The following is a 57,671-nucleotide window of genomic DNA, read 5'->3' on the forward strand; positions in this document are numbered from 1 at the left end:
CGATCCGATCGCGATTGCCGACACGACATCGGAAGAGGATCTGATCTGGAATATCTCGCTACAGGCGCGGATCGATGCCGCCCTGTCGAACGGCGAGATCTACCTCGTTTTCCAGCCCAAAATCATGGTGCAGACCGGCGAGATCATCGGCGTCGAGGCCTTGGTGCGCTGGAAGGATCCCGTAAAAGGCCACATTCCGCCTGACAACTTTATCCGCCAGTGCGAGACGGCCGGCCGGATGAGCCAGCTTACTCACTTCGTCCTCGAGAAAGCCTGCAAGGCCGGCACGGAACTTTCCGAACGCGGCTTTAACCTGCCCGTAGCTGTCAACATATCGGCTACGCTCGTGCATGAGCGGGCAATCGTGCAAATGGTATCCGACGCCCTGAAGAAGACGGGCTTCGAACCCAACAGCCTGACGCTTGAAATCACCGAGACCTACCGGATTTCCAATATCGACCGCGCCGCAGAGATTCTCGGCGAGTTGCGTGCGCTCGGTACAAAGATTTCGATGGATGACTTCGGGGTCGGCGCGGCCAGCCTTGAAGCCCTCCTGCGCCTGCCATTTGCCGAACTCAAGATCGACCGGATGTTCATCTCCCGCATGATCGAGGACGACAAGGCTGCAGGCATCGTCAAGAACATTCTGCAGCTGGGCAAAGATTTGCGAATCATCGTTGTTGCAGAAGGGGTTGAGGACGCCGGAACGTTAACGAAATTGCGTGATTCCGGCTGCCTCGTGGCCCAGGGTTTCGCGATCTCGAGGCCGGTGACTTTAGATAAAATCCTTCAATATCAGAAAGATAACAGAACCAACATCCAGTCAAACATGGTTTAGATTTGACAAATAAATATGATTAACCCAGAACAATCCTGTTGTAACAGGAGATTCACCATGGGTGGCACATTCTGGGATTGGCTTTTTGGCGGCAGCCGCCGTTCGAGCTAACGATCCAAACTAATCGGAAAAGGGTGCCTCTGGCGCCCTTTTTTGTGTCTGGAATAGATGGATTGCGCCGCGGCAGTCTTGGCTGCAAGCGGCCTGCAATCAAGGCGTTACAACGCGCGCTCCTGAACAAAGCGCACTACAGCCCGGGTATTATTCAGCGATGTCGAAAAGAATTGCTGCGCGCAGTTCCTCGATACCCATGCCCTTTTCAGCGCTGGTTATATGGACCTGTGGATAGGCAGCGGGATGCTTGCGCCCCTCTACCGCGACATCGGCAGCAACCTTTTCCACCGCACTCGCCTTGATCTTGTCTGCCTTCGTGAGCACCAGCCGGTAACCGACCGCTGCCTCATCGAGCATCCGCATCATGTCGAGATCGCTTTCCTTCAGTCCATGGCGGCTGTCGATCAGCACCATCGTGCGGCGCAATGGCACGCGGCCGCGCAGGAATGTGCGCACCAGCTTGCGCCATTTCTCGACCACTTTGACCGGTGCCTTGGCAAAGCCGTAGCCGGGCATGTCGACGATGCGGAAGCGGGTCGGATCGCCCACTTCGAAGAAGTTCAGTTCCTGCGTACGCCCGGGGGTCACCGACGTGCGGGCGATGCTCCTGCGCCCGGTCAGCGCATTGATCAGCGAGCTCTTGCCCACGTTCGAGCGGCCGCAGAATGCGACTTCGGGAAAATCGGGATCGGGAATGAACTTGAGCTGCGGAGCGGACAGCAGGAATTCCACCCGACCTGAAAACAGGCGGCTCGCTTCCTTTGCCAGGCGCTGTTGTTCTTCCTCGGTCACCCCTTGGCCTTCTCGGCTTCCTTGCGCGCAGCCTCACGCGCCTTTTCTTCTCGGTCCTTCTCCATCTGCGCCCGCAATTGCGGGTTCTTCGAATAGAGATATTTCTGCTGCGCCAGCGTCAGCACGTTGTTGCTGATCCAGTAGATCAACAAGCCCGCCGCGAAAGGCGCCATAACGAACATGAGCACCCAGGGCATGATCATGAAGATCTGCTGCTGCATCGGGTCCATAGCCGCAGGATTGAGCTTGAACTGGAGCCACATGGTGAAGCCAAGCAATACGGCAAGCACGCCAATGCCGAACACGATCATCAGCAGGTCGGGAACATCGATGCCGATGAGCGCGAGCGCATTGGCAAGGTTTGCCGGATCCTGCTCCGACAGATCGTTGATCCACGCAAACGGCTGGTGGCGCATTTCGATGGCGAGGCGCAGCACCTTGTACAGTGCGAAGAAGATCGGAATCTGGATGAAGATCGGCAGGCAGCCAGCGAGCGGATTGACCTTCTCTTCCTTGTACAGCTTGGCCATCTGCTGTTGCAGCTCGGCCTTGTCGTCCTTGTAGCGTTCCTGCAGCGCCTTCATCTTGGGCTGAACCGCGCGCATCTGCGCCATGCTCTTGAATTGCTTTTGCGCGATCGGGAACAGGATGAGGCGGATGATCAGCGTCAGGCAGATGATCGCGACGCCAAAATTGCCGACCAGCCCGAACAGGAAGATGAGCACCTGCCACATCGGCCATGCGATCCAGCTGAACCAGCCCCAGTCGATGGCATTGCCGAACAACGGGACGCCCTGCGCCTGGTAATCCGAAAGCACGGCGCTTTCCTTCGCCCCGGCGAACAGGCGAGTGGTGCGGGTTACAGATGTACCTGAAGCGACGTTGACCGGCTCGTAGATCAGGTCGGCCCGATAGGTGTCGCCGCCGGCAGAACGGATAGTGCCGCTCGCCGCCTGGCCATCTTCCGCGATGAGAGCGGAAAGCCAGTAGATATCGGTGAAGCCGATCCAGTCGGTCCGGGCACCGAATTCCGCCGGGCCTTCTTCGAGAACTTCGTCGTAATCCCAATCGAAGTCGACTCCGTCCGCATTCGCGGCAATCGGGCCGGAATGGACGTTGAAATTGCTCGCATCGGCGGTCGCGCTGGTGCGGTTGACGAATGCATAGGGGCGTAAGGCCACCGTGCCATCGCCCCTGTTGGCGACGCTCTGCGTGATGGTCAGCATGTAATGCTCGTCGATGGCGAACCGCAGGGCGAAGACCAGTCCCGCGCCATTGTCCCAGCGCAGGGTGACCGGCGTTTCCTGCGTCAGGCGCTCACCGTCCGCCAACTGCCACACCGTATTGGCATCGGGCAGCGACACGCCCTCGCCGACCCAGCCGAACTGCGCGAAATACTGCTCGTCGGTTCCGGCGGGCGAGAACAGGCGGATATTGGGACTGTCTTCTTCGACCGTCTGGCGGTGCGTCTTGAGGTCGATATCGTCGATCCGTGCACCGACCGGATTGATCGAGCCGTGAATTTCCGGCGCATCGATCACGATCCGGTCCGCGCTGGCGAGCGCCGTTTCGACATCGACCACCGGAGAGTGTGCCGCCGATCCGTCCACGCCGGGCGCAGCAATCGTTCCGTCGATACCTGCTACCGCCGTGCCATCGACGCCCGCCGTCGAGGCCGCAACCGGCTCCGGCTCGGGATAATAGGTCCGCATCACGAAATCCCAGCCGAACAGCAGGAGTGCGCTCAGCACGACGGCGATGATTAGGTTACGCTGGTTGTCCAAGGTGAATGATCCGTCGTGATTTTCTATTGCCAGGGTCGGTTAGCGGGGCATCATGGAACCGGGTCATGCCCGTGTCCCCCCCATGGATTGCAGCGCAGTATACGCTTAGCCGCCAGCCATCCACCCCGAATTGCGCCATGCTTCTGCAAAGCCTCGATGGCATAGGCGCTGCAGGACGGCTCAAAGCGGCAGGTCGGCGGAAGAATGCGGCTCGGGCCCAGTTGCCACAGGCGGGCGATAAGAATGAAGACATGCTTCATCGGCCACCTGCCTGCTTGCCGCGGCGGTCACCCTTGCGCGGGCGACGGGGACGATCGCCCTTGCCTTCGGCAGCGCGCTGGAGCGCGATTTCGAGCTCTTGCGCCAATTGACCGAAATCGCGCTCTATCCCGCCTTCGCGGCCGATCAGTATGTGATCATGATCGGGCAGGCCGTGCTCGGGCAGAGCTGCCCAAAACAATTCGCGGAAGCGCCGCTTCATGCGGTTGCGTACCACCGCATTGCCGATCTTCCGGGTAACGGTAATGCCATAGCGCATCCCTTCCCCGCCATTGGGCCGCGCAAGCAGCACGAAGCCGGGCCGCGCGACGCGCAGCCCCCGATTCGCTGCCAGGAAGTCGGCGCGCTTGGTGAGAACGGTGGGGGCCATGGTGTGTTAGATAGTTAGTGCAGTGCGCGAGGGCGAATCATTTGTATGCCTTCAGCCGCCGGCGTTTGCTTTCGCCCTAGCTGGCAGTGCGTGGTAACGCGCTGCCGTCACCGTTCCGCCGCGATTTCATCGCCATTTTGCGAGAATCGCAAAAGAAACGGGTCCCGTTAGGGACCCGCAAGGCCGACTGGCCGTCCGCAGCGGGCGCAGCCTGGCTGCGCGCCTAGCGAGGATGTTCGCCCCGATGGGCGAACTCAAAATATCAGGCGCAGAGCTTCTTGCGACCGCGACGACGGCGGTTGCGCAGGACCTTGCGGCCACCGGGAGTGGCCTTGCGGGCGAAAAAGCCGTGGCGGCGAGCACGCACGAGATTGCTCGGCTGGAATGTGCGCTTCATGGTCGAATACCTCGAAAGTCGAATAAAAAGGGCCGCCAATCGCAGGGCGGCCTCACAATGGTTGGGCGCTTACTAGGGCACGGGGACCAAGTCAAGGTATGCAAGACGTGGCGCAGCCGTTTCTTTCCGGGCGCTTTCAGCATGGCCGCTATCGTCGTTTTGCGCGTCTACCGCAAGCTCGCTGTCGGCCCCTGTCTCGACCCAGCCACGCATTTCGCTGCCGGTCAGCCACAGCGCGTCCTCGAACGGCACCGAATTGGTCATCGCGTAGAAGGCAGCCGCCTGTTGTGCGCCCATGCCCATCTCGGCGTAATAGCTCAGATAGCGGCGATGTTCGGGGGCGTTCAAAGGGTAGTCCTCCGCACCCAACCCACGGTCGTCAAGCCAGCCATGCACGGCGAACTCGCTGCCGGGCTCGATCTCCCGCCGCACCCCGGCAAGGAACAATTCGACCGCGCCCGACCGGACTGAGCCCCCTTCCGGCGCGCGAGTGGCGATGCCAGCCTCGCGAATCATGCGACCAAGTCGCAGATTGGCGCGATCATCATGTGTGCCCGGCGCCTCGATGAACTCCAGCGTGTCGACCGAGGGATAGGCCACCAGCAGGGCGGCAAAATCATCCGGCGAACGGTGCGTGGTGATATCGACGATGGCGACAGTTTGCGGATCGAGCACGCGAAATGCGCCAAATGCGGCAATCGCATTGCTTTCCACCGCCTCCTGCTGCGGCGAAACATAGCGGCCGGCGGTGCGGGAAGTTGTTACCTCCACCCACTCCTCTGTCACCACGACATAATCCTGCGCAGCGACAGGCGCAGCAAGTGCCGCGAGTGCGAGGATTGGGGAGATACAAGGAGCAAGTCTGGCCATGAGGCCATTCTGACAGCCGCAAGCTTCGCAAATCCGAATGCATGCAGTTGCCAAGAGGTTAACGCTCTTTCACTCGACAGCGCGCAAACTGCCGCTATCACATTGGGCCAAAGAGGATTTTGCAAATTGGTTTCATTGGTTTCGACGGTCGCTTATCTGGGGCTGGAGGCGCGTGCCGTGGAGGTGCAGTGCCAGCTGGCCGCCGGGATGCCGCGCTTCTCGGTTGTTGGTCTGCCGGACAAGGCGGTGGGCGAAAGCAGGGAGCGGGTACAGTCGGCTTTGAGCGCGATGGGCCTGTCGCTTCCACCCAAGCGAATAACCGTGAACCTGTCGCCTGCAGACCTGCCCAAGGAGGGCTCGCATTACGACCTGCCAATAGCGCTGGCGCTGCTCGCGGCGATGGGCGTGGTCGATGCCGAAGCGATCAGCGAATGGGTCGCGGTGGGCGAACTGGCGCTCGACGGCAGGATCGTGGCCTCGCCCGGCGTGCTGCTAGCCGCGCTTCATGCCAGCGAGAGCGAAAAGGGGCTTATCTGCCCCAAGGCGCAAGGCCCTGAAGCGCGCTGGGCGAGCGATGTACGGGTGTGTGCGGCGCCCGATCTCACCAGCCTGCTCAATCACCTCAAGGGCAGCCAGCGCCTGCCAGATCCGCAGCCCGGCGAAGTCGAGGCTGAGGCACATGGCCCGGATCTCAAGCAGGTGAAAGGACAGGAAACCGCCAAGCGCGCGCTGGAGATTGCTGCGGCGGGCGGCCACAATCTGCTGATGAACGGCCCTCCCGGCGCGGGCAAATCGATGCTGGCTTCCTGCCTGCCGGGCATTCTCCCGCCGCTGGCTCCGGCAGAGGCGCTCGAGGTCAGCATGGTCGCTTCGGTCGCCGGCACGCTGGAAGGCGGCAAAATCAGCCGCACACGCCCGTTCCGCGCTCCGCATCATTCGGCCAGCATGGCGGCGCTGACCGGCGGCGGTCTACGTGTACGCCCCGGCGAAGTCAGCCTCGCACATCTGGGCGTCTTGTTCCTCGACGAACTGCCCGAATTCCAGCGTGCCGTGCTCGATTCGCTGCGCCAGCCGCTCGAGACAGGCAAGGTCGATGTTGCGCGCGCCAATGCCCATGTCGCCTATCCGGCGCGGGTGCAGCTTATTGCGGCGATGAACCCGTGTCGCTGCGGCCATCTGGGCGATCCGACGCTGGCCTGTTCGCGTGCGCCGCGCTGCGCGGTCGATTACCAAAGCAAGGTGAGCGGACCGATGCTCGACCGGATCGACCTGCATGTCGAAGTCGATCCGGTCAGCGCCGCCGACCTCCACCTGCCGCCCGCGGCGGAAGGCACTGCCGAGGTTGCTGCGCGCGTCGCCATTGCCAGAGAACGGCAGACCGCTCGCGGCGTGCGTTCCAATGCCGAACTGGATGGCGAAGCGTTGGAGGAACACGCTACGCCCGACGTGGCGGGCCGTGCGCTGCTGATGCAGGCAGCGGAGAAGATGCGCCTTTCGGCACGCGGCTACGTCCGCATGTTGCGCGTGGCGCGTACGATCGCCGACCTGGCGGGCGCGGAGCATGTCGGCCGCGTGCATATTGCCGAGGCGCTGAGTTATCGGCGGCAGGCGCCGCGGGCGTAGTGTGTCGCTCGCGCGAAATGTGCCATTGAGAAACCAACGCGGAGATTGGCCATTGGAGGATTATGCCTGACTATCTCACACCCGACGCGATGAGCTGGAGCGATGCGATGGTGCGGATAGCCGCAGCCACGATCTTGCCGTTCCTGGTTGGGCTGGAACGGTTCTGGCGCGACAAGCCGATCGACTTCCGGCCTTTTGTGATAATCTCGGTGGCCTCCGCCGGATTGCTCATGGCGGCAATCGAGATGCTGTCGAATGCCGTCGATTCGCAATCGCAGATTGACCCTACACGCGTAATCGAAGGCGTGATCACCGGCATTGGCTTTCTCGGTGCCGGTGCCATGTTCCGGCAAGGGAACTTTGTGCAGGGAGCCGGTTCGGCAGCTGCGATCTGGAGCGCGGGGGCGATCGGGCTGACCTGCGGCATGGGCGAGATCTGGCTCGGCGCAATGATTGCTTTTATCGTCTTGGTCGTGCTCGTCGCCAGCGGTCCGTTCACTGACAAATGGGACGCCGGACACGAGACCGACAAGGGTGCCGACGGTTCCATCAACAGCGGCTAGTTTTGGTCGTTTTTTGCGGTCCACCAATCGGCATAGGGCGTGTTCTTCACCAGAAAGCGATTGTAGTCGGGCGCGCCGTCGGTCCACCACACGGGCCCGCGCTCGCCCAGTGCAACCTTGGCGGAGTTCACCCGCGCCCGCGCAGCCTTGGTGGCCGCCTCGTCACCCTTGGCATCGCGCACCGCGCGCCGCGCATCCATCAATTCATTGACGAATTGCTGGCGTTCTTCCTCGGACAGGTTTGGGTTGCTGGCCCGCCAGAGCCGCCCGCGCACTATGATATAGCGTCCGTCCTTTGTCCGGGCTGGCGAAGTTGCGGGATTTTGCTGCCGCTCGGTCAGCAGCAATCCTCCGGCTCTTGTTCGGTCGCGCCTTTGACATAGCCGCCGCTTTTCCGGTCAACTGGCTCGCCGACCTTGTCCGGTGTCTGCCAGCCGAGTTCTTCCCAGCTCAGCTCTCGTCCATCATGCGCGCGGATGCCGATGGGCGAAATCGGCAGGCCATCGCGGCAATCGACCAGCACGAGGTTCGGGCTGATATCTTCGGTATAGCGTTCGCCCCACTGGCGCAGGGCCAGCATCGCCGGCAGCAGGCCCAGCCCCTTTTCGGTCAGCCGGTATTCCACCTTGCGCCGGTCCTCCTCGCACGGAGTGCGTGCAAGCACACCATTGCTGACCAGCTTGGCGAGCCGGTTCGATAGGATATTGCGGGCGATGCCCAGCTCCTGCGAGAATTCCTCGAAATGATACAGTCCGTTGAAAGCGGCGCGCAGGATCAGGAACGACCATCGTTCGCCCATAACCTCCAGCGCATGCGGAAGGCCGCAGCCCAGCTCGCGTAACGGTTCTCTGATTCCCATAAATTGCGCCTCTATCCCTGCCCATTCCTACAGCGAAATGCGCGGAAGCCAAAAAAATTCGCACAAGTGGGTTGCGAATCGAAACTCGTATCGATAGGTAGTGATTCGCAACTGGTTGTCAAATGCAACTTACCACGTGCAACAGGAGGAACCCTCTCCCATGTCCTACCTCACAAAGCTTATTGCTGTTCCCGTCCTGTCGCTTGCTGCCATTGCAGCGCCACTTGCGGCTTCGTCGGCACCCCAGACTCCCGTACCGGCACCCGCGTCCTATTTCACTGCCGAGCTTGCCCAGCCGACCGATGAGAACCGCGTCATTGCAGGTGGTGTCGTGTTCAATTGCGAAGGCACCGCTTGCACCGGCCCGCGCAGCCGGGATCGCGAACTGCGCGTGTGCCGCGAATTGCGCCGCGAAGTTGGTACGATCGCAAGCTTCACTGTCGCGGGCGAAGCCTTGCCGGAAAGCCAGTTGGCACGCTGCAACGGCTGACGCACCTCTCCCCAATCCCGCCACCCACCTCTCCATCCGGGTGGCACCCTACTGCTCCGGTCCGCTCAAGCGTGCCGGAGCATTTTTATAGGGAGTCAGAGCAGGCCGCGCACGGTGAGGTCTGCTTCCAGCCGCGCGGCATGGGTGAAGACATGCCCCTGCCACCCGCGCTGCGTGGCGGCGGCGATATTCTCAGCCTTGTCGTCAACGAAGAACAATCGCTCCGGCGGCCGGGCAAACCGCTCTTCGGCCAATGCGTAGATCGCCGGCTCCGGCTTGGCGATCTTCTCAGTGCCCGACACAACGATGTCCGTAAACAGGTCGAAAATCGGCTGCGTCGGGCGAAATTCTGCCCAGAATTCGTCTCCGAAATTGGTCAGGCCGAAAATGGTGACACCGCGCTCGTGCAGCTTTCGGGCGAGTTCCTGCGTACCGGGGACAGGGCCCGGAATCGTTTCATTAAAGCGCGTGGCATAGGCGCGGATATGCTCGGCATATCGCGGGAACTGCGCGATGCGTTCGGGCACCATCTCGGCGAGCGGACGGCCTTCATCGTGCTGGTGGTGCCAATCTTCGGTCACGACATTGCTGACGAACCATTCCAGCTCTTCCGGATCCTCGATCAGCTTGGCGAACAGGCAACGCAGGTCCCACTGGATCAGCACGCGCCCGACATCGAAGACAACTGCGTCCATCACGCGCCCTTCAGACATGCAAAAAGCCCCCGTGGTAGCGGGGGCTTTGCAAGAGACCAGTGCCGCGAATCAAACGCGGCACGGCGCCGATCAGCCCTGGCGGGCCTTGAAACGACGGTTGGTCTTGTTGATCACATAGGTGCGGCCACGGCGACGAATCACGCGGCAATCGCGATGGCGGTTCTTCAGCGACTTGAGGCTGTTGCGGATCTTCATGGTCTTTTCCCGAAAAATAAGCGGCACCGGAGATGGTCTCCGATGCCGGAATTTCAAGGGGCGCGGATAGTCGGCGCTCCCGGCGAAGTCAACCGTTTGTACGGATTTCGGCCAGCTTGCGTTCCCAAGCGAGCGCATGGTTCACGATGGCATCGAGATCGGCGTGCTGCGGCTCCCACGGAAGCGTGGCCTTGATCCGGCTCGGGTCCGAAATCAGCGAATCGGGATCGCCGGCGCGGCGGGGTGCCATTTCGCGCTTGACCTCCATGTTCGTAACCCGGTCGACTGCATCGAGCACTTCGAGCACCGAGAAACCGCGGCCATAGCCGCAATTCATCGTCATCGAAGTGCCTGGCTGCGCGACCAGCGCCTCCAGTGCCAGCACGTGCGCCGCGGCAAGATCGCTGACATGGATATAGTCGCGCACACCGGTACCGTCTGGAGTTTCGTAATCGGTGCCGAACACGCTCACCGAATCGCGCTTGCCCAGCGCGGCTTCCACCGCGACCTTGATCAGATGGGTCGCGCCGGCGGTCGATTGCCCGCTGCGCGCCTGCGGATCGGCACCCGCGACATTGAAATAGCGCAGCGCGCAGTAGTTGAGGTCATGCGCGGCAGCCGTGTCGGCCAGCATCTGCTCGGTCATCAGCTTCGACCAGCCGTAGGGATTGATGGGCGCCTTGGGCGTATCTTCACGCACCGGCGACTCTTCGGGAATGCCATAGGTCGCAGCGGTGGAACTGAAGATGAAATGCGGCACGCCCGCCTTCACCGCCGCGTCAATAAGGGCACGGCTCTTCACAGTGTTGTTGTGGTAATATTTGAGCGGGTCCTCGACGCTTTCCGGCACCACAATGGAGCCTGCGAAATGCATGATCGCTTTCGTGCCTTGCTCCGCAAAGATGCGCGCGAGCAGGTCCGCGTCCTCGATATCGCCTTCATACAGCGGAACGCCATCGGGCACCGCGAATTTGAAGCCGGTCGACAGATTGTCGATCACCGCGACCTTCCAGCCGCGATCGAGCAGGGCGAGGACGGCATGGCTTCCGATATACCCGGCACCGCCGGTTACGAGGACAGGTGTGTGTTCGCTCATAGGTCGCAGCGCCTAGCACGAATGCCTTTTCGGGCAATGCGCGAATTGGCGGATGGGGGATGATTTGCGCGGGAGTAGGCACACGAAGGCATCTGGTGCATTATATCAGTATGAAACATCTCGCCTTCACACTTCTTGCCGCCTGCACCCTTGTGACGGGCTGCGCCACACCGTCCTATGTCTCTCCGGTCGAAGTCACCCGCTACGTGGGAGAAACGCCCAGCTTCCTCGGCCAGGGGACAATCGCCATCACGGCTTCGCCAACGGTAGATGCCGAATCGCTGGAATTCGGGATTTACCGCGATGCCGTTCGGCAGGAACTTGAATCGCTCGGCTACCGTATCGTCGCGGTCAATGGCGGACAGGTCGCCATGATCGACCTTGAAGCCTTCGTCGCCGAAGATGAGCGCCGTCGCAGCGGGGTCGGCGTGGGAGCAGGAGGCTCGACCGGCTCATACGGATCGGGCGTGGGCGTTGGAGTCGGGATCGACCTTGGCAGCCTTTTGTCAGGCGCACCGGCGGAACGGATCGAGCGACAGTTGTTCGTGGCCATCAAGTCACCCGAGGGCGATACCAATTTGTGGGAAGGCCGCGCCAGCATGGTCGCGACCAGCAACAGTGACTATGCCAGCGAAGCGGCTGCCGCTACACGGATGGTCGATGCCCTGTTCGCAGACTTTCCCGGGATCTCCGGTGAAACTATCGAGGTAGAATGACCCAGACCAACATTGTGATCGATGCCGCCTTCGACAGCGGCAATGTGGAAGTCGTGTCGATTGACGGGGCGAGCGCACAGCTTCGCATCCCGCAAGACCGCAACAGCGAATTTGCGCAGTGGTTCCACTTCCGCGTGTCCGGCGCCGCCGGGCGCGAACTGGTGCTGACTTTCGAGAACCTGAAAGACAGCGCTTATCCCCAGGGCTGGCCAGGATACCGCGCCTGTGTTTCGGAAGATCGCGATTTCTGGGGCCGCGCCGACAGCAGCTATGATGACAGCATCGGCAATGGAACGCTGACAGTGCGTTACACGCCGGCTTCCGACATTGCCTATTTCGCCTATTTCGCGCCCTATTCGATGGAGCGGCACCACGATCTTGTGGCCGAAGCGTCGAGCGCCGAAGGCGTGGAATATCGCCGCCTTGGCGAAACGCTCGATGGTCGCCCGCTCGATTGCCTCGAGATGGGTGACGGCGATATGCAGGTGTGGCTCTACGCCCGCCAGCATCCGGGCGAAAGCATGGCCGAATGGTGGATGGAAGGCGCGCTGGAAGTGCTCACCGATCCCACCGATGTCGTGGGCCGCGCCCTGCGCCAGAAGTGCCGCCTGCATGTCGTGCCCAATTGCAATCCCGACGGATCATTCCGGGGCCATTTGAGGTGCAACGCCGATGGCGTGAACCTCAATCGTGAGTGGGCCGATCCCAGCGCAGAGAAATCACCCGAAGTGCTCGCGATCCGCAACGCGATGGACGAAAGCGGGGTCGACTTCGCGATGGACGTCCATGGTGACGAGGCGATTGCCGCCAATTTCCTCGCGGGGTTCGAAGGCATACCGTCATGGACCGACGAACAGGGTGAGAAGATGTATCGCTACCAGCGCATCCTCGATCGCCGTTGCCCCGATTTCCAGACCGAAAAGGGTTATCCAAAATCGGCAGCCGGCAAGGCCAACCTCGCGATCAGCACAAACCAGGTGGCAGAACGCTTTGGCGCGACCGCAATGACGCTGGAAATGCCCTTCAAGGACAATGACGACTGGCCCGATGAAGCGCAGGGCTGGAGCCCGGAACGCTGCAAACTGCTGGCGCGCGATTGCCTTGGCGCGCTGGTCGAATGGCTGGAAAGAGACGCGGGCTAGCGCACTTTCCAGACAGTTCTAGGGCTGCACCACCACCCAGCGCATCTGCTGCCCGTTGGCAGAATTCTTGAGGCGTGTGTTCGTCGTCCACAGCGTCCATGGCCGGCCGCCGTAGTCGGGTTGCAGCCAGTCTTTTTCCAGCCAGAGGTTGCGCTCGATGCGCGAGGCGATGCCATAGGTGCGTTCAAACTCCTCGCTCACCTTCAGCACCACCGGCTGCCCGGCATGGCCTTCAACCTGGTTGATGAAGGTGGTCAGCTCGCTTTCCAGCGCGGCTTCCACCACCGGATCGCCGCAGGCGCTGGCGGGCTTGTCAAGCGCGATGGCAGGCGGGAGGAGTTGCGGATCGCGTGGCACGATGGTGACGAAATTGGCTGCCTGCCGCTCTGCCGGGATGCACGGATCATAGGTGTGCACCGCGCCGTGCATGATGCCCGTTTCGGTCAGTGCTGCGAGATTGCGGCCGAACAGTTCATCGCGCCCCTCGGCGCCGCTGCTCGCCTCGAGATAGACGAAGTCGGCACGTGCAGTGCGCAAGGCAGAGATATCGACCGGGCCATCGCTTGCCCCCATGACCACGCCCTGCACCGGGAATTCCGCGCGCGGCGGAGTCCAGTTCTGCGTGCGGAACCAGAGGAACCCGCCGGTAGCGATCAGCGCGATCAGCAGCAGCGCCTCGATCCAGAAGCGCCATATGGATTTCTTCTTCTTGCCCATCGGGCGCGACCCTTGATTGGTGAATGTTGAGGCTGTCGGTGCGATGTAAGCCCTTGAAGTCAGGGCCTAGCTCAAGCCTTGATATGCAGCACGCAAATTAATGTAAACAAGCGACGCGCGGTTTCGAAATCGGTTTCGACCTTGCCATCAAGCGCCTCGCTCAATTGCCGCGTTCCGCGATCGTGAATGCCACGGCGGGCCATGTCGATGGTTTCGATCTCCTGCGCACTCGCGCGGCGCAAGGCCTTGTAATAGCTGTCGCATATCGCGAAATACTCGCGCACTACGCGGCGCAGGCGGCCAAGGCCCAGCCCGATCGTGCCCGCATCCGCCCCGGCACGATCCTTCAGACCGAGCGCCAGCATCCCCTCGACAATGCCGAGATGGACGTGCCACGGCCCGTCGTGGCCGTTCTCAAGAGCGCGCATCGGACGGAAGAGGTTGTCCTCTACCAGGTCGCGCAAGGCCACTTCGCGCTCTTTCTCGATTTCTTCATTGCGCGCGATGACGGTCGCTTCATCCAGCGTGATCGCTTCGATGCGGTTATCTGTGTCCTGTGCCATCGCCCGGCTTCTTTGGCCCAGTGCAGGGGCATATTGCAATTGCGAAAAGGATAGTGCGACGATTAGTCCCCGCTTTCCACAGGCGGTGATGGAAAAATGTCGCAAGACGCATCTTGCCCGCGCCGCAATCGCTGCGCATTAAGGCCGCATATGTCAGATGAAGACCTCCTAATCCGCAGTGATTCTGTGGGCGACAAAGAAGCGCCCAAGGCCCGCGCCCTCCCCACCAATCTGGAAGCGGAGGCGGCCTTCATCGGTGCCGTGCTGATCGACAACAGGGTGCTGGAGGAACTGCCGATCGAGCTGGCTCCCAAGCATTTCTACGCCCCGGTTCACCAGCGCATTTTCGATCGCGTGCTGATCGGCATCGAAAAGCAGATGATCGTCACGCCGGTCACGCTCAAACCCTATTTCGAAAACGATGAAGGGCTGAAGGAACTGGGCGGAAGCGCCTATCTCGCGCAGCTTACCGCCGATGGTCAGGGCCTGCTGGCGCCGCGCGAACTGGCGCAGCAGATCTATGATCTTGCGCTGTTGCGCGAACTGGTCGGCGTGGGCCGCGACCTCGTTGAAAACGCGCTCGACACCTCGCAGGATGTCGAGCCGATGCGCCAGATCGAAGGAGCGGAAGCGCGCCTGTTCGAAGTGGCCGAAGGCGCGGTGAGCGAGAACACCGGCACCAGTTTCCGCAGCGCATCGCACGAAGCGATCCGCATGGTCGAAGCGGCGATGAATTCGGGCGGCGGCCTGTCGGGCAAGACCACCGGGCTCGAACTGATCGACAACAAGACCGCCGGCCTGCACAATTCCGACCTCATCATCCTTGCCGGGCGTCCGGGAATGGGCAAGTCCTCGCTCGCGATGAACATCGCCTTCAACTGCGCCGAAGAACATTTGCGCCACCAGCGCGATGGCGGTCCGCACAATTACGGCGCGCCCGCGGCATTCTTCAGCCTTGAAATGAGCGCCGACCAGCTGGCCACGCGTATTCTTGCCGAACAGGCGGAAGTCTCGTCCGAAGCTTTGCGGTCGGGCAAGCTCAACCGCGATGAATTCCAGAAACTGTCCTACGCGGCGCAGCGCCTGTCCGAATTGCCGCTCTATATCGACGACACCCCTGCGCTCACCATCTCCGGCCTGCGCACGCGGGCGCGGCGGCTCAAGCGGCGGCACGACATCGGGCTGATCGTGGTCGATTACCTCCAGCTGCTGCAAGGCTCGGGCCGGGCGAGCGACAACCGCGTGAACGAGATTTCCGAAATCTCGCGCGGGCTCAAGACGCTCGCCAAGGAACTGCAGGTTCCGGTCATCGCGCTCTCGCAGCTCAGCCGTGCGGTGGAATCACGCGAGGACAAACGCCCGATGCTGTCGGACCTGCGCGAATCAGGCTCGATCGAGCAGGATGCGGACATGGTGTGGTTCATCTTCCGCGCCGAATATTACCACGAGGCGCTGCGCCCCGACATGCCGAGCGAGACCAGCTCCGAAGCCGATCAGGATAAGTACCGCGTGTGGGAAGACCGATTCCTCGAACTCAAGAACCGCGCCACGCTGATCGTTGCGAAACAGCGTCACGGTTCGACGGGCAATGTGCCGCTGCATTTCCAGAGCGAGTTCACCAAGTTCACCTCGCCCAATATGAAGGACTATTCGGACTACGGATTCGAATAGGACGAAACTTTTGCCCTTCCGCTGAATTGGACTCTTTGCCTGCTGGCAAACCGAGTAAGGAACGGCGATGCGTACCGCGCGACAATATCCGGATAATTGCCGGTGACGGGACCTTCATCCCCAACCGACCAGCCGACCGTCTGGCTTTGCTACAACAGCGCCAGCGGCAGCCATGTGGACGGGCTGGAGGAGCAGATCGCCGAGCGGCTTGCTGCTGCCGATCTGAATATCGCGCGCAGTTTCGATGCCCAGTCGGACGAACTGCCCGATGCCGGAATGGCGAGCGGCGCCAAGGTGGACGTAATCATCGTTCACGGCGGCGATGGCACGCTCAATGGGCTCGTAAGCAGACTGATCGGGTGGGATGGCACCATACTGCCGCTGCCGGGCGGGACTGCCAATCTGCTGTGTCACGAGTTGTTCGAGGAATGTGAGTGGGACGCGATCCTCGATCACTACGCCGCTGGCAAACTGACGCCCCGAAACCTCAAGGTGCTACGATGCAGCGAGCATATCGCGCTGGCCGAAATGCTTGTCGGGCCTGCCGCGCTGTGGGCCGATGCGCGGGAGGAAATCCGCAACAAGGAAGCTTCTGCAGTAATCGCCACCGCCACCGATGCCGCCGTGCAAAGCGCGGAGGGGCCGTTCGTGCAGATCATCGAGCCGGAGATCGGGCGCGAGGAAGGATATCCCGGCGTCCGTTTCATCCTCGACTACGGCGCGATGAAGATCGAGGGCTATTGGCAGGACGGTTTCCTCGATTTCATCAAGCAGGGCCTCGCGATACTGACGCATGATTTCCGGCAGGGGCCGCATGACGATTTAGGCACGGCAAAATGGGTTGTGTGCCGCGCGCGTGACGATGCGGAGATCGAATTGATGGTCGACGGAGAGCGTGCCACGATCTCGTCAACGGCCGAGATTTCCTATGAAACGCTGGGCATCAAGGTGCTCGCCTCTAAAGCCCGAGATTGAGCCGCCGCGTCACCGTATAATCGAGCACGCCGACAAGGAACCAGCTCGCCCACCATTTGGTGCGGGTCCACAAGGTGGCACGTCTGGCGTGATCTTCCGGCGTTATCTCGTCGCACGCATCGACGTGGTCGTGAATGAACTGGCGCATCGTTTCGGCCAGCGCAGCATCCTCGATGCGCAGCACGATCTCGAGGTTGAGATATAGCGAGCGCATGTCGAAATTGGCGCTCCCCATATACACCGCATCATCGAGCACGATCAGCTTCGTGTGCAGCTTGCAGGCCTGGAATTCGTAGATTTTCGCGCCGGCCTCGAGCAGGTTCTTGTAGAGTGCGCGGCTGGCTCCGATGGTCGCCGCATTGTCGCTCTTGCCGGCCATAACCAGGTGCGTCTTGCCCTTGCGCGCAATCCTGCGGATGGCACGGCGCAGCTTCGTATTGGGCGAGAAATACGCCATCATCATGTCGAGACGCTCGCCATCCTCCAGATCGCCGCGGATACAACGCGCCCAGCTGGAGAGGCCCTTGGTCGGCCCGCCGATCAGCAATTGCACGGGCCCGTCACCATCATCCCATTCGCGCACCCGGCGGCGGATATCGCGGAACTGGGCGCGATCATCCTGCGTCCACTCCCGCAGCTGCTCAAACCAGCGCGCGACCTGTTCGACGACCTCTCCTTCGAGCCGGAAGCCGAGATCGTTCCAGCCATTGGCCTGTGGCGGAGCGAAGTAGTCATCCTCGACATTGAAGCCGCCGAGCATGGCGACCGTGTCGTCTGCCACCACGATCTTCTGGTGGTTTCGGATGAGCGCACGGCGCGACCATTTTGCCATGAACAGGCAGAACGAACCGCCTGCTTCGCTAAGCTCGGCGAAAAACTTGTCGTCCACGCTCGCGCCGAAACCATCGACGATCAGCGTCACATCGACACCGCGCCTGGCCGCAGCCACCAGCGCATCGCGCACAGCCACGCCTACGCCGTCGGCGGCAAAGATATAGAAGGCGATTTTCAGGCTTTTCTGCGCCCCGGCGATAATATCGAGCAAGGCCGCACGGCGATCTATTCCGGCGGGGTAGAATGTAAAGGACAGCCCCTGAGCTTGCGCGCTGAACGGCTCCGGATCGGCATAGGCAGGAAGCGCAGCGGCATCGCGGGCAGATTGGGTCAATTCCATCGCCACCCTGTTAGCATGCTTGGCGCGGCGGAAAACCTTGACGGGACGCCCTGTACCGACTAATTGAGCGCCTTTCCGAAAACACCAGCCTATCGGAGTGCCCATGGCGCGCGTTACCGTCGAAGATTGCGTCGACAAAGTTCCCAACCGTTTCGATCTCGTCCTGCTTGCTGCCCAGCGCGCGCGGGAAATTTCCGGCGGTGCCGAAATCACTCTCGACCGTGACCGGGACAAGAACCCCGTTGTTGCGCTGCGCGAGATCGCCGAACAGACCGTGAAGCCCAAGCATCTGCAGGAATCGCTGGTCCAGTCGTTGCAGACAATCCTTCCCGATGAGGAAGACGAGGCCGATGATATCGGTTCGCTGAGCCAGTCGGCAGAGGCCATGCGCCTGTCCGCCGCCGCGCCGACCCGCTCGACTTCGATCGGAGCCGATTACGACGGTTAAGGCCTTGTGCCATCCGTCAAGCCAAGGGGCCGCGCCGAAAGGTTGCGGCCCTTTGCTTTTTCAAGCGCTGGTTCCAGCGCCTATTTGCGGGTGAAGGGCTGTATAAGCGCGAAGCCCAGCTTGGCTGGCCGATCGTCCTGCCACTCTTGCAGCCCGATGGTCATATCCTCCTGTCTGTCCCTGGCTGAAGCGCGGTAAGTGCCGAACAATCGGTCCCACAAGGTGAGTGCGGTTCCGTAATTGCTGTTCGTCTCCTCCATACGTGCCGAATGGTGGATGCGGTGCATGGTGGGCGTTACGAGCATTTTTCGCACGATCCTGTCCAGTTTGGCAGGCAGGCTGAAATTGGCATGGGTGAACAGGGTCGCCACGGCAAAACCCGCTTCGAAAACGAAGACCGCCAGCACGGGCGCGCCGAGCGTGATGACTACCGCGCATTTATACGCCATCGACAGAACAATCTCCGCCGGATGGAAGCGCGCCGCCGTGGTCACGTCGAAATCTCGGTCGCTGTGATGCACGCGGTGCAGTCGCCACAGCAGCGGGACACGATGCGTCGCCCAGTGTTGCACATAAAGCGCCAGGTCCAGCGCCAGCAAGGTTACCGCAAAGGCCAGCCAAGCGGGTAGCTCGACCAGGTTGAGGAGGCCCCAGCCCCGCTCTGCCGCCAGTACGGCCGCGCCCACCATCGCCAGCGGGATCAGCAGGCGGACCGCTGCAGTATCGATTGCGAACAAGGCCAGGTTGGTGAACCAGCGGCGCCCCCTTGGCAGTACCGCGCGCCGGAACGGGATGGCGATTTCGACCAGGATCAGCAGCACGAAGGCAGCGGCCGTAATGGCAAGGCCGATCACCGGCAGTTGGTCTGTTGCGACATCCATGGCCCCCATGTGGCTGCGGACAGACCGGCGCACAAGTGGGCTGCACTGCCCGATTGCCAGCGCGCCTTGCCTGCCTATACTGCCCCCTCATGAAAGGGGGGCACGCATGAGCGATCTGCTGGAAGGCATCGGCACGGCGAGCGAGGGGGGCCTGCTGTCGCGCGCACTCGAACCCGATTCGGGGGCGAAGGCGCCGCATCCCGATCAACCCGAAGCCTGCCTCAACTGCGGCACCGCGCTGACCGGCGCTTATTGCCATGCTTGCGGGCAGAGCGGGCACGTACACCGCACCATCGGGGCGTTCATGCACGACCTGCTGCACGGCGCGTTGCATTTCGAAGGCAAGTTGTGGCGCACGTTGCCCATGCTGATCTTCCGCCCCGGCAAACTTACCCGGCGCTATATCGAAGGGGAGCGCGCGCGCTTTGTGTCGCCGATGGCGCTGTTCCTATTCGGCGTGTTCCTCATGTTCGCGGTGTTTCAGATGGTCGGACTGACCGCGCCGACCGATCTTTCTGCACCCGAAATATCTCCGCAGTCGGTGACCGACGCCCGCGAGGGACTCGAGCAGGAACGCGAAGAGGCGCGGGTCGAGCTTGAGGCACTGCCAGCCGATTCGAGCGAGCGGGCCGAGCTTGAAGCGCAGATAACCACGATCGATGAGAGTCTTGGAGCGCTCGATACGGTGTCGGAGTTGAACCCAGATGGCTTCATGCGGGACGGGGAATGGAACATCACCGGAGTCAGTGCAATCGACGATGGGGTGATAGCCAAATGGCGCGAAAATCCGGGTCTTATGCTTTATAAATTGCAAGCTAACGCCTACAAATTCAGCTGGCTGCTGATCCCGATCTCGATCCCCTTCGTGTGGCTGATGTTCTTCTGGAAACGGCGCTTCAAGGCCTACGACCACGCGATTTTCGTCACGTACTCACTCAGTTTCATGACTTTGCTGTTCATCACGGGATCGCTGCTGATCGCCGGCGGAGTGGACTCGGATATCGTGGTCGTGGCCGCCATGATCATCACACCGATCCATATGTACAAGCACCTGCGCTACACGTACGAAATCAGACGCTTCAGCGCGCTGTGCCGCCTATTGCTTCTCAGCGTTTTCATCTGGATCGTAATCTTGCTCTTCCTGCAGGTACTGCTGGTGCTGGGAGCATTCTGATTACGCCACTTGCCCCTGTCCGGCGCTAGTCGGTTCCATCCAGCTCATTATCCGAGGGGTCGGTGTCGTTGGCTTCATTCTCGGCCAGCTCGTCGCGCAGTTCTGCGGCGCCTTCGCTGACTTCATCGGCAGCGACGATTGCCCCTTCGCGCAGTTCTTCACCTATGACTTCGGCGTTGGCGGCGGTGTCGGCAGCAGCGCCCTCCGCTGTCGCTTGAGCACGCTCCTGCGTTTCTTCGGAACAGCCTGACACGAACATGGCGGGCAAGATCAAAGCAGCGGCAAAGACGGATGTCCTGGTCATAAAATCCTCCTGTGACGTCCCTCAAACGCGCGAGATACAATCACGGTCCCGAGCTGCCCTCATCATTGTGCCACCAGATCCACCAGCGCAGAAACGTGAGGACCATGTGCCAGCCGACGAGGATCGCGGCCCAGGCCAGGAAGGTAAAGCCAAGCTGGGTGAGTACCTGGTCGCCGCGCTCGCGGTTGAACAGCCACACGATCGGGCCGATCACGACGAGTGCGCCGCCTAGCCAGAGAAGGAACCGCCCGCCCGCCTCCATCACGCGCATCGCCACGCTGGCGAGATCGCGCAAGGGACGCGGCGGCGGTTCGTGCGTCACGCGCCTTGCGGCGCTTCACCCTCGCCGCCGAAGCGCTTACCGGCCTTGGGGATGGCCGAACCATGCGTAGGCACGACCGGTATTGGACCAGACGGGGCATCCGGACGGTCGATCTTGCCGTCTTCAAGCAAGGTCTTGATCTCGTCACCCGTCAAAGTCTCGTATTCGAGCATGGCTTGTGCGAGCAGGTGCAACTGGTCTTCGTGCTCAGTCAGCAGGTCGGTCGCTCGCTTGTGAGCGCCTTCGACCAGATCCTTGATCTCCTGGTCGATCAGCTTGTTGGTTTCAGCACCCGCCATTGTACGCGTGGTCTGGCCCATGCCGAGATAGCCTTCCTGGCTCTGCTCGTACATCAGCGGGCCGAGCTTGTCGGACATGCCCCACTTGGTGACCATGTTCTTGGCCAGGTCGGTGGCATACTGGATGTCGGACGAGGCACCGCTCGATACCTTGTCGTGCCCGAAGATGATTTCCTCGGCGACGCGGCCACCCATGCTGACCGACAGGTTCGCATGCATCTTGTCACGGTGGTAGGAGTAATTGTCGCGTTCGGGCAGGCGCATCACCATGCCCAGCGCACGTCCGCGCGGAATGATGGTAGCCTTGTGGATCGGGTCCGATGCCTCTTCATGCACGGCGACGATGGCGTGCCCCGCCTCGTGATAGGCGGTCATCTTCTTCTCGTCCTCGGTCATGACCATGCTCTTGCGTTCAGAGCCCATCATCACCTTGTCCTTGGCGTCCTCGAACTCCTGCATTGCCACCAGGCGCTTGTTGCGGCGCGCGGCTAGCAAGGCTGCCTCGTTGACGAGATTGGCAAGGTCCGCACCGGAGAAGCCCGGCGTACCGCGCGCAATGGTGCGCGGGTTCACGTCGGGCGCCAGCGGCACCTTCTTCATGTGCACGGCAAGGATCTTCTCGCGGCCGTCGATATCGGGGATCGGCACTACGACCTGGCGATCGAAACGGCCCGGACGCAGAAGCGCAGGATCGAGCACGTCGGGGCGGTTGGTCGCCGCGATGATGATGATGCCTTCGTTGGCTTCGAAACCGTCCATCTCGACCAGCAACTGGTTCAATGTCTGCTCGCGCTCGTCATTGGAATTGCCGATACCGTTGCCGCGATGGCGACCCACCGCGTCGATTTCGTCAATGAAGACGATGCACGGCGCGTTCTTCTTGGCCTGTTCGAACATGTCGCGCACACGGCTTGCGCCCACGCCGACGAACATTTCGACAAAATCGGAGCCTGAAATGGTGAAGAACGGCACGCGCGCTTCACCCGCAATTGCGCGGGCGAGCAGCGTCTTACCGGTACCGGGCGAACCGACCAGCAGCGCGCCCTTGGGGATCTGTCCGCCCAGCTTGGAGAAGCGTTGCGGGTCCTTCAGGAATTCGACGATTTCCTGCAATTCCTCGCGCGCTTCGTCGATCCCGGCCACGTCCTCGAAAGTCACGCGGCCCTGCTTTTCGGTGAGCAATTTGGCCTTCGACTTGCCGAAACCCATCGCACCGCCAGCGCCGCCACCCTTCTGCACCTGTCGCAGCGCAAAGAAGGCGATGCCGAGGATAAGCAGGAACGGGAGCGTCTGGATCAGGATGTACAGCAGCACATTGCCTTCTTCGGCCTGCGCGCCGGTATATTCGACACCCGCTTCGTCCAACTGCTGTGTCAGGCGTGTGTCGCCGGGCACGGGCGTGGTCGAGAATGTCTCGTCATTGCGCAGGACCCCGGTGATCTGGTCTTGCGCAATCGTCACTTCAGCGACGCTGCCCTCGACGACCTTTTCCTTGAAATCCGAATAGCTGATGGCCGTGCCGGGTGCCTGGCGGTCGCCGCCAAACATGGAAACGGCCAGCAACAGGGCCAGGAAAATACCGCCCCAGACGAAGAGGCTCTTCATCCACGGGTTCGGCTGTTCTTCGGGTTCGCGATTCTCGCTCATGCGCAGGGCATCCTTTCGTGGACCCAATGTAGGCGCGCGCTAGTGAATGGCAAGATAACGACCCCTGGCCTTTTTGCGGGAAGGAAACGCGGTTTCCGAGCCGACCTCACGTCAAGCTTGCCAAGCAATATGACAAGGTTACTTGACTTTTGGCGAATCATTGTCTAGTTTCCTTTACATCACTTCAAGGGAGCTTGACATGCATCCGATTACCAAAGCGCTCGTCTGGGCAGGTGCCATCATCCTGTTTGCGCTGCTTGCCGCGTCCGGGCTTGTCGAAAATGAAACCGCCCGGACAATGCTCATCATCCTACCCGTCCTTGCGTGGACGACACTGGGCAATGCTCGCGGCTGCGCGCCATGCCCGATCATCCGAAACGGAGACAACTCATGACCAAACGAACCCGCGCCAAGCCTGAAATGCTGCGTTATCTCGTCCGAATTGCCCTCGCGATGGCGCTTTATCTCGGCTCGCTTTTCGCCGCCGAAGTCCTGATCGAGGACCGCGGATTGTCAGGGTGGCCAGCCTATATGCTGGCTGCCCTGCCCGGCCTCGCATTCGCTGCGGTATTCTGGATTTTCGTGCGCCTGATCGTGGAAGAGCGGGACGAATTTTTCCGCATGCTCTACGTACGCCAGGTGATGGTGGCGACCGGCCTGACCCTGACCGGCGCCGCCGTTTGGGGTTTTCTCGAAACCTACCTGCCCGTCCCGCATGTCGAGGCCTTCTGGTGGCCGACGATCTGGTGCTTCGGCCTGGGTGTGGGGGCGGTCTTCAACAAGATCACCATGGGTACTTTCGGGGAGTGTGCATGATGACGAGCGCGACACATAACAAGGCGAAGCCGGGGCTGTGGGCGGGCCTGTTCGCCTCCAACATGGCCGTGATCGCAGTGCTGTTTGTCACCGGAGCGATCGAGCCGCCGACCCCTTACATACTGATGGTGCTGAATGCGGTACTGCTGGTGCCCGTCATAAGGACAGGCAAGCGATTGCAGGCAGAGCGAGGCGCGATGACGAGAGCGGTTGCGCGCTACAACCGGCGATTCCTGTCCTTCGCCGCCATTTATTCTGTGGCGATGATGGGCTCGGCGCTCGCGGCAGACCGGATGGAGTGGACTCCGCCCGCCATGTGGCTACTCGCGGTGGTGCCCATGATTCCAGCATTCGGCATGATCTGGGCCATCATGCAATACCTGCGCGAAGAGACCGACGAATATTTGCGTCACCGCGCCGTAAACAGTGCAGTTGTCGGACTGGGCTTTGTGTTGGTGCTGGGAACCGGCTGGGGCTTCCTCGAAACCTTCGGACTCGTCCCGCACATATGGGCGTGGTGGGTCTTCCCCGCCTGGGCCATTGGTCTCGGCGTGGGCATGGCCTGGCCGGAGCGCAGTGCTGGAGACGCGGCGTGAAGAACCGGTTGCGCGTCTTGCGCGCAGAGCGCGAGTGGAGCCAGCAGGACCTTGCCGACCGCCTCGATGTCTCACGCCAAAGCGTGAATGCCATCGAGACGGGCAAATACGATCCCTCGCTCCCGCTCGCCTTCAAGATTGCCGACATCTTCGGCCTTGCGATCGAGGAGATCTTCCTTCGCGAAGTTGCCGAAGAGGCCGCCGAATAGCCGGCTAGAATAGAGTGTGGCGGGCGGGGATTTCTATTCTCGCCTGCTGCGCGATCATCTCCAGCCACTGCTGGACCTGCTCGCACTCCTGCTCGAAGGCAGGCGCGAAAACTGCCTCATCGCCGCCGAAATCGCCGCCGATCTTTGCGTGGCGACGAAATATCGGCCCGTCCACCACGGTCTCGACTGCTCGCGGGTCGAATGACAGTCCCGCCAGCTCCAACACCGCTTCTACTGCATCGGCGCGGTTCAGGTCGAAGCGGTCGCCATCGAGCACGCGCAGCCGCTCGCTGTCCGACCCGGACAGCAGCATTGCAAAGAGCCGCTGCGAGAGGAACCACGCCAGACCCGCCGCTTGCAAATCGGTCATCGAGAATTGCTCGCGCCCGTCCATGCCAAGGTCCATTCCGGCATAGCCCATCATTTCAAGGTAAAGCTGCCGCCCCCAGCGCCTCCCCATCAGCGCGCGCTTGTCGACCGACCTGAGAAAGCTGCCCAGCGGATTGGTCATCAGCACCGCTGTCGCGTCGGGGCGCGCGGCGAGCAGCGCGGGAATCAGCATGTTGGCATGGTTGGTTGGTTTGACGAACACCGCTTCGCCGTCCCCCCAAGGCCGCGACAGCAGGTCGCACACGGGCTTGATCAGATTTTTCGCCGCTTCTCCCGCTCCGCCCAGTTGCGCGAGGATCCCCGGCTCGGCCATACCCACCGAAACACCTTCGATATTCAATGCGCGCACCAGCAGGGTGGAGCGGCAAAAGGCGGTGTGGAAGATGAAATGCAATGCGCCGGTTTCGGGCTGCATGGCGCGCACTTCATCGAGCGTCAGCCATGCGCTTTCCTCCGCCTCTTCCGGCTTGATATCTGCAAGGAAGCCGGGCGATGTCAGCACGTCGCGCCCGATACGCACGAATTGCATCCGCCCGCCCGCCAGATCGAGCGCATGCGGTAGCCAGTGCGGGTCCGCGGCGATGGTCGTCCTGTCGCTCATAGGTGCGGTCTAGCCCTGCAATCGGGACGAATGAAGCCCGCTGCACTGGAAAAGCGGCGCGCGTTGTGCAAATCGCAATAATCACACGCTAATTGTCAGGCGTCATGGACGCCGAACACTCTTTCACAAGGTCGCCAATGCTGTTGCCAACGCGCACGGTCGAAAAGGTTTGGGGCAGGGATTCGCTCCCCGCACCCTTCATTGCGCCCGAAGGTGTGCGCGTGGGCGAAATCTGGTTCGAACCGCAGCCCGAATTGCCCGAATTGCTGGTCAAATACCTCTTCACCAGCGAGAAACTTTCAGTCCAGTGCCACCCCGATGCCGAGCAGGCCAAAGCCGCAGGCCTTGGCCGCACCGGCAAAGAAGAGTGCTGGCTGGTCGTCGCCGCCGAGGAGGGCGCGACGCTGGGTGTCGGCTTTAACGAGGAGATCGACACCGAAACGATGCGCGCCGCCGCGCTCGATGGCTCGATCGAACACCTGCTCACCTGGCATAGGGTGCAAGCGGGCGACTATTTCTATATTCCCGCAGGCACGGTTCACGCGATCGGTCCGGGATGCTCGATCATCGAGGTCCAGCAGAACAGCGACATCACTTTCCGCCTGTATGACTATGGCCGCCCGCGCGAGTTGCATCTCGACCAGGGCATATCGGTAGCGCGCGGCACGCCTCATCCTGACACATTGCGCGGCAGCATTCCGACCAGCGGCCATGCAACGCTGGTCGACGGCCCGCAATTCCGCCTCGATCTGGTGGACGGCGTGGCCGATGACGGCCTGCTCTATTCCTATGCAAGCAAGCTGCTGGTGGTGCCACTATCGGGCGAAGTGCTCGTCGCAGGCGAAGTCGTTGCTCCCGGCCAATGCGCGCAGGCTCCCGACCTCGCCAGCGTCACCTTCGCCCCCGAAGGCAAATGCCTTGTGACCGCGCCGACCGTTTAGCCCGGTTTACACCACACCGAACGCAAGCATCGCATCTGCGACTTTCTTGAAGCCCGCGATATTTGCGCCCTTCACATAGTCGACATAGTCGCCGTCATCCTGCTTGCCGTAGGCCACGCATTTCTCGTGAATGCCCTCCATCAGGTCGGTGAGCATGTCGCCCAGACGCTCCTGGTTCCAGCTGATCCGCTCCGAATTCTGGCTCATTTCGAGGCCCGACACCGCAACGCCGCCCGCATTGGCTGCCTTGCCGGGGCCGTACATGATTGCGGCATCGTGAAAGACCTTCACCCCGTCGAGCGTGGTCGGCATATTCGCGCCTTCTGATACCGCGATTACGCCATTTTCGACCAGCGCCTTCGCCTCGACCTCGTTCAACTCGTTCTGCGTCGCACATGGCAGGGCGAGCTCGGCAGGCACGTTCCACGGCCGCGCGCCTTCGTGGAAGGTCGCGTTGGTGAAATGGTCAGTATATTGAGAAATCCGACCGCGATTATGGGTCTTGTGATGCTTGACCCAGTCGATCTTCTCCTGGTCGATACCGTCGGGATCGTGGATGAAGCCGCCGCTGTCGGACAGTGTCAGCACCTTGCCGCCAAGCTGGACGATTTTCTCCGCCGCATGGGTAGCGACATTGCCCGATCCCGAAATGACGGCAGTCTTGCCCTCGACATCCTGTCCGGCGTGCTTGAGCATGTTGCGCAGGAAATAGACCGCTCCGTAGCCGGTCGCCTCGGGCCGCATCTGCGATCCGCCATATTCGGTCGCCTTGCCTGTCAGCACCCCTTCCCAGCGTCCGGTGATGCGCTTGTACTGGCCGAACATGTAACCGATTTCACGCGCGCCCACGCCGATATCGCCGGCAGGCACATCGGTGTTGGGGCCGATATGGCGGTACAGTTCGGTCATGAAGCTCTGGCAGAAGCGCATGACTTCAGCATCGCTCTTGCCCTTGGGGTTGAAATTCGCGCCACCCTTGCCGCCGCCCATCGGCAGGCCGGTGAGCGAATTCTTGAAGGTCTGTTCGAATGCGAGAAACTTGAGCACGCTTTCGTTTACGCTTGAATGAAAGCGGATGCCGCCCTTGTAGGGACCGATGGCATTGTTGTTCTGCACCCGCCAGCCACGCTGCACGCGGATGCAGTGATTGTCATCCTCCCAGCACACGCGGAAGCTGACGATCCGGTCAGGCTCGGCAATACGGCGCAGGATCTGCGCCTCGTGATACTCTTCCTTGTCCTCGATGAATTCGAAGATGTCCTGAGCCACTTCCTGCACGGCCTGGATGAATTCGGTCTGTCCCGGATTGCGTTTGCGAACGCCCTCCATGAATGTGTCCAGATCGACGTGTCGGTCATAAACTGAAGCCATATCGCGGTCCTCCCCCTGTGCCCGCGCGATAAGCGGGACTGGCCTGCTTATGCCTCGTTTTGGCAGCGAAGACCAATGTCTTCACACTTGCAAAAGCACTGGCGCACGCCACAAGGGCAATGGGAAGGGGGAAATCTTGACCGGGCAAACACCATTGCACTTGTTGGAACGCGGCTGGCGCAGCGTGCGCGAAGCCGGACCAAAGCGGCTGGCGCTAACCGGGCTGCTGTTACTGCTTGCGCTGGTGCTGGCGCGGTTCAGTTGGCAGATCTGGTTCACCGACACGGCCGAACGCGCCCTGTACGATGCGCGCGAGTTCTACCTGTCGGAACAGGTCGAACCGGACCAGCGCGTAGTCATTATCGCGTTCGACGACCAGGCCTTGATCCAGCTCGAAAAGCGATCGCCCCTCCCGCGCGATACACTGGCGGCCGCATTGCGCAATATCGACACGCTGGGCGCAAAGGCGATCGGCATCGATATCCTGTTCGATCAGCCGCAGCAGGAAGATCCAGAACTCCTCGAGACACTGCAAGCCATGCAGACACCCGTCGCGGTGGGCTATGCCGACGTGATCACCAATGAACTCGACATCGAGTACGAGCAGCAAGCCTATCTCGACGAATTTATGGCTGCGCTGGAAGGAAGCAATGCCCGGCCCGCCAGCATTCGTCTCGCTGAATTTGAAGGCGTCACGCGGGTCTGGCCCGAGATAATCGCAGGCACACCGCCGCTGATGAGCCGCGTGATGCTGCAAAGCGCGGGCAATCCAGCAGTCGATCGCTTCGAAGGGTATCAGGGCGCAATCCGTTTCCGCCGGCCGATGTATGCCGACGAGCCGGTATTCCCCACGCTTTCGATCATCGCCTTCAGTATCGACGAGATATTCGCCATTCCCGAAGCGCGCGAGGATTTCGAGACGGCGGTTCGCGATTCCTACGTGCTGATCGGCGGCGACATCATCGATTACGACCGGACACTCACGCCGCTCTCCGGCTATGTCGATGACGCTGTTGAACAGGGCGCGCGCGACGTACGGCCACCAGGAATCCAGATCCACGCGGCCACCATTGCGCAGATGCTCGATGGCGAACGGCGAATACAACCGTCGAACTGGTATCTCTGGGGATTGTCCTTGCTGGTCATCATCGCGGCCACGCTGACCGCGCTGATGGAGCTGCGAAGCTGGAGATTCATTCCCCTACTTGTGATCCAGCTCTTGCTGTTCATCGGGCTGCCGTTCTTCCTGCACGAGCGCGGCTTCGATACGCATGGCTTCCCCGCCATCGGTCCTGCGCTCGGCTGGATCGTCGCCTTCACCGCCATTACCAACGCGGCGCGCGCGTCAGGCGCGGTGCAGCGACGTTTCGCGCAAGGGGCACTGGGCAAGTACCTGCCGCAAAGCATCGCCAGCGAGATCATCGAGAAGCCCGAATTGCTCAGCCTCGGCGGTGAAAAGCGCGAGATTTACGTGCTGTTTTCCGACCTCGAAGGCTTCACCAAGATGAGCCATGCGGTGGAACCGGAAATGGTGGCAAAACTGCTCAACCGCTATCTGGAATTGCTCAGCCAGGTGGTGCTCGACCATGGCGGCATTCTGGACAAGTTCGTGGGTGATGCAGTGGTTGCCTTCTGGGGCGCGCCGATTGCCCTTCCCGACGATGCCACGCGAGCGGCCAAGGCAGGATATGCAATCTGGCAGGCGGGAGAGAATTTCCGCGCCGAAGTTGCTGCAATGGACCCCGATCTTCCCAAGATCGGCAAGACCCGTGTGGGGCTGCACTTTGGCGAGGCCGTAGTGGGCAATTTTGGCGGCAAGAACCGCATCCAGTACACGGCGCTGGGCGACTCCATGAACACCGCCGCAAGGCTCGAGTCGGCCAACAAGGCGCTCAATACCTCGATTATGGCGAGCGCGGAATTTGCCACACGCTCTGGCCTCGACTGGTGGCGGCGCATGGGCCGCGTCGTGCTGTCAGGCCGCGCGCAGCCGGTCGACCTCTACGAGCCTGCGCCGGAATTCCTCAATGCCGACCGCCGCGAACTGGCCGAAGCCGTCGAGCAGCTTGACGCAGACCGCGACGCTGCAATCGAACGTATCGCCGCGCTGGCCGCAGTCTATCCCGACGATGCCGCGCTCGCCTCGCTGCTCATGCGCAGCCGCAATCTGGGTGCCGATGGTGCCTATGTCATGGCAGGGAAATAATTTCGCAGCCATCACGATCGCGTCGTAAATGTCCTATACCGCTGGCATTCGCCACAACATGCTGCAATCGTGCTATAGGGCATTCTTTATCGGGGGGAAAAGACCCATGAAAACGATCCGCAGAACATGGCTGGGCATCTTTGCCGCCTTTGCCACTCTGGTGCTGGCGCCGCAGGAAGCGATAGCAGGCACTGTCGTCGCGGTCAGCGGACCATCCGCTTCGCAATATCCCGTCGGAACACAGATCGGTGACACCCAGCGCGTGACACTGAGGGAAGGCGATACGCTGACCGTGCTGCATGATGGCCGTACGCGGACCTTGCGCGGCCCGGGCACTTTCGTACTAGCCCAGCGCACGACGCAGGGCCGCAACCGCGCGCTGGCCGCGCTCACCACGCGCCGCTCCGCCAGCCGGGCGCGTACCGGGGCCGTGCGCGGCGATGGCGAGGAAGTGACCAATCCCAACCTCTGGTATGTCGATGTCGCCAAATCGGGCACGATCTGCCTGGCCAATGGCGATCCGGTCCACCTCTGGCGCGCACGCACCGAGGACGCCGAAGTCTATTCCTTCGCACGCGAGAATGCCGCTGAGGAACCCGTGAGCCTGACATTCCCCGAAAGAGAGATGCTGGCGCTGTGGGAATCGGCCGTACAGCTGCGCGAAGGAGAGACTTACGCCATTTCCTCGAACAATTCGCGGGATGTGGCACAGGTCCGTTTCGTGTTCCTGCAAGATATTCCCGAGGATGCAGAGGACTTGGCGCTTGCGCTGATCGAAAACGGCTGCACAGTGCAACTGGAACAGATGTCGGCCGCGCTGGAAGGTAACTGAAGGAACCAGCCACGCCGGGTCGCCTCGGCGCACCGGCATCGAATTGGGTGAGCGTGGGTTCACGGCCGGGGGCCGCCACGTAATGGGAACAAGGGGAACAGGCGATATGGTCAGCCGCGCGCGAATTGCAGGGCTCGCGCTTGCCATGGCTACCGTGCTCGCACTCACATTCGGACTGACTGCGGGCGAACCGCTCAATGCGCAGGGCAGCTATTCCTACACCGGTGTCGCATCCTGCGCCGGCTCGACCTGCCACGGCCGCAGCGAGGGCAATGGCGCAATCGTGCGGCAGGACGAGATTGCTACATGGCAAAGCCCTTCGGCCGTCAGTGGCGCGCACAGCCGGACCTATGCTGTCCTCGGATCGCGCCGTTCGCGGCAGATCACTGCGTCGCTCGGCCTCGGTGATCCGCAATCGGCGCAGGCCTGCCTCGGCTGCCACGCAACCTATGCACCGCCATCGCAGCGCGGCCCGCGCTTCCGGCTGGATGACGGAGTAGGCTGTGAAAGCTGCCACGGCGCGGCGATTGGGTGGCTATCAAGCCATTACGAAGTGCGCGGCACACATCCGGCCAATGTCCGCAACGGGCTGGTCCCGCTTGAACAGCCGACGACGCGGGCGCGCGTTTGCCTCGATTGCCATTATGGTAGCGCCGATGCCGGGCAATTCGTCACTCATGCGATGATGGCAGCAGGCCACCCGCGTATCACTTTCGAGCTCGACCTGTTCAGCGCCTTCCAGCAGCATCACGATGTTGATGCCGATTACATCCAGCGCAAGGGACGCCCCGATGCGGTGCAATTGTGGGCCGTGGGTCAGGCCGAGGCGGTGGCCCGTGCAACCGACCTGTTCGCGCGGCCTTCGCACGGCATGGCGGGCGTGTTCCCGCAGCTGACATTCTATGACTGTCACTCGTGCCATCGCCCGATCACCGACGAGGACGAGCGGCGCCTGACCTTCGAGACCAATCCGGGGCGTCCGATCACATTTGGCCAGCCGCCATTCAACGATGAGAACATCATCATGCTGTCCGCCGTCGCCGAAACGCTGGCGCCGGGCCGCGCCGAAAGCTTCCGCCGCGCCAGCCGCCAGTTCCACGGGGCGATGGACGAAGGCCGCGCCGAGGCGCAGCAGGCAGCGATTGCCTTGCGCAGCGAAGCGCTCGAACTGTCCGGAGCGCTGGCCGCACGGTCCTTCGGATCGAACGGCGCCTTTACCGTGGTCGAGCGGATCGGAAATACCGCTACCTCCGCACGCTTCACCGATTATGCCGGTTCAGTGCAGGCAGTGATGGCGGTTGATACGCTGCTTAATGCGCTGGTGAGCGAAGGCCGCGTCACTGTCGGCGCAGCGGCGGGTATTCGCGCCGATATCAACCGCGCATACGAGGCTGTGCGCAGTCCTGAAGGCTATCGCCCTGCCGCTTTCCGCGCGGCGCTGGGCCAGGCAGTCGGCGCAATAGGACGGCTGCGGTAGTGCGGCTGCGCGGCGCAACAGCTTCGCTTGCCGCAATTGCGTTGGTGCTCGCAGGTTGCGGAGGCGGTGGCTCCGATGGAGGCCAGAACGGTGGCGGCAACGCAGTCGTGCCGACCCCTACACCCACTCCGCCACCTTCGGGCCAACTATATGCTCCGCCCGCGCAGGAAAATCTCACCGCCGCGGATGTCCAGTCCATCATCGCCCAGGCTGTGAACGAGGCACAGGCGCGCAACCTGCCATCGATGATCGCAGTGACCGACCGGGTCGGGAATGTGCTGGCAGTCTTCGCCATGAACGGCGCCAATCCCGAAGCCACGCTGTCGCGCCAGCAAATCGGCGGCATGGCTGCAAATGGCAGCGAGATCGGCCTGCAGGGCGTGGCCGTTCCGGCGCAAGCCGCAGCCATCGCCAAAGCGCTGACCGGAGCCTATCTGTCGAGCGGTGGCAATGCCTTCACCAGCCGCACGGCGAGCCAGATCGTGCAGGAGCACTTCCCGCCCGCGCCGACCACGGTGGGGCTGGAGAGCGGACCGCTCTTCGGCGTGCAATTCAGCCAATTGCCCTGTTCGGACCTTGTTGCTCGGGCAAGCGACGGGCTGATCGGTCCCAAGCGTTCGCCGCTGGGCCTTGCCGCCGATCCGGGCGGACTGCCGCTCTACAAGAACGGCGTCGTCGTCGGCGGCATCGGCGTGATGGGCGATGGAGATTACGGCTTCGACACGAACATACTCGACACCGATAACGACGATGAGGAGGCGATTGCACTGGCAGGTGCGCAAGGATTCATGGCCCCGACCGATATCCGCGCCAACCGCATCTTCGTAGATGGCACAGCCTTGCGCTTCTCCGATGTCACCGAGGCGCAAATTACCGCCGGAGCGGGCAACTTCGCCGCGATAAACGGCACCGCGGGCAATTTGCTGGCCGTCACCGGATACACCAACGGAACGCTGTTGGCTGGCACGGCCTACGGTACCGAAGCATCGGGCATCCGGGCCGCAACAGCCGCTGAGTTTTCCAACCGCGACGCTTTCGTGCTGACCGACGGCGCAGGTAATCCCCGCTTTCCCATCCGCGCCGGGACCGATGCGGCGAGCGTGTCCCAGCCACTGACAGCGGGCGAAGTGAGGGCGATCCTGGAAGAAGCCTTCACTGTGCTCAGCCGCGCGCGCGCGCAAATCCGGCGTCCGCTCGACAGCAGGATGCAGGCTTCGATCAGCCTCGTCGATACGCATGGCGAAGTGCTTGGCGTGGTGCGCTCGCCCGACGGGCCGATCTTTGGCGTCGATGTGAGCTTGCAGAAAGCGCGCACTGCGGCCTTCTTCTCCAATTCGGTCGCCGCCGCGCAATTGCAGGCCGTGCCCGCTCCGCCAAAGGGTCTTTCAGGCGCGCAATATGTGACACGGGTTCGCGCGTTTCTGGCAGATGCCAACGCCCTCACCGGAACATTCGCCTTTGCCGATCGCTCCGGCGGCAATCTCTCGCGACCCTATTTTCCCGATGGCGAGGTCGGACAACCGCCCGGCCCGCTCTCGGTTGCCTCCTCTTCGCAGTTCAGTCCTTTCGCAGTCGGGATGCAGACCGACCTCATCGTGCCCAATATCGGCGCGCATGTAGCTTTCATCGCGAGCAATGGCGGCAGCGCGGACACGCCGGTAGGTTGCACGCTGGTCCCTAATTCACCTTCGGGCAGCCCGCGCATTGCCAACGGCATCCAGATCTTTCCCGGTAGCGTCCCGATCTATCGCGGCGGTCAGTTGGTCGGCGGTATAGGCGTGTCGGGCGACGGTATCGATCAGGATGACATGGTCAGCTTCCTCGGTCTCCACAACGCAGGCGTGCGCCTAAGCGGCATCGGCAATGCCGCGCCTTCCATCCGTGCGGACCGGATCGTGGTGAATGTCAACGGACGCAATGTGCGGCTACGTTATGTGAATTGCCCCTTCGCGCCGTTCCTCGACACTGATGCGCAAAACGTTTGTCAGGGGCTGTAGGCGATGAGCGCGACGCTGGCTCTTCTCCTCATCTCGCAAGCGGCATCGCCGCAAGATGCGCAGGAGCAGCCGCAGGAAGCGCAACCGCAGGAGCGTCCCGACGGCGGGCTGGGAACACAGGTCGATCCGGCAGAGCCTGTTGATCCGGAGATCATAGAGGGGCGTCGCCGTCCGGGCTATGTCGGTGAATTGCCCGACCCGATCACGCAGGATAATCCCGGCGCGGTTCGCGCACCGCCACCGCAAGCTTTCCCGACAGACGCAATTCCGATCCCCGATCGCTGGCGGCTGATCCAAAACCTTGGGCTGGTGACCGAAGATCCGTTCGATCCCTACCGTCAGAACACCTACAAGGGCGATCGCCCGATCTGCATCAATTCGGATGACGAACGCGAGCATCGCGCCGGCCTGCGCGCTGCGGCCGAAGAGGAGGAACGCGCCCGCGCCGCAGAGGAAGGGCGCGTCTACGATCCCGACCAGGTCGCCTATCCCTACGGCTCGGACGAGTGCTGGACCCCGCGCTTTCTCGGGCTGGAGGGCAATGACTGGTTCTTCGTTGTCAACGCGATCAGCGACACGGTAATCGAACCGCGTACGTTCCCGATCCCCGTCGGCGTACAGACCACGCAGGACCCTGACCGGCTCGACGTGTTCGGAAATGATTTCTCGCCCGTCTACAGCCAGACCTTTCTGCTGGGCGCGGCGCTGATCAAAGGCTCGACCGCCTACAAGCCGCCCGATGTCGAATACCGGCTGACGCTGGCATACAACATCAATCATGTGGACGTGCCCGAAAGGCGCGTGCTGCTGGTCGAACCAAGCCGCGCGTCCAACAGGACCGACCACTTTCTCGGCGTGCAGGAAGCCTTTTTCGACTATCATATCCGCAACACCTCGCAGCGGTATGACTTCGACAGCTTCCGTATCGGGATCCAGCCATTCCAGGCCGATTTTCGCGGGTTCCTGTTCCAAGACAACCAATTGGGCCTGCGCGTCTTCGGCACGCGCGATAACAATCGCTTCCAGTATAATCTGGGCGCGTTCTGGCGGCTTGAGAAGGACACCAATTCAGGGCTCAATTCGGTGGTGCAGACCCCGCGCAGCGACTTCGTGTTCGTCGCCAATGCCTACCGCCAGGATTTCCTGATACCCGCGCTGACCAGCCAGCTTACCCTCGTCTACAATATGAACCGCGAGGGCGGCGATGTGGAGATCGACGACAACGGTTTTCCCGTGCGCCCTGCCCTGCTCGGCGATTTGCGCGGGCGCGATTACGATGTCGTCTATGTCGGGTACAACGCCGATGGCCGGATCGGGCGGATCAATGTCACCGCCAGCCTCTACGGAGCCTTTGGCGAGGATCGCAATTCGATCTTCACCAGCCAGCCTGCCGATATCCGCGCCTTCTTTGGTGCGGCAGAGCTGAGCTACGACCGCGACTGGGCGCGCTTCCGCCTGTCGGGCCTGTTCGCCAGCGGCGATTCCGACCCGTTCAACAATGTCGAAGCGGGTTATGACGCGATATTCGAGAACCCGATCTTTGCCGGGGCCGACACTTCCTACTGGATGCGACAGACCATACCTTTCGCCGGCGGTGGACGCGCGATCAGTCTCAATGGCCGCAACGGCCTGCTCAACTCGCTGCGCAGTTCGAAAGAGCAGGGGCAGAGCAATTTCAACAATCCCGGTCTTATCCTGACCGGCTTGGGCGCCGATTTCGACCTGACGCCGGAACTGCGCGTATCGACCAATGCCAACCATCTGTGGTTCGAGGATACCACCGTGCTGGAAACGCTGCGCGTCGAAGGCTCAATCCCGCAGGACATCGGCTACGATGTGTCGGCATCGGCCATCTGGCGACCACGCGCGAACCAGAATATCGTGCTGCGCCTGTCAGCCGCCGCGCTTGTAGCCGGTGATGGTTTCCAGGACCTGTTCGACAATCGCGGGGGCGACAATGTCTATTATTCCGTCCTCGCCAATGCGACCTTGAGCTACTGATGCGGCGGCTGTCTCCTCCCACTCTCGTCACCGCGTTATTCGCGGGCTGTGCGGCGCTCTTGGGCGCCGGCTCGCTGCTCGCTGAGGAAGGCGAGACGGCTGTCGTCCGCGACTACGAAGCTGCCGGGGTGATTGCACCACCCGCGCCGCAAAACCAGACGCAGTTGCAGGCCGACGCAAAATCCGCCGGCTGCGTTTCGTGCCACGTGCAGACCGATGCGCCGACCATGCATGTGTCGGACGCGGTGGTGCTCGGCTGCACCGATTGCCACGGCGGGAATGCCGAAATAATCGGCAACCCCGAACTGGGCTTCGACGCGGTCGCGTATGTCACCGCGCGCGAAGCTGCTCACGTTCTGCCGACCTATCCGGGCAGTTGGCATTATCCCAGCTCTGCCAATCCGGAACGGTCATATTCGCTGCTCAACCGCGAGGACCCGATCTTCGTGCGTTTCGTGAACCCGTCCGACTACCGCGTGGCGCGTGAGGCCTGCGGGGCGTGCCATATGCCGGTGATCGAGGCGGCGGAACGCTCGCTCATGGCATCGGGCGCGATGTTGTGGGGCGGTGCGTCCTATAACAACGGTATCCTGCCCTACAAAAACTACGTGCTGGGCGAGGCTTACACCCGCGAGGGCGAGGCCGCGCAGGTGCAAAGCCCGGGTGAGCCGCACGGCACCGTGACCGAAGAACAGGCCGCGCGCGGCGCGCTCGCCACGCTTTATCCGCTGCCGACATGGCAGGTCGTGCCGCCCGGCGACATCTTCCGCGTGTTCGAGCGCGGCGGACGCACGATCAACACGCAATTCCCCGAAATCGGCATTCCCAACCCGACCGGCCAGATCCAGCGGCTGGAGGAACCGGGGCGGCCCGATCTGCGCCAGTCCAATCGTGGTCCCGGCACCGGCCTGCGCGTCGCGATCCCGGTGCTCAACATCCACAAGACGCGGCTCAACGACCCCTTCACGTGGTTCATGGGCACGAATGACCAGCCGGGCGACTATCGCCACTCAGGCTGCGCATCGTGCCATGTGGTCTATGCAAACGACCGCGAGCCGCGCCATTCGCTGGTTTACGCGCAATATGGCCGAGACGGGCAAACGGTCACGTCCGACCCGGCAATCGCCGCGCTGACCAACCGGCTCTATGGCGATCATGGTAGCGACCACGGCGAAGAACCCGGTCATGGCGACCTGATCGGTCCCGGTGATACGCACGATGGCGAAGGCGGTGCGCTGTCGCTCGACCCGCCCGACGATCGCGAGCGCGGCCATCCGCTACGCCATGTCTTCACCCGTGCCATTCCCACAGCACAATGCATGAATTGCCACATGCACCAGCCCAATATCTTCCTCAATTCCTACCTCGGCTACACGATGTGGGATTACGAGAGTGACGCGCCCTTTATGTGGCCTGGCCCTGAAAACCGCACCCCGCGCCCGGCGGGGATGAGCGATGAGGAATATGAGGAGTTCTTCCTCACCCAGCGTTATCCCACTGCCGAACAGGTGCGCGAAGTGCTCGACCGCAATCCCGAAGGCGCGGCGCCGCGCGGGTTGTGGGGCAATCTCGATTTCCTGCGCAATGTCTACGATCTCAATGCCGAGCTGGAGGACACGCAATTCGCCGATTATCACGGCCACGGATGGACTTTCCGCGGCATTTTCCGGCGCGACCGCGAAGGCAATCTGGTTGATGCCGATGGCGAGGTTATCCGCCCGCCCGAAGAAAGCGACACGCCCGAAGAAGCCGCGCGTCACGAGGATCGCTGGCGCCAACGCTTCCGCCGCGACGGGGAAGAGCAATTCGTCCAGCCCGGCACCAATCCCGGCGAAGCGGTGCATTTGATGAGTATCCATGCCGAGAACGGGATGCAGTGCGCCGATTGCCATTATGCGCAGGACAGCCATGGCAACGGGCTGATCTATGGCGAAGTCGCCAATGCGGTGGAGATCGGCTGCAAGGATTGCCACGGCACGGCCGATGCCTATCCCACGCTGCGCACGTCCGGCCCCGCTGCGCCGCCACAAGGGCATGATCTCACCCTGCTGCGCAATCCGGATGGTCGCCGCCGCTTCGAATGGGTCGAGGATAATGCGGGCCGCCGCACGCTGATGCAACGCTCTATCGTCGATCCTTCGCTGCAATGGGAAGTCAGCCTCGTGCGCGACAGCGTCGATCCGGCGCATCCCGCGTTCAACGCGCTCTCGGCGCGCTCGAAACTGATGAGCGCGGACGGGGCGGAAACGGGCCGCTTCGAATTCGGCCCCGGTGTCGCGCTGGAAGACCGCGCGCATGGCGAGGAGGAGATGGCGTGCTTCACCTGCCACCTTTCGTGGACCACAAGCTGCGGTGGCTGCCACCTGCCGATCGAGGCGAACTGGCAGGCCGAAAACCATCGCTACGAGGGCGAAACGACGCGCAATTTCGCCAGCTACAATCCGCAGGTTGCGCGTGACCAGATGTTCCAACTGGGTATCCACCAGACCACCAAGGGCAACCAGGTCGCTCCGGTCCGCTCGACCAGCGCGCTGGTGCTCAGCAGCACCAATATCAACCGCGAGCGCATCTATGTGCAGCAGCCACCGATCAGCGCGGCAGGCTTTTCCAGCCAGGCCTTCGCGCCGCATTTCCCGCATACGGTCCGGCTGACCGAGACCAAGCAGTGCTCTGATTGCCACCTGTCCGAAGCGGAAGACAACAATGCGATCATGTCGCAGCTGCTCCTGCTCGGCACCAATTTCGTCAATTTCGTTGGGATGAATGCATGGACCGGGCTGGAAGGCGGGTTCGAGGCGGTGCGCGTGACCGAGTGGGAAGAACCGCAGGCAGTGCTCGGCAGCTACCTCCACCGCTACGCCTATCCCGATTACTACCGGATGCATGTCGAGGATAATGGCCGCGAACTGATCAACTGGGCGCGCGGGGATATTTTCGACGGCGATCTCTCGGGTGAAACCCGCGCGTTGGAAGAATTCGCCAATGTCCATGAAGGCACGCGCGACCGCGTCGGCTGCCTGCAGATGCGCGGCGAATATATGTTCGTGGCCGAGGGGAGCGGAGGATTCCGCGTCTACGATATCGCCAGCATTGCCAACAAGGGCTTTTCCGAACGGATCATCACCGCGCCGTTCAGTCCGCTGGGGCATGACACGCATGTGAGCAGCGAGAATGCGACTTGCATGGCGCTGGCGACCAACCAGCCAATCGCGCCAACGCGCAACACTGCCGAAATCCGCGAAATGAACGAGGAGCAGGCCTTCCTGCCGATTTACTCCTTCGCCGCCGTGACCGATGCGGTTGAGGGTCTGATCATGGTCAATGTCGATACGCTGGCCGATGGCGAATTGCGCAACAACCGCCTGCGCCGCCTGACTTATGGCGATGGCAGCGATGCGTGGAACCCTGATGGGGTGCTGGCAGGCGCGCGGCATATCACACTGGCGGGCGCAGTGGCCTATATCACCGCCGACGTCGGGCTGGTGGTCGTCGACCTTGCCGATCCGGCCAGTCCACAGCTTGCCGCGGTGCGTCCGCTCCACGATGCGCGAGCAACGGCGCTGCAATTCCGCTACCTCTGGGTCACTGATGCCGAGGGTGTGAAGCTGTTCGATGTGACCCAGCTCCACAACCCGATCGCGCGGCCCGAAGGCACAGTGCCCATGGCCAATGCCCAGCGCATGTATATCGCGCGCACCTATCTTTACGTCGCGGCGAAGCACGAAGGGCTCGGCATTGTCGATGTCACTCGCCCGCTCGCGCCGAGCATATACCGGATGGAAACGCTGGGCGGCTCGATGAACGATGTCGAGGACGTGATCGTAGCCAGCACCAATGCCAGCCTGTTCGCCTATGTCGCGGACGGGGTGAACGGGATGAAAGTGCTGCAACTCACCAGCCCGGCGAGCCAGCGCAATTTCTACGGTTTCAGCCCTGCGCCGATGCCCGAACTGGTGGCATGGGCGCGCACGCCTTCTCCCGCGATCTCGCTCAGCAAGGGCCTCGACCGCGACCGCGCGGTGGACGAGACAGGCGGGCAGATGGCGGTGTTCGGAAGACTTGGCTCACGCCCCTTCACCCGCGATGAAATGGAAAACCTCTTCCTCACCCGCGCCGGAATACCGTGGCGCGTCTCGGACGAGCCGGACATGGAGGCATGGCAGCCGGGCGCAGGTCCGGTGGCAGGGCGACGAAGGCCGGGACAGTGAGCGAGCGAGGTCGCAGCCTGATCGACAGGTTTCTCGATTTCGAAGCTCGCCACACGCGCGGCACCACTGTCTTCCTGACCATCTGGATGATGACCAGCTGGGTCTTCTACACCGACTGGATCGACTGGCCTGAAATTCCGTTTGTCAATTCGCTACAAGTCTTCTGGACTTCGGTCGCTTTCAACGCTCTGTGGTGGGGCTTTGCAAGGCCCAAACTGATGGAGCGAAAGGCGGCGCGGCTAGCAGAACGCGAGCGGGCCTAACCCGTCCCCTTTTCGCGCTCCATCTCGCGGATCATCGGTTGCAGGTGCGGGCCAAAATAGGCGAGCACATCCCAGTCACCGACCCTCTCGTAATGGCTTGCCAGCGTAGTGCCGTCCCAGCGGTGCAGCGCGTAGGTGGGCGGTTCGGTGGTGATAAGCGCACGGCTGTCCGGCTTCTCGCTGCTGATCGCGCGCAGGTCCATCGACACCAGCGGCGCGACTGAGGGTGTTACCGATAGGGGAATGCCGCAGAAGCGAGCACTCAGTTGCCGGTGGAGGTGTCCGCAGTGGATTGCCAGCACCTGATCGGCGCGGCCATCGAGCGCGTCGGCGAGATTGGCGATCCATTCTTCGGACGGGTCCGGGTCCATCCATGCGATGCCCGATACCACAGGCGGGTGATGCAGGAAGATCACCGCGGGCGTGCCTGCATGGGCATCGAGCACGCTTGCCAGCCAGTCGCGCCGCTTTTCGCAGAATGCCCCGCCGTGCCGTCCCGGCTCGAACGTATCGAGCAGCACCACCAGCAGGCCGTCCTGCACGAAGGCCGACTGGATAAAGCCATGCTCGTCGGTTTGGGTATCGGGAAAAGCGAGCAGCAATTCCTCGCGTGTGTCGTGATTGCCGACCAGCGCCTTCACCGGAAACGGGCAGGCGGCGAGCAGCTCAGCCGTCTTTTCAAAGCTTTCACGGTCGCCGCGGTCGGTAATGTCACCCGTCAGCAGCAGCATGTCGGGTGTATTGGGCTGGGAAAGCAGGCGGTCGAGCGTTGCGCGGAAGCGCTGGCGATTGAGTTCCTCCGGCCGTGCGTCGGGCTCGAAGCCGATATGGATGTCGGTCATTTGCGCGATCAGCATCGCGTGTCCCCTCTCGTCCGCCCCTGCGCGGGCGCTTCGGCTGACACGCCGCTCATCCGCCATCCTCCCGCCTGCGTGCCGCGATTTGCGGCGGAGCGGCGGCGGCTCCATCGCGCGGGTGGTAGGAATGGCACATGGCGCAGCTGGAGGGAACGTCCGCTTCCAGCGCGCTCTCGCCCAGATGGCAATCGCGGCAGCTCTCAAGGCCGGGCAGCAGCAGGTCGCTCGCCGCATCGGAGGTATCGGCAGCGTGGCAGCTGACGCATGTTTCCTGCGTGTGCGCTTCGTGATCGAACCAGCCATGCTGGAAGTACCGGCTTCGCTGCGTTACCGGATGCACGGCAAGCGCGCCGGTGGCGGAAGCGTCGCGGTAGTGGCATTCGCCGCACATTCCGCCATCGGACAACGCATTGCGCAGGCTCGGTACAGAGACTCGGCTGAAATTGCCGTAATAAATGCCGCCTTCGGCAAATTGGCCGGGTCGGCGGCGACCGGTTGCCACAGGGCGGCGCGGTACGCGGTCGGCGGCGCGCAGATCGGCCTCCACCTGATCGAGATCGCCGTGACTCAGCGAGCGGAAAGTGCTGCCAACCCGGTCATAGACAAGGCTGTGACAGCTCTCGCAACTCGTTTCCATGTCGACCGGCAGGAAGCGCACGCCATCGGCGGTGGGCGTGTGACAACTTGCACAATCGAGCACTTCGCCGCCCAGCCGCATCGCCATGCGCGCCACGCCGTTGGTGGTGGAAAGGTGCATGTCGTGCGGGAATTTGAGGCCGTTGAAATCGGTCATGCCAGCCGACAGTTCCGCGCGGGTTTCTCGCTCTCCACGCGCGGGCCTGACCAGCGCCTGGAATTGCGGGTGGAGCGTGCCGAAATCACGCGCATTGCCAAGCGCGGTATCGGTTAGGCGCGCATCGAGCGTATCGTGGCAATCGGCGCAGAATTGTTCGGACGTCGGTTCCATCCGGCCCGCGCCTTCGTGCTCGGTATGGCAATCGGTGCAGGCACCCGGCCCCGGCTTGTTGAACGCCTGGGCAATGTCCCACAGCAGGGCCTCTCCGCCGGAGAATGCAGGCATGCCTGTGGCAAGTCGGCGCGGTTCGGCATGGTCGCCCAGCCCTTCATGGCAGGTGAGGCAGGTTTCATCGCGCACCGCCACGAACGGCGCGACATGGCAGGATTCGCAACTGTCTTCGAGCCCGTGATGGACGCTCGACAGGGGGCCGGTCGACCAGCTGGCATCCATCAATACCGCGCTTTGACCCTCGCTATCGGAACTGCTGGCTGCGGCGCGGGTCATGTGGGTGTAAATCGGCACGGCCAGGAAGGCGATCAGGATCGCCAGCAGACCCACCCACGCCATCACCCGCTTGCCAGGAAGCGCGCCCGACAGGCCAAAGCCCGCCAGCCGTTCGCGAGCCTCGTCGCGGTCGGCTTCCTCCTTGCGCTGGATGATGACAGGACCTTCGTCATCCAGTGTGAATTGCAGGCGATAAGCGCCCAGCCCGATCTCGCCGCCCTTCGCCGGGTCGATCACCGCATGATCGGTGGTGACCCCGTCATAGCTGAAACCAAGCGTACCTGCGGCGCGCGCTTCCAGAGTGTCATGCAGTCCCTGCGTTATGATCACATGCTGCTGCTCGACCGCCAGATCGGGCAAATGAATGCCGTTGCTACTCGCCCGGCCGATGGTTAGTTGGTCCGCCTCGAACTCGCGTTCGCGCACGATTTCGCGCCCGTTTGCGGTAACGTCCACGCTGCGGATCAGGATCTTCATCGCAGCCCCCGTCACCAGTAGTAGAACACGGAAATGACATGCGCGGTCAGCGCGGCGAGCAGCGCGATGGTCACGGGCACATGCACGTAGAGCCAGATGTCGAGCATGGCGCGCAGGCGCATCTGGCGGCGGATCTGTTCGAGCTGGGCGCGGCGTTTGCGCAGCAGCGATGCGACTTTTTCGAGCGGCGCATCATGCGGTGCCGATGCTTCCATCTCTGCCAGCGCGGCGATGGTCCGGCAGCGGCGATACCGGCCTGACAAGCGCGCGCTGATGCCGAAATCGAACGGGTCCTGCTCGAGCGCAGCGATCACCAGGTCGGCTTCGTCTCGCGCCAGCGGCTGTGCGGCGCTTTGCAATTGGCGGTCGATGGCGGCCAATGCCTCCAGCATCTCGCCCTTGGTCATCTGCCGCCGGTTGCTGCTGATTTCCTTGGGCAGCGTGGCGTAGACCGAAATGCCGTAAATACCTGAAATCACCACGATAAGCATCAATGCCCAAGCCAGGGTATGGACGTTCCAGCCAAGCTGGAAGCCGGTGTGCAGCGTAGCAATAACCACCAATGCCAGCCCGAGGTAGACATGGGCGGAAGTCCACGCCTTCAGGCTCCAGCGACCCTCGCTCATATTGCGCTTGCGGATGCCGAGAAGGCTGAGCCACACGATCAGCAGCGCGCCGATGGTGCCCAGCGTATAGCCATACCAGCTGCCGCCATTGTGGCGCGGGGTGACATCGACCAGCAGGTAGCTCGTGATCGCGATGATACTCAGCACGGTGGCGATTTTCGCCCAGCGCCAGCGACGATGCCTAAGAAAACTGACATGGTCTGAATCGCGGCGCACTTCGTCGGCTGCGAAGCGAGTCTTGGGGCGATCCTCGGGCATACTCGCCATCACTCGACCTCTTCGGTGAGTTTGGTGACGGTAAGAAATTTGTCGGGCGACACGCGGATCGCTGCACCCGTGGGGCAAGCGCGAACGCAGGCTGGCCCGCCCTTGATGCCAGCGCACATGTCGCATTTGATGGCCTGTTTGGGCCGTTCGGGATCGGCGTGCTTCTTGCGCCAGCCATAGCTCGCCTCGCCCGGTCCCGGACCTGCACCGAACAGCATCCAGCTCAGCAGGCCTGGCTTCTTCGGCGGCACCGAGTCCATGCGAATCACGCCATAGGGGCAGTTGCGCTGGCAATTGCCACAGCCGATGCAGGTCTCGTCGATAAACACCTCGCCATCGGGGCCGCGCTTGATGGCGTTGGGCGGGCAGTCAGCCATGCAATGCGGATGTTCGCAGTGGCGGCATGACGTCGGCACGTGGAGATGCGCGTAACTGCGCCCCGCCTCCCGGTCGAGGCGTGAGAGGCCGTCATGGCTGTCGGCGCAGGCTTTCTCGCAATTGTCGCAGCCGACGCACAATGTCTCGTCGATCAGCAACACATCGGTTGCTTCGCCAATGCCGTTGTCAACGAGGAATGCGGCGGTTTCGGAATACATGTCGGCCGCGCTGCCAAAGCTTTCCTTGCGCGCCTCGACGAAGGAATTGACCTCGCGCCGCCCTTTCATGTCCTCCAGCGCACGCCCTTTCAAATCGGGCTTGGCATCTAGCAGGCGGAGGAACAAATCGCCCGGAAAGCGCACGACTTCGCTCTTGATCGCGGCCTTGACGGTGGCCGTGCGCGTCGAACCGTCGATCACCGCCATTTCCCCGAAATAGGACCCTGCCGGCAAGTAGGAGAGGAACACCGGGTGCCCGCCGATGCTCTTTTCGACGATCATTGAGCCGCGCCGGATGATGAAGATATCCTTGTCGTCGGCGCCTTCCTCGACCACCACTTCGCCCGCGCGCACATCAAGCACTTCGCCCGCTTTGATGATTTCGGCCACGTCCTCGCGCGTCAGGCCGGAGCCGAACATCTGCAGGAATTGCCGCTCCACGCTGATGCGGTTGACCGCGCGTCCCGCGCTGGGGACGGTGGCGATCAGCTTGAGCGCAGCGGTGCGCGAAAGTTCTATGGTAACGAGCGGCTCTGCAGCACGTATCGTGGCACCGCGGCGGCGGCCCGAAATCAGCCCGACCTCGCCGAAGATCGAGCCTTCCTCGATCGGGACGGTGATCGAGGGATCGTCAGGATTGACCTCGACCACCACGGATCCTTCGGCGATGGCGAACATCGAGGAACCCGGCTCGTTGCGGGTAAACACGATGTCGCCCGGCTCGAAATTCCGGACAGTGGAATCGAGCATCAATTCGCGCAATTGCAGCGGCGAGAGTTCCTCGAAAATCACCACATTGCGGCCGAAAGTGTCGAGCCATTCCTCGACCGAGCGGCGGCCCGGCAGCCCTGCAAACTTCGCCTCGAGAATCGGCTGGTCGGCGGGCTTGAGGTCGGTATTTCCGGAAAGGAATTCGACCACGTCGTAACCCTGGTTCATGCAGTGCTTGATCAGCGGATAGCCTGCCAGCGCGCCGATCACGTGCACCCCGTTCTTGGTGGTTTCGAACGTCTGGGTCAGCGCGGGGAAGGCGTCGCGTTCCTCGCTGGTGAAATCGACCCCGATGGCCTGCACGAAATCGCGCGGCGGCTTGGAGCCGGTGCGCGCGATGATTCGGTCGCAGCGGATTACCGCCTCGCCATCGCGCGTGTCGAGCACCAGTTCACCGGGCCTCACTTCGGTGGGGCTGGTTTCACGGCGCACAATGATGCGGCCATCGGCCTCCGCTTCCTCGAGCAGTTTGACATTGGCGCTCTTGGCGCGGGCAAAGCTGTCGCGACGATTGAGGATCGTGACCGTATTGGCCTGCGCCGGATCGGCGGCCAGGCCAAGCGCGTTTTCGATCCCTGCGTCGCCCGAACCGACAACAGTGATATGCTCGTCGAAATACTCACCGGGATCGTCGAGTTGGTACTGGATATGCGGCAGGTCCGCGCCGGGAATGCGCAAGCGGTTGGGATTGCCCTGCGTGCCGATGGCGAGCACGACGCGCTCTGCCTGCACTGGCTCCTGACCCTTGATCTCGAGTGTGAAAGCGCCGGTTTCACCTGTGATCGCAGTGACTTCCGCATTGTAGAGGACGTTGACCTTGCCCTCGGCAATCTGTTGATCCCACAGTTCAAGAATGGCTTCGCGCTTGCCCGCGTCGAAATCGAGATCGCTGCGCAGCACCAGATTGCTGGGCGTGGCCATCACGTGCTTGCCCTTCTGGTATTTGAATATCGTGTCGGAGAGGTGTTCGGTCTTCTCGACCAGCACATGGCTCATACCCAGAGCAGCGGCATGAGCGGCCGCACTCAGCCCTGCCGGGCCTGAGCCGACAATCGCAATTTGAACCTTTTGCGACGTTTGCCCCATACTCCCCCCGGATGCCCCGCAGCCATACTATGCCCAATACAAGAGCGATTGGAAAGCACCGAGGGTGCTTGCGGTGTGGTGAAGGTAGTCTAGTCTGTCACGGACAGGGAAAAAGGGCGCTCCAGCATGGGCGGAATAGGCAAAGGCGGTTTCGCGGCATTGGCAGGCGCCGCGCTGGTGGCGGGCATCATCACATACCGCACCATGGATGCTGCCGATGATGCCGAAAGCACTTCCGTCTCCGGTACAGCGGGTATGTCGCTACCCCCTTCCTTCGAGTCACTCGAGGCGCGCGCACTGGCTAATCCCGATGATCCGGTGGGCTGGCAAGAACTGGGCAGTGCGCTATTCGGCAACAACCGTTTTTCCGAGGCCGCGCAAGCCTATGAACGGGCGGTCCAGGCCGATCCCGATAGTGCCGTCCTGTGGTCCTCGTTGGGCGAAGCGCGGGTGATGGCAAGCACCGGTGACCCCATGCCCGAAGCGGCCGAACAGGCCTTCCGCCGTGCTGTCGAACTGGATGCAGGCGATCCGCGCGCGCGGTACTTCCTTGGCGTCGCGCGCGACCTGACGGGCGATCACGAGGGCGCGATCAGCGACTGGCTGGCATTGCTCGCCGACACGCCGCCGGGCGCACCCTGGGAAAGCGACCTGGTGCGCACCATCACGCAAGTGGGGGCAATCAACGACATCGCTGTCGAAAGCCGGATTGCCGGCGCTGCCGGAACCCGCGACATTTTGCCCGCGGGAATGACCGGTTCTCGACCCGGACCGACACAGGAACAAATGGCCGCGGCCGCCTCGCTCGCACCTGATGAGCAGCAGAGCATGGCCGAAGAAATGACCGCGCGCCTCGCCACGCGGCTGGAAAACGAGGGCGGTAGCGCACAGGACTGGATCATGCTGATGCGCAGTTACAACCAATTGGGCCGGACAGGCGATGCGCGCCGGGCACGCGATAGCGCGCTGGCCGCGCACCCGGACGCGTCTGCTGAGATAAATAGTGCAGCAAGGGTCATCGGCGTCCGATAGCAGGGCCGCGACAGTATCCGGCATTATGGACTCGCCGCGATAAGGGGAGCATAGTCTACTGCACATGCAGGTCGCCCCATGAGGGGGCGGGAGGAGGCGACCGAATGACAATACAGGGTGAATTGCGACCGGATTCCAGCACCGGCTGCCTGCCGCGCATTGGCCTTGCGACAGCGGCGCGCGCGCTGGCCGGGGCAAGCCTGCTGGTTGGCTTCGCACTGCCGGGCATGGCGCAGGCTCAGGATGTCACTCCGCCCACGCGGGACGAACTCACTGCTCCGCAGGCCCGTCCTGATCCCCGGCAACGCACTACACTGACTGTCGACGGACAGATGCAGCGCTCGCCATGTGCGCTCGACAACCCAGACTATGCGGATTTGACGGTGACGCTTTCAGGCGTCGACTACACCGGAGCCGAACGCGCCGCCGAAGTCGCTCTGGCCAAGGCGCATGACGGATACCTGGGCCGCGAACTGCCGATCCGCGCCTTGTGCGACATACGCGACCGCGCCGCCGCGCTGCTGGAAGAGGCAGGCTATCTCGCCGCGGTCGAAATTCCGCCGCAGAGCCTCGGTGACGGGCGCGCCGAAATGCGTGTGGTGCTTGGGCGGCTGGTGGCGATCCGCGCACGCGGCGACACGCAGGGTGCCGAGGACCTGATCGGAGGCTATCTCGAACGGCTCGTCGGGCAGGAAGTCTTCAACGTAAACCAGGCCGAACGCTACCTCCTCCTCGCCAATGACGTGCCGGGGATGGACGTGCGCCTCTCGCTGCGGCCCGCACCTACAGGCGAACCGGGTGACCTGATTGGCGAGATCGCCGTGCTGCGCCAGCGCGGCGCGCTTGATGTCAATGTGCAGAACTGGGGCAGCCGAGCACTGGGCCGTTATGGCGCGCTGGTTCGCGGCGAGGTCTACAATTTGACGGGCAATGGCGACCGCACGAGCATTTCGGCTTTCAGCACGTTGGATTTCAAGGAACAACTCACGCTCCAGTTCGGTCATGACATGCGGCTCGGTTCGGATGGCCTCGTTGGGGCAGTACAACTGACCTATGGCTGGACGCAGCCGGATGCCCTGCCGGGCTTCGATATCGAATCCGAAACCCTGTTCGCCTCGGTCGAGGCCAGCTACCCGTTCCTGCGCACTCAGGAGAACTCGGTCTGGGGTGCGGCCGGGTTCGACTATGTCGATCAGGACGTGACAGTGAACGGCAATGCCTTCACCCGCGACCGGGGTCGCACTGCCTATGTGCGCGGCACCTTCCTGCATGTCGATGCCAATTCCATCGCCCGGCGCGATGGCTATTCGCCTTACGAGCCACGCTACCGCGTCACCGCCACGGCAGAAGTCCGGCAAGGCCTGGGCGTATTCGGCACAAGCGATGATTGCCGCGATGATCCCGCCGCCTGCCTGATCAATGGCAATATCGGCCCGGCGCGCATCGCGCAGGACCCGACGCCGCTCTTAGTGCGCGGTGAAATCTCGACCGAGTTTCGCCCGGTACCCCTGCTCGCCATCGCATTCGACCTGGAGGGCCAACTAAGTGGTTCTGCCTTGCCTGCTTTCGAGGAATTTTCGGGTGGCAATTACGCCATCGGGCGCGGCTATGATCCCAGCTCGATATTGGGCGACAGCGGAATCGGTACCAGCATTGAACTGCGCTACGGATCGCTCGTCCCGCAAAGCCATGATGACCTTGCGATCCAGCCTTATGTCTTCACCGATGCGGCGTGGACCGACAACGAGGATCCCGGCCTTGCCGATCCGACCGGACATCTTTGGTCCGCGGGTGCGGGCGTGCGCTTTGTGCGCGGGGCCAATGTGCAGGGCGACCTGACCCTTGCCGTACCGCTCAACCGGCTCGAATCCACCGGGCGGCGCGGCGATGTTCGCGTCCTTTTCACACTGACTGCCCGGCTGCTTCCCTGGAGGTCCTCATGACCAAGCGTCCCTTCGCCAAACCTTCGCTGCTGCGCAGTTGTGCCATCACCGCACTGCTTGTCGGAGCAACATTCGCCGCTCAAGGCGCGCAGGCACAGGGGTTCCGGGCGACCCCGACAGTTGTGCAAGGCACGGTGACAATCGATGACATGGCGCCAGGCGAGACGCGGGTGACAGTCACCGGGAGGGATGCAGTTGTCGACTGGCAACCGTTCCTCGACCAGCAGACTGGGCAAGCCGAGATCTTCTTGCCGGACGGCAATCTGGGAGTTTTCCTCGGGACTGCCGATTTCGCGATCCTCAACCGCATACTGCCCGATCAGTTGAATTCGCCCACCCGTTTCGAAGGGCTGGTGCAGGCTTTCCTGACCGATGCCAACGGTGGGGTCATAGGCCCCGGCGGCTTCGTCGCTTTCTATTCGCCTTCAGGCATACTCGTCGGCCCGACCGGACGCTTTGAAGTGCCGCAACTGATGCTGACATCGCAGGATGTCGACCTCAACAGCTTCACGAATTTCGCCAATGGCATCGGACCGCTGTTTCTCAACGGCTCGCAGGGAGCGGTGAACATCCAGTTCGGTGCGAGCTTTGTCGGCGCACCCGAAGACAGCTTCATGATTGTCGCCTCTCCCCAGATCTCCATGGCGGGCGATGCCTATTACAACGGCTCCATCGCCTATGTCGCGTCGAGCGCGGTGCAGATGACCCATTCGAGCGGGTTGTTCGACATCATCGTTTTCGACGGCGCACCGGGCGGAGTTGCGATCGATCACTCGGGCAGTTCGGGCGGCCCGTCGAGTACCGGAGCGGGAGACGAGCACGTTATCTACGGCGTGACCGCGGGCGCGGTTAGCGGCGACAGGGTTTCCATGCTTTTCAGCGGCAATCTGGGGTTCGACCCGGCAGTTTCTGCGGGCGTGGTCAATGGCGACATCATCCTTTCGGCCAATTACAATGTGGCAGGCCGCACGGTGGACGGCGATTCAAACCGTCGGGGGGCAAACAGCTACTTCGACGGGCGCAGCTTTACGCCCACCACCCAAGCCGACATCTTCATGTTCAACGTCGACGCGACGAGCAATCTGCTAGCCATCAGCACCGGCACAACCGCGCTCGATGTTGCCGATGCCATATCGGACTTTGACGGCGACGTGACCCTCGTTGGGCGCGAACAGGCGCTCGTCAGCACCTTCGCTGGGGCGGCCTTGAACGTAGCTGGCGACCTGTTCGTATCGGCCCGCAACTTCGGCCTGATCAACCAGGGTTCCTTCGGAATAGATGCCATAGGCGGTCTCGCATCGGTACTGGCCGAATCGGGTACCAGCATCGACGTCGCCGGGCTGACCATGGTCACTGCGGACGCAGTTGCGGGACTTGATTTCATCAACAATGCGATCGGGTCGGGTACTGCCGGACAGGCGGAGATCATTGCCGATGGGGGGGCGATTACCTTCAACGGCACGATCAACATCAACGCCATCGCGCAGACAGACCAAATGGGCAATTTTCCAATTTTTGGCGCGCAGACTGGCGGGCGTGCGGTCTTCATTTCCGACTTCGGCGGCAGCCTGTCGACCAGCGCATCTCTCCAGATGGACACTACCGCACGCGCAGGCGATCAGGACGGTGTGGCATCCCTTGCGACTGGACCGGCCGACGCCACCGGCGGCAGTATCGTTTTCGGCACCGGATCAGGTGGTGGAACAGTGGAGATCGGTGCACTCTTCGCCGATGCCAATGGCGTCGCGGGACCTAGCGTATCGGGGGACCTTGGGGCGACCGGCCAGGGCGGAACCATAGCGATAGACGTGCTGGGCGGCGGCGACGTACAGGTAACCGGCAGCAAAGGGGCCACTTCGGTTACGCTCAATGCTGTGGGTTTCGGCGGAAACGAAGATGCAGGGGGCCTTGGCGGTTCAGGCATTGGCGGTTCGATCGACTGGACGATCGACGGTTCCACACTTGGGATCGTACAAGCAGCAACTGGCGATGCCTCTGGCATCGGCGGCAGTGGTACCGATGGCGGAGATGGAAGTGACAACAGCGTCTCTCTCAACATCATCAACGGTGCCGTCGTGCAGCTCGACAGTCTGTCCCTTTCTTCTTCCGGTATAGGTGGCAACGCAATCGACGGCACGGCGGGCTCGGGCTTCGGCGGAAATGCTACCCTCAACGTTATCAATTCGACCCTCGACGTCGGATTCCTAGATCTTTCTTCGGTGGGAATCAGTGGTCTCGGACTGACCGGCGGGCTTGGCATCGGCGGCGATGCGACCGCAACCCTCGACGGCGCGACGGTCACCGCGAACTCGTTTGGTATTACTTCCTACGGCCAGGGGCAAAAGGGCACCGGCAATCTGGAAGGCGGAAGCGGGCTGGGCAGCGACGCGGCGCTGTTCTTGCGAAACGGAACTTCCCTGACTGCTCTCAGTCCGTTCGGCGGTGTAGCCGTGGGCTCGTACGGCGAAGGTTCGAGCACACAGGATGCCAATGCCGGTGACGGAACCGGTGGCTTTGTCCTGTTCGAGGCCGATAGCGGTTCGACCGCCACTTTGAGCCAGTTACAGGTGAATAGCATCGGGTTTGCTGGCACCTCCACCAACGGAACGGCGGGCGACTCCTTCGCCGGCACAGCCATCGTCAATCTTGCTGGCAATGCAAATATCGACATCACAGGATTGTTTTACGCAGGCTCGGGTGCCTTCAGTTCGGATGGCACCATTGGTGGCTCTGCGACAGCAGGCTCCGGTATTTTGTCAATCGCGCCAGGAACTTCACTGTCGGCTGGCACGGCCTTGTTCGAAGCTTCCGCATTCGCCGGAAACGGAACGGCTGGAGCAGGCGGTGCGGCAGTTGGAGGCGATTTCGTCCTCGATCTGCAAGGCACCCTCTCGGTTGCCAGCAGCGCGAATTTCGATGCTACAGCGACGGGCGGCAGTGGAACCGGCGGGGATGGGGGCAGCGGGACAGGCGGCACAATCCAATTTGCGAACGACGGCGGCCTTTTTGATTCAGCCGCGGCCACGGTAACTCTCGATGCGAGCGGCACGGGCGGCGATGCGCTGGCAGCAGGCTTCAACGGCGGCGACGGAACGGGCGGATCGGCAGACATCTCCACGCTGGCAGCAGGGTTGACCGAAGTCGGCTCGCTCCAGGTCAGCACCAATGGTATCGGCGGTAGCAGCATCGACCTGCTCGGTGGACTTGGACAAGGCGGACAGACCAGCCTGCTCGTCGCAGGTAGCAGCGCCAGCACGCTCCTCGCCAATGGTGATGTCGAACTTTCCACCGATGGAACAGGTGGAGAATCGGCAAGCGGAACCGGTGGTGACGGCGAAGGCGGCACGGCCAGCGCCACCGTCCAGGACCTTGCATCAATAGGCCTGGGTAACGCCAACCTGAACCTGTCGGCCAATGGAACCGGCGCCAGTGGCGACATTGGCGGGTCAGCGCTCGGCGGAATGGCAAACCTGGTCAATAACTCCTCGGGCTTGTCGGCAGGTAGCCTTGATCTTCAAGCCCGTGCGGTCGCGGGCGATGGCACGACCACTGGCGGTGATGCGAGTGGCGGCACTACGCTTGTCGACCTGCTCGATGCCACACTCGATCTCACGGGCGATCTTGACCTCAATGTCGGCGCGATGGGCGGCAGCGGCGTTACAGGCGGCGATGCCACCGGCGGCGACGGCACGATCAGCGTGACTGGCAGCTTCGTGAATATCGGCGGCGGTTTTTCGATACAGGCCCCGGGCGGCAGCGGGTTCGATCCGAGCGGATCGGGCACAGGTGGCAACGCCTTTGGCGGCAATGCCGCGCTGCTGATCGATAACAGCACCTTCACCGCGGCCAATCCTGTCGCCACGCTCGATGCCGATGCCATTGCTGGCGGATCGGCGGGGCCGGGTGTCGGCGGCGACGCGACTGGCGGCACGACGCTGCTCGATATCACCAACGGCTCCATCGTTGATCTGGGTGCAGACCTCGGCTTTGCTTCGCTCGCGGTCAGCGGCGGCTCCAACGGCGGCGATGGCGGTTCGGGCTTCGGCGGCTCCAACCTATTCTCCGTTTCGAACGGCAGCACCGTCACGCTTGGCAATCTGACCTTCGAAACCACGGTGACCGGCAATTTCGGCGCTACCGGAGGCAATGCGACAGGTGGCAGCAACACGCTCGACATCGCCGGCTCCAGCCTCGACGCTGCGCGATTGACGATCTTCGGCGGCATAGTGTCTCGCGGTGACGGGGCGAGCGGCATCGGCGGAACGGCAAGCGTGCAATTGTCCGACGGGGCGCTGGCTAATTTCGGCGAAGCCTATCTGGAAACCTATGCCGAAGCGGTCGGCGCAAATGCCACCACCGAAGCAGGCTCGATTTCGATCGCGGTGAACCCCGGCGGCTCGCCATCGTTCGCGACCTTCGGCACGACCGAATTCTTCAATGACGCCCTGGGAGGGACAAGCAATACGGCGGGGCAATTCACGATCTTTGCGGGTGATGGCGGCATCGATTTCACCGATCTGCTGGTCAGCAATCTGGCCGATATCGCCAATCCCGACGGGTCGAATATCACCGCAGATGGCGGAGCGATCACCTTCGCCGATTTCCTGACCGTCAACACCACCGGCAACATGCTGCTGTCCTACGCCAATGGCGGCACGATCATTGGCGGACCCGGTCCCGATGACCTGACCGCCACCTTCGATATCACGGCAAGCGACACGATCCTGATCGATGGCGATGACGCGGCGATGCGATCGATCGCTGCGCTCGAATCGACCTATACCTCTGCCGATATCGATGTCGGTGCCGATACGAATTTCGGCGGCACGAACGTCGTACTGGTATCGAGCAATACGGCCGAGCAAGCAGTGCTGGGCGGTGCGACTGCCGGGTCCGGCTATTCGCTGCTGCAGGCCGAAGCAGATGCCATATTGGCCGAAACGCTCACCATCATCCTGCCCGATGTAACGGGCGCGGATATCGACGGCATCGTAAACGACCAGGCTTTCACCGGCTCAGGCGGCGGGGGCTTTTCCCGTATAGAGTTGAACGTCGACGGTTCGCTCGATATTGCGGGTGCGCTTGCGCTCGACAACGCAGGCGCGAGCGATGTGCTTGCCATCAATGCGACACAACTGGTTCAGCTGACGCTGCCCACCGGCAGTATTCGTCTGGAGTCCAGCGGTGCGCCATCCGGCACGCTGCAAGTGGACGCCAGCCGCTTCGTTGCCGCCGACCTAGCGCTGATTGCGCAGATCGCATCCGATCCGCTGAGCCAGGCGGTTGCCGATGCCTTGCTGGACGATGGCGGCGCATCGGCGGCCACCGATTTCATCTTCGCCGACCGGGCAGAATTCACCATCGGCGAGTACATGCTGACGCAGAACACCGGTGCGAACGAGGTCTATGGCGGGATCACCGTCGGCGCAGGCGGACTGCTGATCACTCAGCAACAAGGCGCACAGGGTCTTTTGCAGGTCATCGCCTTTGGCCAACAGGACCTTGGCGGCAGCTTCACTACCAATGACGATTGGTTCGCGCTGGTCGAATTCGCGGTCGACCGCGCTGCCGCGTACACGGCGGAGGCGACGTTCAACAATTGCATCATCGTCACCGGCGAATGCCCCACCGAGCCCGAGCCAGAGCCGGTCGATCCAGAAATACCTTCGACCAATCACGTGTTGATCGAAGAGCCGATCACCTTCCCCGAGATCGGAGAAGAAGGCGCTGCGGCAGACTTCCGGTTCGGCTTCGACTTCCCCCGCCTGCTCGATTCCGCGCTCATCAGCGAGGAAGAGCTGATCGACGAGCCTGTGACCAGCGGCGGCGACAGCGCGGTTCACTCGCTGTCGGGCACCGGCAGCGGCGACGACGGTGAGGGAGAAGAATGATGGCGCGCCTCTTGCCTTCCAGCCTCGTGGCGCTCGGACTGTTCGCCGCCATGCCAGCGGCCGCACAAGACGTGCCGGTTGCATTGCGCGACAGCGTGCCGATCGGATCCAACGGGTTGTGCGAGGCGCAGATCCAGTCACCCACGCAGGCCGACGGGCTTTTCGACCGGCACTATGCGGTCATCTGCCAGGATGCCTCGATTGCCGTGGGCAGCCTTGCGGTCTTGCCGGGCCGGTCACCCGATGCCGTGCTCGCCGCCCTTACCGCCGATGGACGCGAATGCCTGCCGGGCGCGCTTGAAGATATTCCGGCAGGTGTCGGCAATGCGCGCGTTTTTGCCTGCACAAGGCCCGGCAGCACGCTCAATCGCATGATCGTTATCGGGAGCAATTCCGCCGGACACATCGTCTCGGCAGAGGGGATCGCGGTCTATCGCGACGCATTGGAACTGGGAATGGCAACCCTTGCGACCGACCGCGAAGTCGCAGGCGAGGTGGATATCCCGCTGACCCTGGCCAGCGATGCCAGCGCCTTCGCCCGTGCGCAGGCCGAAGCGATATCGGCGCAAAGCGCGCTCGCCGAAGCTTACCGCCGCGCCAATGCGGGCAATTTCGCCGATGCAGCCGAATTCTTTTCCGCTTCGGCAGACGCGCTGGAGGGCGCCGATTCTACCGAAGCAAGGCTCAACGCGGCGCTCCAGCAGTCGAATCTGGGCAATTATCTCGAAGCCGCGCTGCTGTTCATCGACCTCCGCGAATTGCTCGGTGAAGACCCGGTTCTGCACCGCCTTGCGCGCAACTTCGAAGCCATCGACGCGCTCAACCGGGAAAGCCCTGCGGAAGCGATCATGACGCTCGACATGCCGCTGCCGGCCAGCACCACCAGTCTCGAAGAATTGCGCCAGTTGCAGGTCGACGCTCTGCTGGCGGAGCGCCTCGCGGCAGAAAACGGCAATGCCATCAGCGGCGCGACCGGGCAGTTGACCGCGCTGGAAAGGGCACAATTGCTTGATGCACAGGCGCTTTACGTACGGGCGAGCGCGCTGCGGTCGCTAGGCCTGGCATCGCAGGCGCGCGATGCGCTGGTGAATGCGCAGTCACAACTGCTTGAAGTACGAGAGGGGCGGGTCGTTTCGATCCTATGGCTGCGCGCACAAGTGCTCAGCGAGATTGCCGAGATCGACGAGCGCAGCGGACAGCTTGGTGGTGCGGAAGCGCTGCATCGCGAGGCGATCGGGCTGCTCGAAGCGTTCCATCCCGGTTCTCCTGCCTTGGCGAGTGCGCAGGCACAATATGCCGGTTTCCTGGCGCGCAGCGGGCGTGAGGCAGAGGCACTCGCGCTCTACCGCTCGCTGGTCGACACCGCCGGCAGCAAGCCGGCGGCCAGCCTGCGACGCCTGCTTGCCCCCTATTTTGCGCTGCTTGGTAATCAGGACGGGACACAGACCGCGTCCGAGATGTTCAACGCAAGCCAATTGTTGCTGCGACCGGGACTTGCGCAAACGCAGGCCGTGCTGGCCCGCGAATTGTCGGGCGGTAGCGACGAGGCCGCGCAATTGTTCCGCCAGTCGCTCAACGTCGGACGCGGCATCGAGCAAATCCGGGCCGAAATTGCACAATTGAGCCTTGATGCAGCAGGCGCGGGCAGCGCGGCTCCGGCCTCGAAAATCGCGCAATTGCGCCAACAACTCGATGCGCTGGAAATTCGCCAGCTCGAATTGCAGCAGGATCTGGCGCAATATCCGCGTTACCGTGTGGTCGAGGACGGCCGCTTGACGCTCGCAGATCTGCAATCCACGTTGCGAGCGGGCGAGGCCTATTACAAGCTGGTCATGCTCGACGGGGCATCCTACGCGATCTTCGCAACGTCGGACGACGCGCGGGCCTTCCGCATC

The 57,671-nt window shown here is 62.3% G+C and carries 50 protein-coding genes (2 of these 50 cut by a window edge); 26 read left to right on the forward strand and 24 right to left on the reverse strand.

Translation table 11 applies throughout. The annotated features are described in order from the left end of the window. On the forward strand, nt 1-838 hold the final stretch of the coding sequence (locus tag AAC850_RS04560; protein WP_340587438.1) for an EAL domain-containing protein. Its footprint begins 1,481 nt before the window's first position; the window shows 838 of its 2,319 coding nt (coding positions 1,482-2,319); the start codon falls outside the window, past its left edge; its stop codon occupies nt 836-838. A 261-nt stretch (nt 839-1,099) separates the two neighbouring features. Here AAC850_RS04560 and yihA read toward each other — a convergent pair whose 3' ends face one another. The 6 genes from yihA to AAC850_RS04590 all read right to left on the reverse strand — a co-directional run bounded on the left by yihA (nt 1,100) and on the right by AAC850_RS04590 (nt 5,444). Beyond that, nucleotides 1,100-1,744 (reverse strand): ribosome biogenesis GTP-binding protein YihA/YsxC, encoded by a 645-nt coding sequence (yihA, locus tag AAC850_RS04565; protein WP_340587439.1) that lies wholly within the window; start codon nt 1,742-1,744, stop codon nt 1,100-1,102. Next, nucleotides 1,741-3,528, reverse strand: a complete 1,788-nt coding sequence (gene yidC / locus AAC850_RS04570) for a membrane protein insertase YidC (protein WP_340587440.1) — start codon at nt 3,526-3,528, stop codon at nt 1,741-1,743. Before yidC ends, yihA begins: the two co-directional genes overlap by 4 nt. 50 nt (nt 3,529-3,578) lie before the next feature. Continuing rightward, nucleotides 3,579-3,788, reverse strand: coding sequence for a membrane protein insertion efficiency factor YidD (yidD, locus tag AAC850_RS04575; protein WP_340587441.1), 210 nt, complete (start codon nt 3,786-3,788; stop codon nt 3,579-3,581). Then, nucleotides 3,785-4,177, reverse strand: a complete 393-nt coding sequence (rnpA, locus tag AAC850_RS04580; protein ID WP_340587442.1) for a ribonuclease P protein component — start codon at nt 4,175-4,177, stop codon at nt 3,785-3,787. Before rnpA ends, yidD begins: the two co-directional genes overlap by 4 nt. A 262-nt stretch (nt 4,178-4,439) precedes the next feature. Then, nucleotides 4,440-4,574: a 50S ribosomal protein L34 gene (gene rpmH / locus AAC850_RS04585; protein ID WP_123880607.1), complete on the reverse strand. Its 135-nt coding sequence runs from the start codon at nt 4,572-4,574 to the stop codon at nt 4,440-4,442. 72 nt (nt 4,575-4,646) lie between these two features. After that, complete coding sequence (locus AAC850_RS04590; protein WP_340587443.1) at nt 4,647-5,444, reverse strand: alpha/beta hydrolase; 798 nt, start codon at nt 5,442-5,444, stop codon at nt 4,647-4,649. A 126-nt stretch (nt 5,445-5,570) separates the two neighbouring features. On the opposite strand from AAC850_RS04590, the gene AAC850_RS04595 reads away from it, so the two are divergent. Both AAC850_RS04595 and AAC850_RS04600 read left to right on the forward strand, forming a co-directional pair. Then, on the forward strand, nt 5,571-7,067 hold the full coding sequence (locus AAC850_RS04595) for a YifB family Mg chelatase-like AAA ATPase (protein ID WP_340587444.1): 1,497 nt from the start codon (nt 5,571-5,573) through the stop codon (nt 7,065-7,067). A gap of 62 nt (nt 7,068-7,129) precedes the next feature. Then, a complete protein-coding gene (locus AAC850_RS04600) occupies nt 7,130-7,630 on the forward strand; it encodes an MgtC/SapB family protein (RefSeq protein WP_340587445.1) in 501 nt (166 codons plus the stop codon). Here the strand turns inward: AAC850_RS04600 and AAC850_RS04605 are convergent. Further along, on the reverse strand, nt 7,627-7,908 hold the full coding sequence (locus tag AAC850_RS04605) for a hypothetical protein (RefSeq protein WP_340587516.1): 282 nt from the start codon (nt 7,906-7,908) through the stop codon (nt 7,627-7,629). The two genes, AAC850_RS04600 and AAC850_RS04605, sit on opposite strands and share 4 nt — an antisense overlap. 59 nt (nt 7,909-7,967) lie before the next feature. Continuing rightward, nucleotides 7,968-8,489, reverse strand: coding sequence for a winged helix-turn-helix transcriptional regulator (locus AAC850_RS04610; protein ID WP_340587446.1), 522 nt, complete (start codon nt 8,487-8,489; stop codon nt 7,968-7,970). Nucleotides 8,490-8,649: 160 nt separating this feature from the next. Between AAC850_RS04610 and AAC850_RS04615 the strand changes: the two genes are divergently transcribed. Next, on the forward strand, nt 8,650-8,979 hold the full coding sequence (locus AAC850_RS04615) for a DUF8200 family protein (protein ID WP_340587447.1): 330 nt from the start codon (nt 8,650-8,652) through the stop codon (nt 8,977-8,979). Nucleotides 8,980-9,074: 95 nt separating this feature from the next. Here the strand turns inward: AAC850_RS04615 and AAC850_RS04620 are convergent, their stop codons facing one another. The 3 genes from AAC850_RS04620 to galE form a co-directional block, all read right to left on the reverse strand. After that, the gene (locus tag AAC850_RS04620; RefSeq protein ID WP_340587448.1) at nt 9,075-9,692 is read right to left on the reverse strand and encodes an HAD family hydrolase; all 618 of its coding nucleotides are present in this window, start codon (nt 9,690-9,692) and stop codon (nt 9,075-9,077) included. A 72-nt stretch (nt 9,693-9,764) separates the two neighbouring features. Next, on the reverse strand, nt 9,765-9,890 hold the full coding sequence (gene ykgO, locus AAC850_RS04625) for a type B 50S ribosomal protein L36 (protein ID WP_007165381.1): 126 nt from the start codon (nt 9,888-9,890) through the stop codon (nt 9,765-9,767). 88 nt (nt 9,891-9,978) lie between these two features. Continuing rightward, the gene (galE, locus tag AAC850_RS04630) at nt 9,979-10,986 is read right to left on the reverse strand and encodes a UDP-glucose 4-epimerase GalE (protein WP_340587449.1); all 1,008 of its coding nucleotides are present in this window, start codon (nt 10,984-10,986) and stop codon (nt 9,979-9,981) included. Nucleotides 10,987-11,081: 95 nt separating this feature from the next. On the opposite strand from galE, the gene AAC850_RS04635 reads away from it, so the two are divergent. Both AAC850_RS04635 and AAC850_RS04640 read left to right on the forward strand, forming a co-directional pair. Beyond that, nucleotides 11,082-11,702, forward strand: coding sequence for a DUF4136 domain-containing protein (locus AAC850_RS04635; RefSeq protein WP_340587450.1), 621 nt, complete (start codon nt 11,082-11,084; stop codon nt 11,700-11,702). Further along, entirely contained in the window at nt 11,699-12,844 is a 1,146-nt protein-coding gene (locus tag AAC850_RS04640; RefSeq protein ID WP_340587451.1) for a M14 family metallopeptidase, read from the forward strand. The genes AAC850_RS04635 and AAC850_RS04640 overlap by 4 nt, the downstream gene beginning before the upstream one ends. A gap of 18 nt (nt 12,845-12,862) precedes the next feature. Here the strand turns inward: AAC850_RS04640 and AAC850_RS04645 are convergent, their stop codons facing one another. Both AAC850_RS04645 and AAC850_RS04650 read right to left on the reverse strand, forming a co-directional pair. Next, nucleotides 12,863-13,561, reverse strand: coding sequence for a glycoside hydrolase family 25 protein (locus AAC850_RS04645; protein ID WP_340587452.1), 699 nt, complete (start codon nt 13,559-13,561; stop codon nt 12,863-12,865). Nucleotides 13,562-13,632: 71 nt separating this feature from the next. Next, nucleotides 13,633-14,124 (reverse strand): UPF0262 family protein, encoded by a 492-nt coding sequence (locus AAC850_RS04650; RefSeq protein ID WP_340587453.1) that lies wholly within the window; start codon nt 14,122-14,124, stop codon nt 13,633-13,635. A gap of 150 nt (nt 14,125-14,274) precedes the next feature. Here AAC850_RS04650 and AAC850_RS04655 point away from each other — a divergent pair, with 150 nt between their 5' ends. Then, nucleotides 14,275-15,795, forward strand: a complete 1,521-nt coding sequence (locus tag AAC850_RS04655) for a replicative DNA helicase (RefSeq protein WP_340587454.1) — start codon at nt 14,275-14,277, stop codon at nt 15,793-15,795. 102 nt (nt 15,796-15,897) lie between these two features. Next, the gene (locus AAC850_RS04660; protein ID WP_340587455.1) at nt 15,898-16,770 is read left to right on the forward strand and encodes a diacylglycerol/lipid kinase family protein; all 873 of its coding nucleotides are present in this window, start codon (nt 15,898-15,900) and stop codon (nt 16,768-16,770) included. Here the strand turns inward: AAC850_RS04660 and AAC850_RS04665 are convergent. Further along, nucleotides 16,754-17,944 (reverse strand): phospholipase D-like domain-containing protein, encoded by a 1,191-nt coding sequence (locus tag AAC850_RS04665; RefSeq protein ID WP_340587456.1) that lies wholly within the window; start codon nt 17,942-17,944, stop codon nt 16,754-16,756. The genes AAC850_RS04660 and AAC850_RS04665 overlap by 17 nt on opposite strands. Before the next feature lie 103 nt (nt 17,945-18,047). On the opposite strand from AAC850_RS04665, the gene rpoZ reads away from it, so the two are divergent. After that, nucleotides 18,048-18,392, forward strand: a complete 345-nt coding sequence (rpoZ, locus tag AAC850_RS04670; RefSeq protein WP_340587457.1) for a DNA-directed RNA polymerase subunit omega — start codon at nt 18,048-18,050, stop codon at nt 18,390-18,392. An 80-nt stretch (nt 18,393-18,472) separates the two neighbouring features. Here the strand turns inward: rpoZ and AAC850_RS04675 are convergent, their stop codons facing one another. After that, nucleotides 18,473-19,273 (reverse strand): sterol desaturase family protein, encoded by an 801-nt coding sequence (locus AAC850_RS04675; RefSeq protein WP_340587458.1) that lies wholly within the window; start codon nt 19,271-19,273, stop codon nt 18,473-18,475. 106 nt (nt 19,274-19,379) lie between these two features. Here AAC850_RS04675 and AAC850_RS04680 point away from each other — a divergent pair, with 106 nt between their 5' ends. Beyond that, a complete protein-coding gene (locus tag AAC850_RS04680) occupies nt 19,380-20,447 on the forward strand; it encodes a DUF3667 domain-containing protein (protein ID WP_340587459.1) in 1,068 nt (355 codons plus the stop codon). 25 nt (nt 20,448-20,472) lie between these two features. Here AAC850_RS04680 and AAC850_RS04685 read toward each other — a convergent pair whose 3' ends face one another. From AAC850_RS04685 to ftsH, 3 genes are read right to left on the reverse strand one after another with little or no spacing between them, the layout of a single operon-like run. Beyond that, nucleotides 20,473-20,751 carry a hypothetical protein gene (locus AAC850_RS04685; RefSeq protein ID WP_340587460.1) on the reverse strand — a complete coding sequence of 93 codons (279 nt, stop codon included), beginning with the start codon at nt 20,749-20,751 and terminating at the stop codon, nt 20,473-20,475. A 40-nt stretch (nt 20,752-20,791) separates the two neighbouring features. After that, nucleotides 20,792-21,073, reverse strand: coding sequence for a hypothetical protein (locus AAC850_RS04690; RefSeq protein ID WP_340587461.1), 282 nt, complete (start codon nt 21,071-21,073; stop codon nt 20,792-20,794). Continuing rightward, nucleotides 21,070-23,019, reverse strand: coding sequence for an ATP-dependent zinc metalloprotease FtsH (gene ftsH, locus AAC850_RS04695; protein WP_340587463.1), 1,950 nt, complete (start codon nt 23,017-23,019; stop codon nt 21,070-21,072). The genes AAC850_RS04690 and ftsH overlap by 4 nt, the downstream gene beginning before the upstream one ends. Before the next feature lie 199 nt (nt 23,020-23,218). On the opposite strand from ftsH, the gene AAC850_RS04700 reads away from it, so the two are divergent. Genes AAC850_RS04700 through AAC850_RS04715 form a run of 4 tightly spaced genes read left to right on the forward strand, consistent with a single transcriptional unit; the run spans nt 23,219 to nt 24,640 of the window. Further along, on the forward strand, nt 23,219-23,413 hold the full coding sequence (locus AAC850_RS04700) for a hypothetical protein (protein WP_340587464.1): 195 nt from the start codon (nt 23,219-23,221) through the stop codon (nt 23,411-23,413). Continuing rightward, nucleotides 23,410-23,835, forward strand: coding sequence for a hypothetical protein (locus AAC850_RS04705; protein ID WP_340587465.1), 426 nt, complete (start codon nt 23,410-23,412; stop codon nt 23,833-23,835). Before AAC850_RS04700 ends, AAC850_RS04705 begins: the two co-directional genes overlap by 4 nt. Next, nucleotides 23,835-24,431: a hypothetical protein gene (locus tag AAC850_RS04710; RefSeq protein ID WP_340587466.1), complete on the forward strand. Its 597-nt coding sequence runs from the start codon at nt 23,835-23,837 to the stop codon at nt 24,429-24,431. The genes AAC850_RS04705 and AAC850_RS04710 overlap by 1 nt, the downstream gene beginning before the upstream one ends. After that, entirely contained in the window at nt 24,428-24,640 is a 213-nt protein-coding gene (locus tag AAC850_RS04715; RefSeq protein ID WP_340587467.1) for a helix-turn-helix transcriptional regulator, read from the forward strand. The genes AAC850_RS04710 and AAC850_RS04715 overlap by 4 nt, the downstream gene beginning before the upstream one ends. 4 nt (nt 24,641-24,644) lie before the next feature. Here AAC850_RS04715 and AAC850_RS04720 read toward each other — a convergent pair whose 3' ends face one another. Then, nucleotides 24,645-25,631: a hypothetical protein gene (locus AAC850_RS04720; protein ID WP_340587468.1), complete on the reverse strand. Its 987-nt coding sequence runs from the start codon at nt 25,629-25,631 to the stop codon at nt 24,645-24,647. Nucleotides 25,632-25,768: 137 nt separating this feature from the next. Between AAC850_RS04720 and AAC850_RS04725 the strand changes: the two genes are divergently transcribed. Next, the gene (locus AAC850_RS04725; protein ID WP_340587469.1) at nt 25,769-26,572 is read left to right on the forward strand and encodes a class I mannose-6-phosphate isomerase; all 804 of its coding nucleotides are present in this window, start codon (nt 25,769-25,771) and stop codon (nt 26,570-26,572) included. Between the two features lie 6 nt (nt 26,573-26,578). Here AAC850_RS04725 and gdhA read toward each other — a convergent pair whose 3' ends face one another. Further along, the gene (gdhA, locus tag AAC850_RS04730) at nt 26,579-27,943 is read right to left on the reverse strand and encodes an NADP-specific glutamate dehydrogenase (RefSeq protein ID WP_340587471.1); all 1,365 of its coding nucleotides are present in this window, start codon (nt 27,941-27,943) and stop codon (nt 26,579-26,581) included. 136 nt (nt 27,944-28,079) lie between these two features. On the opposite strand from gdhA, the gene AAC850_RS04735 reads away from it, so the two are divergent. From AAC850_RS04735 to AAC850_RS04765, 7 genes are all read left to right on the forward strand, one after another. Further along, entirely contained in the window at nt 28,080-30,149 is a 2,070-nt protein-coding gene (locus AAC850_RS04735) for a CHASE2 domain-containing protein (protein ID WP_340587472.1), read from the forward strand. A 106-nt stretch (nt 30,150-30,255) separates the two neighbouring features. Continuing rightward, a complete protein-coding gene (locus AAC850_RS04740) occupies nt 30,256-30,981 on the forward strand; it encodes a hypothetical protein (RefSeq protein WP_340587473.1) in 726 nt (241 codons plus the stop codon). Nucleotides 30,982-31,063: 82 nt separating this feature from the next. Further along, entirely contained in the window at nt 31,064-32,458 is a 1,395-nt protein-coding gene (locus AAC850_RS04745) for a multiheme c-type cytochrome (protein ID WP_340587474.1), read from the forward strand. 5 nt (nt 32,459-32,463) lie between these two features. Continuing rightward, a complete protein-coding gene (locus tag AAC850_RS04750; RefSeq protein WP_422723175.1) occupies nt 32,464-34,455 on the forward strand; it encodes a heme-binding protein in 1,992 nt (663 codons plus the stop codon). Between the two features lie 3 nt (nt 34,456-34,458). After that, nucleotides 34,459-36,456 carry a hypothetical protein gene (locus AAC850_RS04755; RefSeq protein WP_340587476.1) on the forward strand — a complete coding sequence of 666 codons (1,998 nt, stop codon included), beginning with the start codon at nt 34,459-34,461 and terminating at the stop codon, nt 36,454-36,456. Beyond that, nucleotides 36,456-40,664 carry an LVIVD repeat-containing protein gene (locus tag AAC850_RS04760; protein ID WP_340587477.1) on the forward strand — a complete coding sequence of 1,403 codons (4,209 nt, stop codon included), beginning with the start codon at nt 36,456-36,458 and terminating at the stop codon, nt 40,662-40,664. The genes AAC850_RS04755 and AAC850_RS04760 overlap by 1 nt, the downstream gene beginning before the upstream one ends. Next, nucleotides 40,661-40,927: a hypothetical protein gene (locus AAC850_RS04765; protein WP_340587478.1), complete on the forward strand. Its 267-nt coding sequence runs from the start codon at nt 40,661-40,663 to the stop codon at nt 40,925-40,927. The genes AAC850_RS04760 and AAC850_RS04765 overlap by 4 nt, the downstream gene beginning before the upstream one ends. On the opposite strand, the gene AAC850_RS04770 is transcribed toward AAC850_RS04765, so the two are convergent. Genes AAC850_RS04770 through AAC850_RS04785 form a run of 4 tightly spaced genes read right to left on the reverse strand, consistent with a single transcriptional unit; the run spans nt 40,924 to nt 46,910 of the window. Further along, nucleotides 40,924-41,784 carry a metallophosphoesterase gene (locus tag AAC850_RS04770; RefSeq protein ID WP_340587479.1) on the reverse strand — a complete coding sequence of 287 codons (861 nt, stop codon included), beginning with the start codon at nt 41,782-41,784 and terminating at the stop codon, nt 40,924-40,926. The two genes, AAC850_RS04765 and AAC850_RS04770, sit on opposite strands and share 4 nt — an antisense overlap. 52 nt (nt 41,785-41,836) lie before the next feature. Continuing rightward, a complete protein-coding gene (locus AAC850_RS04775; RefSeq protein ID WP_340587480.1) occupies nt 41,837-43,564 on the reverse strand; it encodes a cytochrome c3 family protein in 1,728 nt (575 codons plus the stop codon). Between the two features lie 11 nt (nt 43,565-43,575). Continuing rightward, nucleotides 43,576-44,448, reverse strand: coding sequence for a hypothetical protein (locus AAC850_RS04780; protein ID WP_422723176.1), 873 nt, complete (start codon nt 44,446-44,448; stop codon nt 43,576-43,578). Between the two features lie 8 nt (nt 44,449-44,456). Next, complete coding sequence (locus AAC850_RS04785; RefSeq protein ID WP_340587482.1) at nt 44,457-46,910, reverse strand: cyclic nucleotide-binding domain-containing protein; 2,454 nt, start codon at nt 46,908-46,910, stop codon at nt 44,457-44,459. 126 nt (nt 46,911-47,036) lie between these two features. On the opposite strand from AAC850_RS04785, the gene AAC850_RS04790 reads away from it, so the two are divergent. From AAC850_RS04790 to AAC850_RS04805, 4 genes are all read left to right on the forward strand, one after another. Beyond that, a complete protein-coding gene (locus AAC850_RS04790) occupies nt 47,037-47,942 on the forward strand; it encodes a tetratricopeptide repeat protein (protein WP_340587483.1) in 906 nt (301 codons plus the stop codon). A 104-nt stretch (nt 47,943-48,046) separates the two neighbouring features. After that, nucleotides 48,047-49,885, forward strand: a complete 1,839-nt coding sequence (locus AAC850_RS04795) for a ShlB/FhaC/HecB family hemolysin secretion/activation protein (protein WP_340587484.1) — start codon at nt 48,047-48,049, stop codon at nt 49,883-49,885. Next, entirely contained in the window at nt 49,882-55,776 is a 5,895-nt protein-coding gene (locus AAC850_RS04800) for a beta strand repeat-containing protein (RefSeq protein ID WP_340587485.1), read from the forward strand. Before AAC850_RS04795 ends, AAC850_RS04800 begins: the two co-directional genes overlap by 4 nt. Next, a protein-coding gene (locus tag AAC850_RS04805) for a CHAT domain-containing protein (protein WP_340587486.1) crosses the window boundary here: on the forward strand, nt 55,776-57,671 show its 5' portion. Its footprint extends 1,137 nt past the window's final position; 1,896 of the gene's 3,033 nt are visible here — the first part of the coding sequence; the start codon lies at nt 55,776-55,778; the stop codon falls past the right edge of the window. Before AAC850_RS04800 ends, AAC850_RS04805 begins: the two co-directional genes overlap by 1 nt.

Origin of the sequence: Erythrobacter alti, assembly GCF_037996805.1 — a bacterium.
Lineage (GTDB): Bacteria > Pseudomonadota > Alphaproteobacteria > Sphingomonadales > Sphingomonadaceae > Alteraurantiacibacter > Alteraurantiacibacter alti.

What these genes read in the sequence shown, in the direction of transcription:
- yidD (WP_340587441.1), bottom strand. Translation starts at nt 3,788, where the DNA reads ATGAAGCATGTCTTCATTCTTATCGCCCGCCTGTGGCAACTGGGCCCG.
- rnpA (WP_340587442.1), bottom strand. Translation starts at nt 4,177, where the DNA reads ATGGCCCCCACCGTTCTCACCAAGCGCGCCGACTTCCTGGCAGCGAAT.
- rpmH (WP_123880607.1), bottom strand. Translation starts at nt 4,574, where the DNA reads ATGAAGCGCACATTCCAGCCGAGCAATCTCGTGCGTGCTCGCCGCCAC.
- AAC850_RS04590 (WP_340587443.1), bottom strand. Translation starts at nt 5,444, where the DNA reads ATGGCCAGACTTGCTCCTTGTATCTCCCCAATCCTCGCACTCGCGGCA.
- AAC850_RS04600 (WP_340587445.1), top strand. Translation starts at nt 7,130, where the DNA reads ATGCCTGACTATCTCACACCCGACGCGATGAGCTGGAGCGATGCGATG.
- AAC850_RS04610 (WP_340587446.1), bottom strand. Translation starts at nt 8,489, where the DNA reads ATGGGAATCAGAGAACCGTTACGCGAGCTGGGCTGCGGCCTTCCGCAT.
- AAC850_RS04615 (WP_340587447.1), top strand. Translation starts at nt 8,650, where the DNA reads ATGTCCTACCTCACAAAGCTTATTGCTGTTCCCGTCCTGTCGCTTGCT.
- AAC850_RS04620 (WP_340587448.1), bottom strand. Translation starts at nt 9,692, where the DNA reads ATGTCTGAAGGGCGCGTGATGGACGCAGTTGTCTTCGATGTCGGGCGC.
- ykgO (WP_007165381.1), bottom strand. Translation starts at nt 9,890, where the DNA reads ATGAAGATCCGCAACAGCCTCAAGTCGCTGAAGAACCGCCATCGCGAT.
- galE (WP_340587449.1), bottom strand. Translation starts at nt 10,986, where the DNA reads ATGAGCGAACACACACCTGTCCTCGTAACCGGCGGTGCCGGGTATATC.
- AAC850_RS04640 (WP_340587451.1), top strand. Translation starts at nt 11,699, where the DNA reads ATGACCCAGACCAACATTGTGATCGATGCCGCCTTCGACAGCGGCAAT.
- AAC850_RS04645 (WP_340587452.1), bottom strand. Translation starts at nt 13,561, where the DNA reads ATGGGCAAGAAGAAGAAATCCATATGGCGCTTCTGGATCGAGGCGCTG.
- AAC850_RS04650 (WP_340587453.1), bottom strand. Translation starts at nt 14,124, where the DNA reads ATGGCACAGGACACAGATAACCGCATCGAAGCGATCACGCTGGATGAA.
- AAC850_RS04655 (WP_340587454.1), top strand. Translation starts at nt 14,275, where the DNA reads ATGTCAGATGAAGACCTCCTAATCCGCAGTGATTCTGTGGGCGACAAA.
- AAC850_RS04665 (WP_340587456.1), bottom strand. Translation starts at nt 17,944, where the DNA reads ATGGAATTGACCCAATCTGCCCGCGATGCCGCTGCGCTTCCTGCCTAT.
- rpoZ (WP_340587457.1), top strand. Translation starts at nt 18,048, where the DNA reads ATGGCGCGCGTTACCGTCGAAGATTGCGTCGACAAAGTTCCCAACCGT.
- AAC850_RS04675 (WP_340587458.1), bottom strand. Translation starts at nt 19,273, where the DNA reads ATGGATGTCGCAACAGACCAACTGCCGGTGATCGGCCTTGCCATTACG.
- AAC850_RS04680 (WP_340587459.1), top strand. Translation starts at nt 19,380, where the DNA reads ATGAGCGATCTGCTGGAAGGCATCGGCACGGCGAGCGAGGGGGGCCTG.
- AAC850_RS04685 (WP_340587460.1), bottom strand. Translation starts at nt 20,751, where the DNA reads ATGACCAGGACATCCGTCTTTGCCGCTGCTTTGATCTTGCCCGCCATG.
- ftsH (WP_340587463.1), bottom strand. Translation starts at nt 23,019, where the DNA reads ATGAGCGAGAATCGCGAACCCGAAGAACAGCCGAACCCGTGGATGAAG.
- AAC850_RS04700 (WP_340587464.1), top strand. Translation starts at nt 23,219, where the DNA reads ATGCATCCGATTACCAAAGCGCTCGTCTGGGCAGGTGCCATCATCCTG.
- AAC850_RS04705 (WP_340587465.1), top strand. Translation starts at nt 23,410, where the DNA reads ATGACCAAACGAACCCGCGCCAAGCCTGAAATGCTGCGTTATCTCGTC.
- AAC850_RS04710 (WP_340587466.1), top strand. Translation starts at nt 23,835, where the DNA reads ATGACGAGCGCGACACATAACAAGGCGAAGCCGGGGCTGTGGGCGGGC.
- AAC850_RS04720 (WP_340587468.1), bottom strand. Translation starts at nt 25,631, where the DNA reads ATGAGCGACAGGACGACCATCGCCGCGGACCCGCACTGGCTACCGCAT.
- AAC850_RS04725 (WP_340587469.1), top strand. Translation starts at nt 25,769, where the DNA reads ATGCTGTTGCCAACGCGCACGGTCGAAAAGGTTTGGGGCAGGGATTCG.
- gdhA (WP_340587471.1), bottom strand. Translation starts at nt 27,943, where the DNA reads ATGGCTTCAGTTTATGACCGACACGTCGATCTGGACACATTCATGGAG.
- AAC850_RS04740 (WP_340587473.1), top strand. Translation starts at nt 30,256, where the DNA reads ATGAAAACGATCCGCAGAACATGGCTGGGCATCTTTGCCGCCTTTGCC.
- AAC850_RS04745 (WP_340587474.1), top strand. Translation starts at nt 31,064, where the DNA reads ATGGGAACAAGGGGAACAGGCGATATGGTCAGCCGCGCGCGAATTGCA.
- AAC850_RS04755 (WP_340587476.1), top strand. Translation starts at nt 34,459, where the DNA reads ATGAGCGCGACGCTGGCTCTTCTCCTCATCTCGCAAGCGGCATCGCCG.
- AAC850_RS04760 (WP_340587477.1), top strand. Translation starts at nt 36,456, where the DNA reads ATGCGGCGGCTGTCTCCTCCCACTCTCGTCACCGCGTTATTCGCGGGC.
- AAC850_RS04770 (WP_340587479.1), bottom strand. Translation starts at nt 41,784, where the DNA reads ATGCTGATCGCGCAAATGACCGACATCCATATCGGCTTCGAGCCCGAC.
- AAC850_RS04775 (WP_340587480.1), bottom strand. Translation starts at nt 43,564, where the DNA reads ATGAAGATCCTGATCCGCAGCGTGGACGTTACCGCAAACGGGCGCGAA.
- AAC850_RS04780 (WP_422723176.1), bottom strand. Translation starts at nt 44,448, where the DNA reads ATGCCCGAGGATCGCCCCAAGACTCGCTTCGCAGCCGACGAAGTGCGC.
- AAC850_RS04785 (WP_340587482.1), bottom strand. Translation starts at nt 46,910, where the DNA reads ATGGGGCAAACGTCGCAAAAGGTTCAAATTGCGATTGTCGGCTCAGGC.
- AAC850_RS04790 (WP_340587483.1), top strand. Translation starts at nt 47,037, where the DNA reads ATGGGCGGAATAGGCAAAGGCGGTTTCGCGGCATTGGCAGGCGCCGCG.
- AAC850_RS04795 (WP_340587484.1), top strand. Translation starts at nt 48,047, where the DNA reads ATGACAATACAGGGTGAATTGCGACCGGATTCCAGCACCGGCTGCCTG.
- AAC850_RS04800 (WP_340587485.1), top strand. Translation starts at nt 49,882, where the DNA reads ATGACCAAGCGTCCCTTCGCCAAACCTTCGCTGCTGCGCAGTTGTGCC.